13 protein-coding genes and 1 CRISPR repeat array are annotated in these 45,398 nt (G+C 37.5%); all 13 genes read left to right on the forward strand.

All coding sequences use genetic code 11. The annotated features are described in order from the left end of the window. The coding region (locus M0R21_09970) for a T9SS type A sorting domain-containing protein (GenBank protein ID MCK9618146.1) at positions 1–1,370 on the forward strand (1,370 nt) is incomplete at its 5' end. 14 nt (positions 1,371–1,384) lie between these two features. After that, on the forward strand, positions 1,385–5,842 hold the full coding sequence (locus M0R21_09975; protein ID MCK9618147.1) for a C25 family cysteine peptidase: 4,458 nt from the start codon (positions 1,385–1,387) through the stop codon (positions 5,840–5,842). Positions 5,843–5,919: 77 nt separating this feature from the next. Beyond that, positions 5,920–6,483 carry an AAA family ATPase gene (locus M0R21_09980; protein ID MCK9618148.1) on the forward strand — a complete coding sequence of 188 codons (564 nt, stop codon included), beginning with the start codon at positions 5,920–5,922 and terminating at the stop codon, positions 6,481–6,483. Between the two features lie 210 nt (positions 6,484–6,693). Next, positions 6,694–7,602, forward strand: coding sequence for a CRISPR-associated endoribonuclease Cas6 (gene cas6, locus M0R21_09985; protein ID MCK9618149.1), 909 nt, complete (start codon positions 6,694–6,696; stop codon positions 7,600–7,602). After that, entirely contained in the window at positions 7,577–9,001 is a 1,425-nt protein-coding gene (locus tag M0R21_09990) for a hypothetical protein (protein ID MCK9618150.1), read from the forward strand. The genes cas6 and M0R21_09990 overlap by 26 nt, the downstream gene beginning before the upstream one ends. A gap of 12 nt (positions 9,002–9,013) precedes the next feature. Next, positions 9,014–10,111 carry a type I-B CRISPR-associated protein Cas7/Cst2/DevR gene (gene cas7i / locus M0R21_09995; GenBank protein ID MCK9618151.1) on the forward strand — a complete coding sequence of 366 codons (1,098 nt, stop codon included), beginning with the start codon at positions 9,014–9,016 and terminating at the stop codon, positions 10,109–10,111. Next, entirely contained in the window at positions 10,111–10,770 is a 660-nt protein-coding gene (gene cas5b / locus M0R21_10000) for a type I-B CRISPR-associated protein Cas5b (protein MCK9618152.1), read from the forward strand. Before cas7i ends, cas5b begins: the two co-directional genes overlap by 1 nt. Continuing rightward, positions 10,767–13,049, forward strand: a complete 2,283-nt coding sequence (cas3, locus tag M0R21_10005) for a CRISPR-associated helicase Cas3' (protein ID MCK9618153.1) — start codon at positions 10,767–10,769, stop codon at positions 13,047–13,049. Before cas5b ends, cas3 begins: the two co-directional genes overlap by 4 nt. Before the next feature lie 765 nt (positions 13,050–13,814). Further along, positions 13,815–14,552: a DUF6261 family protein gene (locus M0R21_10010; protein ID MCK9618154.1), complete on the forward strand. Its 738-nt coding sequence runs from the start codon at positions 13,815–13,817 to the stop codon at positions 14,550–14,552. A gap of 82 nt (positions 14,553–14,634) precedes the next feature. Then, entirely contained in the window at positions 14,635–15,135 is a 501-nt protein-coding gene (cas4, locus tag M0R21_10015) for a CRISPR-associated protein Cas4 (GenBank protein MCK9618155.1), read from the forward strand. A 97-nt stretch (positions 15,136–15,232) separates the two neighbouring features. Continuing rightward, positions 15,233–15,607: a four helix bundle protein gene (locus M0R21_10020; GenBank protein MCK9618156.1), complete on the forward strand. Its 375-nt coding sequence runs from the start codon at positions 15,233–15,235 to the stop codon at positions 15,605–15,607. Between the two features lie 72 nt (positions 15,608–15,679). Next, complete coding sequence (gene cas1b, locus M0R21_10025) at positions 15,680–16,684, forward strand: type I-B CRISPR-associated endonuclease Cas1b (protein ID MCK9618157.1); 1,005 nt, start codon at positions 15,680–15,682, stop codon at positions 16,682–16,684. Positions 16,685–16,813: 129 nt separating this feature from the next. Further along, positions 16,814–17,077, forward strand: a complete 264-nt coding sequence (cas2, locus tag M0R21_10030) for a CRISPR-associated endonuclease Cas2 (GenBank protein ID MCK9618158.1) — start codon at positions 16,814–16,816, stop codon at positions 17,075–17,077. 225 nt (positions 17,078–17,302) lie between these two features. Then, a CRISPR array of direct repeats spans positions 17,303–45,379; the repeat unit is 30 nt; unit sequence CCTTAATTCGCACCATATTGGAATTGAAAC. Positions 45,380–45,398: the final 19 nt, after the last annotated feature.

Below are 45,398 nucleotides of genomic sequence, written 5' to 3' on the forward strand. Positions count from 1 at the left end.
CCTTTGGCTCAACTGCCGATTCTGTTTCTGACGCTATGTTACTGAACATTTCACGTGCCCCCCTGGCAAATGCTGGCGAGGATGCTACAGTTTGTGCCGATTCCTTCATCATGCTTGAAGGAACTGCTTCAGATTATCAGAGTATCCACTGGACAACTTTTGGCACAGGAACTTTTAACGAACCAAATTCTCTTGTAACTTATTATCAACCAAGTGTAGAAGACATTGCAAACGGAGAAGTCGTTTTGCAGCTTATGGCTTACGGAAATGGCACTTGCCAACCTTTTACCGATGATATAAAATTGCAATTTAACCCTTTGCCAACAATTAGTGTTCCTTCTGAATTTGAAATCTGTTCCGGTGAAAGTACCCAGATTCCTCTTACACTTACCGGGGTGGCTCCATGGTCAATTCAAACACTTGACGGGCAAACTCTTACCGCTAATTCTTCTCCCTTTAGCTGGGAACTGGCTCCTGAAAATACGGAAACTGTAACATTATCTTCCGTTACCGATGGAACAGGCTGTACAAATAACGGGCAAACAGAATTTACCATTACCGTAAATCCGCTTCCTTCTGCACAATTAAGCGGTTCTGCTGCAGTTTGCGAAGGTGAAAACACTGAGCTTACCCTCAGCCTCACCGGAACAGCTCCATGGCAGGTTACGCTGAACAATGATGAAGTAATTACGGCTTATGACACTCCATATACCTGGGCAATAACTCCTCAAAACGATATAACATATTCAATCACCAGAGTAAATGATGCAGATGGCTGCTCCGGATCCTTTTCGGGCGAAGCACAGATAATAATAAACACCTTCCCGGCTATACCTGCTACTCCGCAAGGACCCAAAACCGTGGATGTTCATTATATCAAGGTTTCGGAATTTACAACAAACGAAATACCTGAAACCAGCTTAATCTGGCTTTTAAGCCCTGAAAATGCAGGAACTATTATTAATAACGGAATAACTGCAGTGGTAGCATGGGACACAACTTTCAGAGGCGAAATTCTGGTGATGGTGAAGGCTTTGAACAAGTGCGGCGAAAGCGAATTTTCTCATGCATGGGAAACTGTCATTTACTCAACCCTTGGAATTGATGAACCTTCCCCTGAAAAATCTTTCAGCATTTTCCCCAATCCAAACAACGGTTATTTCAGTGTTGCTTATAATCTTATGGGCAATGAAACCGTAAAAATGCGTATAATGAACACATTGGGAGCTACAATCTGGGAAAAGAATGCCGTAAACATCTCTGGAAATGAAGCTTTAAATTTCGCTTTGCCATTCATCGAAAAAGGCATTTATTTTTTTATTATTGCAAATCATAAAATCAATTTAACCTATAAAATAATAATTCAATAAAATCACATACAAAAATGAGAAAACTACTTACCTTATTATTAGCCATTTTTGCTTTTACTACCTTCGGTAAAAGTTGGGTGGGAATACATGATCTACAACCATCTCCGGCTCAAAAAATCCTGATTTCTTCTGACATCCGGACATCGAAAATCCAATTTTCCATTCCTGGATTTAACATGCAGGAAGTTACTACCCCAAAGGGTAGCCAATATGTTATCAGTGTGGGCGAAGGTACTCCCCTCCTCAAAAAAGGGGCACCCGACCTTTCCAAGCTCACCGCTTCGGTAATTATTCCTGATAAAGGAAAAATGGAAGTCAGGGTACTGGCTTCCGAGTTCACTGATTATCCCGATATGGATATAGCTCCTTCCAAAGGAAATTTATACAGGGATACTGACCCCTCTGCTATTCCCTTTATTTATGGCAAACCCTATTCCGAAGACAAATTTTACCCCGGAACTCTTGCCGAATTTCACAATCCCTACATCATTCGCGACCATCGCGGACAAACTATCGTTGTTTATCCCTTCCAATATAACCCCATTTCCAAGGTTTTAAGAGTATATAGCTCAATTATAGTGGAAATTTATTCAACAAACGAAAAGGGAATAAACACTCTCAGCAGCAAAAAAACATCGGGCAAAACTCCTGCCGGATTCCAGGAATTGTACAAAAGCCATTTTTTAAATGCTCCTGCTACTGACTATACTCCTGTAGATGAACAAGGGAAAATGCTCGTAATCAGTTATGGGCAATTTATGTCTGCTATGCAGCCCCTTGTTGACTGGAAAAACCAGCAGGGAATAGAAACCGAATTGATTGATGTATCTACCATCGGAAGTACAGCATCGGCAATAAAAACTTATATATCTGACTATTATAATGCTAATGACCTTGCATTTGTTTTATTGGTAGGCGATGCAGCCCAGATTCCTACTAACACCGGCACAGGTTTGGGAGGTCCATCAGACAATGCTTACGGTTTTATTGTTGGAAACGACCATTACTCAGATGTTTTTGTGGGAAGATTTTCTGCCGAAAACCTCACACAGGTAGAAACACAGGTACAAAAGGTTCTGATGTATGAAAAGGCACCTGTTACCACTACTGACTGGTTTTCAGTAGGAGTTGGTATTGCTTCCAGCCAGGGAACAGGCGATGACAATGAATACGACTACGAACACATGCAAAACATAAGGGAAAACAAATTACTACCCTTTACTTATACCGGAGTATCCGAGTTATACGACGGTAACCAGGGCGGACTTGATCAACCTGGTAATCCTACTCCAGCAAATGTAGCTACCGAAGTAAATGCAGGGGCTTCCATCATTAACTATACCGGTCATGGCAGCGAGATTTCATGGGGAACAACCGGTTTTTCAAATTCCGATATTACTGCACTTACCAATGATAATATGCTGCCCTTCATCTTCTCTGTGGCTTGTGTAAACGGTAATTTCCAGGGACAAACCTGCTTTGCAGAAGCCTGGCTGCGTGCTACACACAATGGACAACCTTCCGGAGCTGTTGCTACTCTTATGTCAACCATCAACCAAAGCTGGGATCCGCCTATGGATGGTCAGGATGAAATGAACGACCTGTTAGCGGAAACCTACTCCGATAATTTCAAAAGAACTTTTGGCGGAATTTCCATGAACGGCTGTATGCACATGAACGACGAATACGGAGTTGACGGAGACGAAATGACTGATACATGGAATATCTTCGGCGATCCTTCGCTTGCAATACGTACGGCAATGCCACAATCAATTGTTGCCAACCATAATCCTACAATTTTCCTTGGTTCGACACAATTCAGTGTTAATGCCGATGCAGAAGGTGCTATAGTAGCTCTTACCATTAATAACCAATTGGTAGCCAAAAGTATTATCAATGGCGGAGTAGCAGCTCTCGATTTCGCAGCCCTTACCCAACTCGACACCCTGCACCTGGTAATTACCGGATTCAACAAGTTGCCTTACATTGCCGATGTTCCTATCATCCCCGCCGAAGGTCCTTATGTTACCTATGATAATTTTTTAGTTAACGATTTGCAAGGCAATAACAACGGTGCCATTGATTTTGGCGAAAATATTGCCTTTTCCATCGGGTTGAAAAATGTGGGTATTGAAACTGCCGAAAATGTAGTAGTTACACTTACAAGCGACAATTCTTTCATCAACATTACCGATAATACCGAAACCTACGGAAATATCCTTGCAGGCGGAACAATTTCGGTTGCCGATGGTTTCGCATTCACTGTTGCCGATTCAATTCCTGATCATCTTAGCCTACTTTTCAATTTAACTATAACTGATGGTACCGAAACATGGAACAGCAGTTTTGTTGCTTTTGCCAATGCACCTGTTCTTTCATTGGGCAATATTACAATTGACGATGCAGCAGGCGGAAATGGTAACGGAAGACTCGATGCCGGTGAAAATGTTCAACTGAAAGTTGTCATTTCTAACAACGGTCATAGCGATGCAGGCGAAGTCCAGGCTGTTCTGACATCTTCAAATTCTTTTATCACAATAAATAACGGAACTTTTATTGCTGAAACACTTGCCGCCGGACAAACCGCTGAAGCCATTTTCGACATCACAACTGCCGGAAACGCTACCATAGGTACAGTTGCCGATTTTATCTGCACACTCACTTCGGGCGTTTATCAGGCACAAAATACATATTTCCGCCCAATAGGTCTGATACTCGAAGACTGGGAAAGTGGTGGAATGACTGGATTTGAATGGGCTACCAGCGGTGATGCCGACTGGGATGTTTCTACTGAAACTCCTTACGAAGGAACTTACTGCATTAAGTCAGGACTAATAGGTGACAACCAGTCAACTTTTATTTCACTCGATTATAATGTAATGAGTGATGATAGCATTTCGTTTTATCGCAAGGTTTCCTCCGAAGCGGATTATGATTATCTTAAATTCTATATTGATGGAACTGAAATGGGAAAATGGTCTGGCGAAGTGGACTGGTCGAGGGTGGTATATACCGTAACTGCCGGTGAACACACTTTCCAGTGGGAATATACGAAAGACGTTTCACAGTCCAGTGGCACCGATGCAGCTTATGTTGATTTCATCATACTTCCTCCTGCGCTAACAACCACTGCTTATGCTGGCGCCGACGGTACTGTTTGCGAAGGGAATATATACCAATGCAACGCCATTGCAACTAATTATGCATCAGTACTCTGGACAACTTCCGGAACCGGTACTTTCAGCGATGCCACCCTGCTCAACCCTGAATATACCCCCAGCCAGGCAGATATTGATGCCGGACAGGTTGTTCTTACTTTTACTGCCTTCGAACAGGGAAAAAGCGATGCTACCGACCAGATAATTCTTACTTTAAACAAAAATGCTGTTGTCTTTGCAGGCGATGATTTCACAGTTTGCGAAAACGAAACCGTTTCCATTACAAACTCCTCTGCAGTAAATTATACTGCATTGAACTGGACAACATCCGGAACCGGTACTTTCGACGATGTTACCCTGCTTAACCCTGTTTATATTCCCAGCGCTGAAGACTATTTAGCCGGAAATGTTACCCTTAACCTTACCGTTACAGGAATGGCTCCCTGCGGTGATGTTGCTGATGGTACCGTAGTTACCTTTACATTGCTCCCGGATACTCCCGAAATTCCGACTTCCGCTTCCAATCGTATCTGTCAGGATGCTCCGGATACCGAAGTAACAACCACAGGAAGCTCTAATGCCATTGATTATACATGGAGCATCGAACCTGTGGAAGCAGGAATAATAACCGGAACTACAACCCAGGCATCCATCAACTGGAGCCCTGACTTCTTCGGTGCTGCTAACATTACTGTCAAAGCACTGAATACCTGTGGTGAAAGTGATTATTCCTCCGCACTTGCCATTACACTGGTTCCCTTCCCTCTGGCTCCCGAAAAACCTATGGGAAGTGATTCTGTGGATGTGTTTATCACTACATCCTCCGACTTCCGGGTAAACAAGGCAATGCATGCTCTTACCTACACATGGAATATAGAACCTGTCGCCGCAGGTACCATAGCCGGAAACGACACCATTGCAACCATCACCTGGAGTAACTCATTCACAGGAACAGCAAATATCAGTGTTAAATCTGTTAACTCCTGTGGCGAAAGTGTATTCTCGGAAATAAAAACCGTTACACTTTATTCAACGTATGGTATTCCGCAAAATATACCATCCAATACCATTGCAGTGTATCCCAATCCTTCCAACGGAAATTTCGTAATTGAACTGAAAGGTATATCCTCCCATACCGTTGATATCCGTATTGCCAACGAAACGGGTATGAATGTGTACAAACAAAACAACATCAACATACAGGAGCAAAATATCCTTACCATGCAGTTGCAATCACTCAGCAACGGGGTATATTACCTTTTTGTTGAAGGGAAAAATTATCGCAGTGTACAAAAACTGATCATCAGCCGTTAATATATTTTTATCCTATCTTTATTACCCCGGAACGACATTTTTACCGTTTCGGGGTAATTTTTTTTACTTTTGCGCATATGATAATTGTTGGTATTACAGGAACACTCGGCGCCGGAAAAGGCACTATTGTAGATTATCTTACGAAAAATAAAGGGTTTAACCATTTTTCGGTGAGGGCTTTTTTAATCCGGGAAATTGGAAAATGCGGGCTGCCTGTAAACCGCGACAGTATGACTTCCGTAGCGAATGCGCTCAGGGAACGGCACACCCCTTCTTATATCACCGATTGTCTTTACGAAGAAGCAAAAGCTACGGGGAAAAATTGTGTGATTGAAAGCATACGCACACCCGGAGAGATTGATTCTCTGAAACAAAAGGGCAAATTTTATCTTTTTGCCGTAGATGCTCCCCCCGAAATTCGCTACGAACGGGTGGTGAAACGCAATTCGGAAACCGACCAGATTTCCTTCGATACATTTTTGGCTAACGAAGCCCGCGAAATGACCTCCAACGACCCAAACCACCAAAACCTACACCTCTGCATAGCAAAAGCCGACTTTGTCTTTTCCAACGAAGGAGATATTAGTGCCCTGTACCGAAAAGTGGAAAGTGTCCTGGGAGACATATTACAAAATACATGAATTATTACACGTTAACATAACTCGTGTTTTTTTACAGGCAAAATGTTCATTTTTTACCTAAAAAGTGAATACTGTTGTTCCTTATATTTAGCGAATATTCATAAAACAGCAACGAATCTCTTCAAAAACCCTGCGTTTAAAAAGTTTTTAACAATTTCCCTTTCTTTTGTTATACTTTTATACCCTTACATTAAACTTTAATACTAATTCATGCGCTTTAAACTTACGTTACAATATGAATCGGCATTAAACCATTCAAAACGAACGAGTGTTCCGCTCGATTACCAGTTTGGATTGTCCTCGTTCATTTATAAAACGTTATTTACAGGGGATAATACTTTTGCATTATGGCTACACGACAAGGGATACGATTTTGATAAACATAAATATAAACTATTTACCTTCTCACATCTGAAATTAGAAGCGGAAAGCTATCGCACTGATAAGGATATTATGTATCTTAACGGCTCATATGCTACCCTTTATATTTCTTTTTTAACAAGAGAAGCCATTGAACCATTTATTATCGGTTTGTTCCGTGAGCAAAGTTTTTTTCTTGGATATATTCCTCATAAAACTATCTTTAAGGTAATAAATATAGAAAAGCTTCAGGAACATGAATTTAAAGAGACAATGTCGTTTATCACAACGTCGCCTTTAGTAGTAAGCAGCATGCGGTTGCGCGAAGGAAAGAATCCTATTGCAAGCTATCTGAGTCCCCGGAACGAAGAATTTTCCCATTTCTTTTTCAAAAACTTAATACGGAAACATAATGCCTGGTGCCAGCACGAAGACTTGCCATTATTTTCAGGAACGTCAGATGGTTTTACCCTGCAAATATTATCTCCGGAAAAAATGAAGAGTTGTATGTTTAAGAAAGGAAGCGAAAAGCAATCAAAAGTTATAGGATATGAATTTCGTTTCGGGTTGAATGCCCCGGTAGAACTCATTAAAACCGGTTATTATGCAGGATTTGGAGAAAAAAATTCTATGGGGTTTGGGTGTGTGGAAATAAAGCGACAATTGAACAACCTTTTAGCTCCCGGTGAAGCCGGAATTGACAGCGTTGAAAAAAATAAAAAATACAAGCAGAATGAAACAAACCTACAAAACGATTGACTACGAATGGCTGACTAAGCCAACCGGTGACCCGTTTGCCGACGCAGGCGGATTTACCATTGAATATCTTTCGAAGAAGTTTCCTGAAATGGATATTTTGGAACTGATAGATTACATTGCAAAGATTTACGTCGGAAGTTGGGATGGAAAAATAAACGCATTTTTCTTAAATTCAAAAATCACATCTCCAGCTTATAAAAATTCGGAAAAGGTCGAAGAAACAGTAAAATATTTCAGTAGCATAATCAATGAAACAGAGCCTTATGATATAGGCTTTTGCCGTGTAACAGGAAGGGAAACAAAGTTATTTTGGGGCGGTAGAAACAATTCTATCATGACTGGTTCAGGAACACTGGTAAATTTTCATCACTATTTTCAAAAAGGTATTTCCCTTTCAAAAGAAGTATTGGTAAGGATGCACTTTGTTCCTTTTGCTTGCCAGCAACTGCAAGGAAAAATAAGTTTGATGCAAAGCAGTAACGAGGAACTAAGCAAGTTATTTGTGAAAATGACCGTTGAAAGAAACCTTCATGAAATTGGTGTTGGACTTTCTGAAGGAGTGGCAAAATCTGACTACAATAAGCCAGCCAACGCTATTTTCGATTTCGTTGACTCAGCTCTCTCTCAATTGAAGGAATTTAATGAAGAAAATACTTTACCATCGTTGACGCTGTACCACTTTACAAATTTTGGGGCAAGCCCCGAAATTCAGATGTACCAACTTCCTGCAAAGGTTTTTCTTTTTTACAGGACTTGCTTGCAACCTAGGTTCAAGGATGATTGGCAAAAATTTGTTCGTTCGCATTACTACGACAAACAGCATAAAGGCGCAAAATACAACCTTCAAACAGAAAAATTTGAATTGGTTAAGTCAAAAGAAACTGAGGTTATCGACATTGAAGACTACAAACAATGGTTTAACCGGATTTTAAATAAACTATTAATCAATGAGAATATCAGACCAGAATTTCTTCGCTGGTCACGCAGACATCCATTTAACTTTGAAATAGTATCAATCTATCAACAAAACATTATAGGTATGAAAAAAGAAACCATTAACAAAATTAAAGAGTTGGCCGCTTTTCTCGTGCGGGAAGAAGATGCCGACAAGATCAAAAAACGTATTAAAGCGCTCGACGGTGCTAAAAATGCTTCTGCTTTGCGGCGATTCATTTTAAAAGATGTCGTGGCTGCAAACTATGCAGCAGGGAATGATGATCCTATCGTTTCGGTCGATGACTATGTGAATTATCTGTTCCCCGATGGCTCTTACTGGGCTGAAATCAGGGATCTTTTACTCATTGCCATTTATCAGGAACTTCATGAAAGGGATTTAATCTCAGAAGAATTGAAAGTTGAATTAGAATCAGAAGTTGAAGAAGAAGTAACAAATGAATAAATCGAATAAACTATGAAAAACATTAAAACACAAGGATTCATCTTAATTGACGTAGATGTTGTAGCATTAAATAATGCAGGTAAAAACACCCAAAGCAACAACGACAATGCAATTGCAACCAAATCGATCCGTAAAAACGGACGCAGTTATGTATATGTATCAGGCCAGGCATGGCGTTACTGGTGGCGCGAAGCTCTGCAAAAAAATGCAGGTTGGAATTTATCGCCAATAACCCGTGATGGGAAAATCGCTTTTACCAATGCCGATCCATTGAAATTCCCAGATGACGATGTTTTTGGGTACATGCGAGCAGCTAAAGATGCCGAATTAGATGAAAATGGAGAACCTGTAAAAGATAAAAAGGGTAACATTAAAATGACAAACGTAACGGTAACCCGCGTTTCTCCACTAAAGAACTCTGCTATTATTTCGGCAGCCAGTGTCCGTCCTGAGGAAAATTGGTCGAGTATGTCGCGTCAACAAGGTGATGCAGTACCCTATGAAAAGCAGGAATATTGTGCTACAATGAAAGGCATGTTTAGCTTAGACCTTTCGATGGTTGGTACATTTTCGAATTACGACCGTACTGGATATAAGAACCTGTCAATTACATTGCAAGAAGAAGCCATAAAAGATGGAGCTGAAGAAATCGACGATCCTTTTGTATTCGATGCAAAAGGGAATCCAAAGAAGATGATCCGGTTGGCCAAAGATGTTCGTAAGAAAAGAGCCAACGATACCATTCAAGCACTCAAAATCATTTCTGGTGGTGCCATGCAAACCAATAACATGGGCGATGTAACTCCAAAGTTTATTATTCTGGCTACAACTGCAACCGGAAACCATCCATTTAGTCATGTAGTTGGGAGTAAAGGACAACGCGATGAGGAAATAGTTTTCAATTTCGAAGGACTGGTTGAAGTACTGAAAGATTACAAAGACACTTTTGATGGTGCCGTATTTATTGGTCGCCGTAGCGGTTTTATGGATGAAATTGCAAACGAACTAAAAACGCTTGAAACCAGGACAGACATTCCAACAGTGAAAATTCTGTCGGTGAACGAAGCTATCGATCAATATTGCGAACAAATGAAATCCCAAATTGAATAATGAGAACATTCCGTATCAAAATAAACTCGTGGACTTCGAGCTTTAGGTATCCCAACCTGATTTCGGGTTTTCAACCTACGCTTGAAGTGCCGCCAGTGAGTACGGTAATGGGCTTAATCAATGCGGCATCTGGAAAGTATCTGGAAAATCGTGAAATTAAGTTAGGCTACTATTTTGATTTTAAAATCAAGACAGTCGATCTGGAAACAATTTATCAAATCAAAGCGAACGATAGGAATTACCCCGACAATTCGGTTAAGTCAAATGTAATCCAGCGTGAGTTTCTTTACGATTGCCAGTTATTTCTTTATTTGACCGATGAAGAATTGGTTTCATGTTTTCGGCAACCTGCCTATCAACTCCTTTTGGGGCGCAGTGGCGACTTGGCAGGAATCGAAAGCATCAAAGAAGTAGAATTGCAGGAAGTAAGCAATGCCCGTATTGCTGGGCAGGTTGTTCCTTTTACCGGGAACTATTTGCCGGGGCAAATTCAGGCTTTGCCCAAATACTTCAGCAATACCATTCCTCGTAAGAATATGGGAACAGAACCGTACTCCGTGATTTCGTACAACAATCCGGTTGATTCGCAACTAACCGGATTCAGGTCTGAATTGGAAGAATTCAACAGTGACATTTACTTTCACAAATTTGAAGTATGACAACAATAATACAGGAGGTTCTGGCCAAATCGGAACCTTCTGTTTCACTGAAACAGCACATTGACGAATGCCTTCGGGTGTACGAATCGCTTCGAAAAGCATTTGGGCGTTTACCTGTTGTCAATCCTGATCGTTTTTGGGAATTGATCCGATTAGGGATCATCTTTCACGATTTGGGGAAATCACATTCCGAATTTCAGAAGATGCTTTCGGGAAAACGCGCCAATTGGTATCACCAGCGGCATGAGTTATTTTCAGTACCGTTTATCGATCAAATAGATTTACCGGAAGAGGATAAGTCGCTTTTGAAATTGATTGTTGCCGGGCATCACAAAGATTTTTTCTTTCTGTTTGATCATATACAAAAGGGCTATAAAACAGGTGAAGACTTTCTTTCGTTGGGAGAAGATGGCAAGCTGGATTGGGATGAAGAAACCCAAAAACTAAACGACCGATTTATTCAATCGTTCCTGAAAGAATACAATGTTTCTTTAAACCCAAGCTCGCTAGCGTTGCCAATGCAACTGGTAAAAGATTATAAAGGAAGCCCTATCAATTCAACAAAAATCAATTTTCAGGAATTGTTATTGGCAGCAGGGGCTTTAAAACAGTGCGACCATTCAGCATCTGCAGGAGTTTTCAAAGTGAATGTTTTGGAAGAAAAACATTTCAACTTCTTGTATAATACCAAGTGGACTCCGTATTTTCATCAGAAAAGGGCTTCAGAAATCAACGGGAACATTGTGCTTACCGCGCCTACAGGGTCAGGAAAAACAGAAGCATCATTGATGTGGCTGCACAAACAAATGAAAGAGAACGGACAAGGACGGACTTTTTACATTCTGCCGTTTACTGCTTCCATCAACGCCATGTTTGAACGGCTCGACGAAAAGATGCAAGGCAATAGCGAAATAGTTGGTGTGGTTCATGGGAAACTTGCGGAATACATTGAAAGTCGTTTCGGTGAAGAAACGTATAGTTGGCAAAATGAAAAGCTGAAACATGAACTAAAAGAGAGTTTCAGGGCTTTAGTTCCTCCGATAAAAGTGGCAACCCCTTTCCAACTGTTGAAATCCATTTTCGGATTGAAAGGATTTGAAAAAGGCATTTTTGAAATGAGTGGAGGCTACTTCATTTTCGACGAAATCCATGCTTATGATCCCGAAGTGACAGCACAAATCAAAGTCTTGATTGAGTTTGCCACCAAATTTTTGAATGTGAAAGTCTGTTTGATGACGGCTACTTTGCCAACTTTTCTGAAAAAAGAATTTATAGAAGCCATGGGTGAGTACACAGAAATTAGTGCCGATGCCAAACTTTATCAATCGTTTATTCGTCATCGCATTAAAGTTACAGAAGGTCTGCTTTCAGAAAACATTGAAAAAATCCAGCGACGACTGGATGCAGGCGATAAAGTTTTGGTAGTGTGTAATACCGTAAAGCAAGCACAACTACTTTATAACAGCCTTGATACTTCAAAAAAAGTACTGCTTCATGGTGCATTTAATGGGATTGATCGAAACAAAAAAGAAACAGAACTAAAATCAGAAGATGTAGGACTTTTGGTCGGGACCCAAGCCATTGAAGTAAGTTTGGATATTGATTACGATGTGATTTTTACAGAACCAGCTCCCTTTGATGCTTTGTTGCAACGTTTTGGTCGTGTTAATCGCCATCGGATAAACGGACAGCACCGTCCACCGTGTGACTGCATCGTTTTCTCTGAGCGGAACGACACAGATAAGTACATCTATAAAAACGAAGAAGTTATCACCCGAACATTGGATGCCCTGAAAAACATTGAATCGAAAAACTCAGGAATAGTTGCCGAAAATGAACTACAATATTATATCGATCAGGTATATTACAAATGGTTTGAAAAAGACAAAGAAGATTTCGACCGGGTTTATACTCATTTGAAAGCCGACGTGATGGAAAACCTTGCACCATTTATCTATGATCAACATCGTGAAGAGGAGTTTGAAAAACAATTTGATGGAGTGAAAGTCCTTCCTGCAATCCTGAAAAAAGATTATCAGGAATTATTGGAAGCCAATAAATTCATCAAAGCAGAATCGTTAAAAGTGTCTGTTTCGAAACAGCGTTTTGCATCTCTGATTACTCAAGAAGGAATTCATCGCAATGCTTCAGCTTTTCAATTGCTACAAAAGGAAGAGATCAAAGAACAATCTTATTACATCATCGACCGTAAATATGACGATAAATTAGGGCTGCAATTAAATATTGAAGAAAGGGATAACGAAGTAATGATTATTTAAAACCAACGCCTTCTGACGCTGTCGGGGTGACTACCAACTAACCTGACAGCGTCTGCAAAGCCTGATAGCGTTGGATAAAATACCAAAACCTTCAAGGTTTACGACACCGTTCTTTGACATCTTGAAATTAAAAAAATCAATTCGTATATATATAAACAGCCCTTAAAACCTGGTGGATTTTAATAATCTGCCGGGTTTGTCAGGGTTAAGATGGGAAAAAATACTATTTGTATTTTTGAAGTGTTGATAAAGGCTTAATAATTTATATAACAAATGGTTCTTTGAAGTTTTTTTTATTTATCAGAAAAAGTCCGGATGGTACTACACAATAAGGAATGACATTTTTTAGTATTCAAAACGTGCCTCCCGGTTACAGAGGTGAATTTTAAAAAGTTTAAAACATGCTTCCCGGTTATAGAGGTAGGTTTTAAAAAATGCAGAACGTACCTCCTGGTTACGGAGGTAAATTTCAAAAAGTTTAAAAAATGCTTCCCGGTTACGGAGGTAGGTTTTAAAAAATGCAAAACGTACCTCCCGGTTACGGAGGTAAATTTCAAAAAGTTTAAAACATGCTTCCCGGCTACGGAGGTAGGTTTTAAAAAATGCAGAACGTACCTCCCGGTTATGGAGGCAGATTTCAAAAAGTTTAAAACGTGTTTCCCGGTCGCAGCGATGGATTTTTATCCGGGAAAAACGATCTACAGTAAAATACAAAAATCATTTTCCACATTATAATTTATTAAGTATTAACCTAAATCATGTGTTATGATTATAAAAATCAATTTTTCGATTATTCAGCACAAAGATTTACATACTTTTGGTAAACTGGCGCTGGAAATTTTTAAAGAAAAGACGTTGAGCGGTACGGGTGTAGATATATTTGTTACTCGTGCTGGCGCATCCTACACTAACTTTGAAAAAGCATTTGAACGTGAACTAAAAAATCCTTTAACTCCATTACTGGCACAAAAGGATGCTGAACGGGATGATGCTTTTTATGCTTTTCGTTCCTATGTTGAAGCCAGCTCGTTCCGTACCAGAGAAGGATGGAACGCTGCTGCTGCAAAAATTCTTGATGTTATACGCCGTCATGGCTGGCAAGCGCCTCACTTTGGTTACAAAGCCGAAACATCCGCCATTACCAGCATCATTGTAGAACTTCGTACCGGCTATACCATAGAACTTACCCTTTTGTCGGCTACCGAATTGCTGGATGAACTGGATACATCCGAAAAGGCATTCGAAACCATACAAAAAGAAATGCTTATACAACCGCAACCGGAAGGACTTACCATAGGAGGAACCCGTCCGGTGTTGGTTAACGATCTTAATTTATTGTTCAATATGGTGGGTTTGCAATGCGAAGCTACAAATAATCCGGAATTAATAGCCATTGAAAACAGCCTGAACGAACTTATAACCCTTACGTTAACGGCAGCCCGTGCCGCCGCTACCCGTAAAAACAACAAAACGGAGGAACCACCCGTAACGCCACAACCGTAAACCGGATAAAACCCTCAAGGTTTTTAAAACCTTGAGGGTTTCAATCCATTCAATCCATACAATCTTTACAATCCGCAAAACCATGCTAACCGGAATCCATTTTAACTACTACATGCTTTGCCACCGTGAACTTTGGCTTTTCGCCAACGGCATCACCATGGAACATACCTCCGACCTGGTGTATGAAGGCAAACTCATCCACGAAGAAAGCTATCCCCAACGCTCAGAACGCTACGAGGAGATAGAAATCGGAGGAATAAGGATTGACTATTACGACGCGAAAAATAAGGTTATTCATGAAGTGAAAAAATCGGATAAGGTGGATATTGCCCATGAGTGGCAGTTGAAATACTATATTTATGTACTTCGTCAAAACGGCATCGAAGGCGTAACCGGCATCCTCGAATACCCTAAACTGCGCAAAACCGATGAAATACTATTGAGTGAACGCGACATCGTTGAAATAGAAGAAATGACAAAAAAGATAGAAGAACTTATCTGTTCCGAACAATGTCCGCCACGGATAAAAATGGGAATTTGCAAAAACTGCTCCTACTTCGATTTTTGCTGGAGCGGAGAGTAGCTGCAGACTGTGCGGATTGTGCGGATTGTGCAGATTGAATGGATTGAGAACAGCTAATTCAAAAATTAATTGATTAAACCTCTATATAAAACAAATTATGGAAAGAAATCAGGGATGGCTTGCATTTAAAATCGAACTTAAAGAAAAGTATAAAAACTTTGCTTTGAATATAATAAAGCTTGTTGATATTTTACCCAAAACAACTTCTGCACGGGTTATTGGTAATCAGCTTGCAAAGTCTGGCACATCGGCTTACGCCAATTATCGTGCAGCATTGCGCGGACGTTCCAAAGCCGAATTTTACAGTAAGTTAAGCATCGTTGTGGAAGAAACCGATGAATCAGAAATGTGGCTTAACATTCTGATAGAATCCGGGATTTCAAACGATGAATTCACAAAAAATCTTTATTCAGAAAGCAACGAACTTATCAAAATCGTTTCTCATCTCCGTAAAACCATGTCCGACAAATAACCCTATAAGTCCGCACAATCCGCACAATCCGCACAATCCATTCAATCCTTACAATCCTTACAATCCGCAAACATGAAGAAAACCTACTACCTTTTCAATCCCGGCCGTCTCTCGCGCAAAGACCAAACCCTGAAATTTCAGCCCGTTGATGAAGAAGGCAACGAACTGCAACCCCGTTACCTTCCGGTAGAAAACGTGGATGATCTCTATGCCTTTGGTGCTTTGGATGCCAACAGTGCTCTATATAATTTCCTTGGCAAAAACGATATCGCCGTTCATTTCTTCGATTATTACGAAAACTACACCGGTTCCTTCATGCCACGCGATCAGTTGCTCGCCGGCAGAATGCTTATTTCGCAGGTAAAGCATCACACGGGAAAAACCAAACGTATCTGCATCGCCCGCAAATTTATCGAAGGGGCCGCATACAACATGGTGAAAAATCTGAAATATTATAATAACCGCGGAAAAGACATGTCGCCTTTCATCGAACCTATGGAGAAATATGCAGAGAATATCGCCTCCATTTCCGATGTGGACGAACTGATGGGAACCGAAGGGAACATCCGCAAAACGTATTATGATGCCTTTGATTTAATTCTTAACGATTTTTCGATGGATGGGCGCAGCAAACAACCTCCAAGAAACGAGGTGAACGCTTTGATTTCGTTCGGGAATATGATGTGCTATTCACAATGTCTGCGGGCTATACACCAAACGCAGCTCAATCCCACCATCAGCTACCTGCATACTCCCGGCGAACGCCGTTATTCGCTGGCGCTTGACATAGCCGAAATATTCAAACCCATCCTGGTGGACAGGGTTATTTTTAAGGTATTAAACAAACGCGAACTTCAGAAAGAAGACTTCGATATTCAGCTTAACCGTATTTTACTGAAAGAAAAAGGGAAAAAGAAATTCATCGAGTCGTTTGAAAACCGTTTAACTGAAACCATACAACACCGTGCATTAAAACGGGAAGTAAGCTACAAACATCTTATTAAACTCGAATGCTACAAACTCAGCAAGCATATATTGGAAATAGAAGAATACAAACCTTTTAAAATGTGGTGGTAAGAAAACTGCGGATTGTACGGATTATGCGGATTGAATAGATTGTTCTGATTAAAAAGATTTGACTGCCTACGCAATCCATACTATCTGCACACTCCTTACAATCCGTACAATCCATTCAATCTTTAGATTATGTATATAATATTAGTTTACGACGTAGGTGAAAAGCGTGTTGGAAAAATGCTTAAATTGTGCCGCCAATACCTGAACTGGATACAGAATTCCGTTTTTGAAGGCGAAATAACCGAAGTAAAGTTAAAAGAATTAAAATTCCGGGCGCAAGCGATAATGGATACAGAAACAGACAGTTTAATAATGTTTAAAACCCGGCAGGAGAAATGGTTAGAAAAAGAAATTGTAGGTTGTGAGCGATCGTCGCTCGATAGATTTCTGTAGCGAAAATTGTCGAAACATAATTCCTTTTATCTTCAGGAATGGATACAAAAGGAATTTCAAGGAAAAATATTCTTTGACCTATTGAAAAACAAAATGTTCCGATTTATGTCGAAGGTCGGTAATTTTTTTATCATTACAGTTCGACTACTTTTATGTTGATTTTTTTATTAATTTTGCACAAAATAAAAGCTGGGAATCAGCTTTTTATTTTAGTCGTTTCGACGGCCTTAATTCGCACCATATTGGAATTGAAACATCTTTCGAAACTGGAAAAAACCTGGATGGGTTATCTCCCTTAATTCGCACCATATTGGAATTGAAACTTCCCAAAATATTCATTTACTGCCTTCTTTACTCCAACCCCTTAATTCGCACCATATTGGAATTGAAACCTCAGTTTCAGTTTCACCATCTTCTAACCAGTTGATTGCCTTAATTCGCACCATATTGGAATTGAAACGTAAACCACCACGCATTTGCCAATCCTTGTACTAATTGCCTTAATTCGCACCATATTGGAATTGAAACATTTATCATCAAGTTCACGGTATGTTTCTTCAATTGCCGCCTTAATTCGCACCATATTGGAATTGAAACATAGCCTGTTGCTCAATCATTCCGAGTTCGTCAATGGTTCCTTAATTCGCACCATATTGGAATTGAAACTTGCAATTTGTATTGCTTTCTCTTTAGAAATTGTATAACCTTAATTCGCACCATATTGGAATTGAAACATAAGTTTTCTATTTGATTCATTTTCTTTTTCTAACCTTAATTCGCACCATATTGGAATTGAAACATCATTTCAGTTAAACCATATTCGATAGCCTGTTGCTCCCTTAATTCGCACCATATTGGAATTGAAACGTAATATAATGGGTTTAATTCTGATTTGAAAAATGTTTTCCTTAATTCGCACCATATTGGAATTGAAACATTAATTCCTTTTCCGATAATTGGTTGAGCAATATTGCCCTTAATTCGCACCATATTGGAATTGAAACTTAAATGACTTCCCATTTTTATCCATATAATCAAATTCCCTTAATTCGCACCATATTGGAATTGAAACGTACGACCTTATTACCGTTGACATTGCCGAACGCTTGGCCTTAATTCGCACCATATTGGAATTGAAACATAGTTCTATTGAATTCTTGTATAGCCTATTTGCTATTTCCTTAATTCGCACCATATTGGAATTGAAACAAAAATGACGGACTTCATATTGATGATTTTAAAGACTGCCTTAATTCGCACCATATTGGAATTGAAACTTCAAAGTTGGAAGCTTGGATGTGATGATGTATTTTGTCCTTAATTCGCACCATATTGGAATTGAAACATAGCTGTACGCCCCCAACTCTCGTAAGCGGAGGGCATCCTTAATTCGCACCATATTGGAATTGAAACATATATATTCTTGATTCATTTGTATATCCATTTTCCTTCCTTAATTCGCACCATATTGGAATTGAAACATCCCGGCAAGCTGTGCGATTTCGGGTAATATTTTATCCTTAATTCGCACCATATTGGAATTGAAACATATAAAGTCCGTCATTTTTGGCAAGAATGTATCCATCACCTTAATTCGCACCATATTGGAATTGAAACGCAAATGCCCGACGTTGTGATGCTGAAGGTTTCCACTTCCTTAATTCGCACCATATTGGAATTGAAACATGGCTTTGCAAAAGTTTCCCAGGAAGGAAAAGTGAAACCTTAATTCGCACCATATTGGAATTGAAACAGAAATAAAACCACTCTTTATGGAATTTTACAAAAAGACCTTAATTCGCACCATATTGGAATTGAAACATGGTACGGATAGCGCCTAATGACAAAATAGCTTCCCTTAATTCGCACCATATTGGAATTGAAACTTACTAAGCATGTCTGAAGGATTTAATGCAGCGAAAATCCTTAATTCGCACCATATTGGAATTGAAACATTTGTTAGTCCTTTTAATTTTCAGCAGGTATAGTGAACCTTAATTCGCACCATATTGGAATTGAAACGCAATAGATTGAATCTCTTCTACTTTTTCAATTATTTCACCTTAATTCGCACCATATTGGAATTGAAACGTCTTCGGGCCATTCTACCACTTCCCACTTTAATACGCCCTTAATTCGCACCATATTGGAATTGAAACATCCAGGCAGCCAGTTTTTTTCTATTAACTTTCGGACCTTAATTCGCACCATATTGGAATTGAAACATCCAGGCAGCCAGTTTTTTTCTATTAACTTTCGGAAGCCTTAATTCGCACCATATTGGAATTGAAACTTAAGTTCTTTTTTAGAATATTGCTTAGGTTCTTCAGTCCTTAATTCGCACCATATTGGAATTGAAACCCCTGTTTTATTTCAATTTTCCTGATACGTGTAGACCTTAATTCGCACCATATTGGAATTGAAACATATATGTTAAACCAACCTCAAAAAAATAAAATGGATACCTTAATTCGCACCATATTGGAATTGAAACGTGGGTTGGTGGTAAATTGTCCTGTAATTACCGCCGTGCCTTAATTCGCACCATATTGGAATTGAAACATAAGAAGAAATTTTGAAAGTAAAAAACATCCATATCGCCTTAATTCGCACCATATTGGAATTGAAACATATTATCAACGACACTATTACCGCTAAATTTCAAAGCCCTTAATTCGCACCATATTGGAATTGAAACTTAAAATCCCTGCTAAATTTTAAGAATTTTAAAATTGTCCTTAATTCGCACCATATTGGAATTGAAACATGTTTCCCTTTATTGCATCATCAAGCAATTGATTTAACCTTAATTCGCACCATATTGGAATTGAAACATATGAGTTTGCGTTAATGCGGTGCCGCATGTGGCCTTAATTCGCACCATATTGGAATTGAAACTTCAATTTGACGATATTTTTCCATCCATACATCGTCGTCCTTAATTCGCACCATATTGGAATTGAAACGACTCAAGTAACTGACAGCTCGATTATAACGACAATTCCTTAATTCGCACCATATTGGAATTGAAACGTAATGTCGCTCAGATTGTTGCTCTTTAGCAGGTAGTTCCTTAATTCGCACCATATTGGAATTGAAACATTCAAAAGTCGGTGGAAGATCATTCAAAACGGCTAAACCTTAATTCGCACCATATTGGAATTGAAACTTCTGTTGTTGTTCGTGCCCCCGGCAGAAAAGAAGTTTCCTTAATTCGCACCATATTGGAATTGAAACATACAAGTTTAAGAAACAATACATTAACGTGCCTGTGGCCTTAATTCGCACCATATTGGAATTGAAACAAATGCCCAGCTCTTGTCTTCCGAAAAAGCCAAATCATCCTTAATTCGCACCATATTGGAATTGAAACTTATAAAAAACGATGAAATCACCCTGAATGACGGTAAACCTTAATTCGCACCATATTGGAATTGAAACATTTGAACTGCAACAACAAATCAACAATGATTATCTCGACCTTAATTCGCACCATATTGGAATTGAAACGTCTTTTATGACTTTGCTCATCAGAATTGCTTATAATTCCTTAATTCGCACCATATTGGAATTGAAACATGGCTTCTTGTTTGTTGGCTGCCTGAATCGGCTCATACCTTAATTCGCACCATATTGGAATTGAAACATGCAAAAATCGAAACGCTTAATCAGGAAAAAACCCAGCCTTAATTCGCACCATATTGGAATTGAAACGCCTTGCTTCAGCAAATGAAGATGATTACCGCCAGCCTTAATTCGCACCATATTGGAATTGAAACCTCTTTTTCTGATGATTACGTTTTAGATTTTGCATACTCCTTAATTCGCACCATATTGGAATTGAAACATGCTTACTTGCGGAAATTTTTCTTTTAGTTTCATTACCTTAATTCGCACCATATTGGAATTGAAACAAATTATCCTGTATGGTTTGATTAGAACCATTTATGTACCTTAATTCGCACCATATTGGAATTGAAACTCCCAATCTCCTGTTGCCCATGTACTTGAACCAATATCACCTTAATTCGCACCATATTGGAATTGAAACATGGGGAACGCGGTAAGGATCATACAATATTCAGTATTACCTTAATTCGCACCATATTGGAATTGAAACATCATAGCATGACGCGCCTGCTTTTCATGATCGAGATCCTTAATTCGCACCATATTGGAATTGAAACAACAAACGGCTTGATGGGATATTTAGAAGAAAATTGCACCTTAATTCGCACCATATTGGAATTGAAACGTTTTTGCAACCTCCGGGGTTCTGAAATTATTCTGCCTCCTTAATTCGCACCATATTGGAATTGAAACGTCGGACGATCAATGTCTTTTAAAGGGTTTATTACTTCACCTTAATTCGCACCATATTGGAATTGAAACACCGAAATACTATATCCTCCGTATTCATCTGCTTTACCTTAATTCGCACCATATTGGAATTGAAACATATCAGGTTGAAGTGGAAAATTGGCATCTCGAATTTTCCTTAATTCGCACCATATTGGAATTGAAACGTGATAAACTGCTAGATGAAAGTGAAGACCTAAATCCAACCTTAATTCGCACCATATTGGAATTGAAACTTTGTAATTCGTTTTCGCATTACAAAAGTAAAATATTTCCTTAATTCGCACCATATTGGAATTGAAACTTCGTTATATTTATTAAGTTATACTAATTTGATACCTTAATTCGCACCATATTGGAATTGAAACGAAATACGCAAAGCGGCCATGATGGCCGCTTTGGCCTTAATTCGCACCATATTGGAATTGAAACATTTGTTTTCTTAAAAAGGTAATTTCTTCTTTTAAAGACCTTAATTCGCACCATATTGGAATTGAAACGCAGCATTCATAATAAGTTTATTTGCAGCTTGTTCAGCCCTTAATTCGCACCATATTGGAATTGAAACATTGTATACCCGCGGTAATGTCCCTGATCGGCATTGAACCTTAATTCGCACCATATTGGAATTGAAACTTCCTTCAGTGGTAAAGTCTCTAAAAATATTGTCATATCCTTAATTCGCACCATATTGGAATTGAAACATAATAATAGGAATTTCCATAATTGAAGGCAAATTACACCTTAATTCGCACCATATTGGAATTGAAACGTAATACGTTTCGCCACTATCTGAAATAGATTTGCCATCCTTAATTCGCACCATATTGGAATTGAAACGGGGTCATGTATCCTTTAAAGAAAGTTTTTTGGGATTTCCTTAATTCGCACCATATTGGAATTGAAACATGAGTAAATTTCATAAGGCTCTTCTTGGTAAGTTCCTTCCTTAATTCGCACCATATTGGAATTGAAACTCTGTAAAATCGTCGTACAACCTGCGGCCAAATTTGGCCTTAATTCGCACCATATTGGAATTGAAACGTACGAAGAATCATCAAGACGGTAGATGGTAATTCGAACCTTAATTCGCACCATATTGGAATTGAAACTTGCTAAAAAAGCTTCTGATGGTTTCTATATTAATCCCTTAATTCGCACCATATTGGAATTGAAACATAAAATTTAAGAGCTTTACCCGGTTTCCTCCCATGATCCTTAATTCGCACCATATTGGAATTGAAACGCATTCAGAGCTACCATTAGGTAATCCCCAATGGCACCTTAATTCGCACCATATTGGAATTGAAACATTGAAAAACTGGATAGCTTTTCAACTGCAATTCGTCTCCTTAATTCGCACCATATTGGAATTGAAACATTTGTTTCAGTTGATACTCTGTTAACGGAGGTTCACACCTTAATTCGCACCATATTGGAATTGAAACACCAGTTTGCCGGTAAATTCAACCGAAAGTCCCGGGAACCTTAATTCGCACCATATTGGAATTGAAACCGAAATAAGGATTGACTGTACGGAAAAGGAGATCGACCTTAATTCGCACCATATTGGAATTGAAACGCGTAAGTATCGAAGGAGTGCCGTTCAACATAAAATGCCTTAATTCGCACCATATTGGAATTGAAACATCGAAAAAGCTAAAAATGTAATGCAAGACAAACGAAACCTTAATTCGCACCATATTGGAATTGAAACCCTTTAAGGAACAGGCTTCTCCGGAGGATTTGTCTGCCCCTTAATTCGCACCATATTGGAATTGAAACATATCATGGCTAAGGCAATGATTATTGTCTTCATAACCCCTTAATTCGCACCATATTGGAATTGAAACATGCAAACAATTGTAAATTCCTTACTATTGCCATGCAGCCTTAATTCGCACCATATTGGAATTGAAACATATCAACCGGCTGAATCGGTTCTGAATTATGAAATCCTTAATTCGCACCATATTGGAATTGAAACTTGTATATCCATCCACGTCTTCGGTAGCAAGGGTAATCCTTAATTCGCACCATATTGGAATTGAAACGTCATCAAAATCAATGTGCCGGATTTGCAGAAAACCCTTAATTCGCACCATATTGGAATTGAAACATATGATGGGCATGTTCAAAAACAGCTTCATTTCCCCCTTAATTCGCACCATATTGGAATTGAAACTCATCATTTTCTGTGCGATATATTTCAATAGAACCCTCTATCCTTAATTCGCACCATATTGGAATTGAAACACAATACCACAAATGATATAAAAACGGTTTTTGCCGATCCTTAATTCGCACCATATTGGAATTGAAACATTCAGGCTATGGAGCAGGGGCTTTGCAAAATCTATTCCCTTAATTCGCACCATATTGGAATTGAAACCTGATATATAGCACATTACACAAATACAATATTATTATCCTTAATTCGCACCATATTGGAATTGAAACCGCTGATTTTCTGATATTTCGCACAGAGAAATTGTTCGCCTTAATTCGCACCATATTGGAATTGAAACGGAGCATAAAGCTTCTTGTGATATGCAGCAACTTGCCCCTTAATTCGCACCATATTGGAATTGAAACAGCAACAAACCGATACAGAAATTAAATCAATAATTATAACCTTAATTCGCACCATATTGGAATTGAAACGTTCTACCTGGTAACCGTAGGATTCCAATTCCTTTTTTACCTTAATTCGCACCATATTGGAATTGAAACATAGAAGAAGAGTGATCTATTACAAGTATTAATCCTTCCCTTAATTCGCACCATATTGGAATTGAAACTTATTCAGATGCAATGTCGAACTCCCAGAACCAAATTGTCCTTAATTCGCACCATATTGGAATTGAAACGGAGTAATGGATATAAACCTTTTGACGATTACATCAACCTTAATTCGCACCATATTGGAATTGAAACATACAATCCATCAGGTTCTTGCCTTTCAGCCATTCTTTTCCTTAATTCGCACCATATTGGAATTGAAACATTCATCTAATGATGCAAGTAAAGGCGGTACACTTTTCCTTAATTCGCACCATATTGGAATTGAAACGGATTATATTTCCTGTCTTCACCATAAAGAATTGGGTTACCTTAATTCGCACCATATTGGAATTGAAACAACACGAAATCCTGTGGATTAATTACGAATTATCCAGGCCTTAATTCGCACCATATTGGAATTGAAACATTTTATCATTCGTTATTTTAAATGATCCGTTTTTGAACCTTAATTCGCACCATATTGGAATTGAAACTTTAATTCAATGTCATTCATTTTCCATTTCTTCAAATTCCTTAATTCGCACCATATTGGAATTGAAACGTAAAAAATACTCGCTTTTTTCTTAATCAACACCTATCCCTTAATTCGCACCATATTGGAATTGAAACAACGTATAAAATTCTGAACGAAACCTATCAGAATAATCCCTTAATTCGCACCATATTGGAATTGAAACAAGGTAATTCGGTCAGAAACGGAGCGTTCAATTTTAACCCTTAATTCGCACCATATTGGAATTGAAACGTAATTATACTCTCACGTTCAGCGACTGCCTCTTTTTTCCTTAATTCGCACCATATTGGAATTGAAACTTTGCAACAGGTTCTTGTCCTTGTTCTAACTCATTAATCCTTAATTCGCACCATATTGGAATTGAAACCAATCAAATCTGAACAGATATAACCCCTACGTCAATATCCTTAATTCGCACCATATTGGAATTGAAACTTCATATTATTTCTTTCATATGAGTGCTTATCTTCAGGCCTTAATTCGCACCATATTGGAATTGAAACAAAGTAAAACACATTTAATTTGCACCAACGCCCGCTTTCCTTAATTCGCACCATATTGGAATTGAAACATTTTAACGCTTCTGTCAAAATTAAAGAAGGTAAAATTCCTTAATTCGCACCATATTGGAATTGAAACGATAAAGTAGCTGAGATAAAACCTGTATTTGCCTTTATCCTTAATTCGCACCATATTGGAATTGAAACATAGCTTCTACTTCAGCTAAAAATGACTTAAACCGCCTTAATTCGCACCATATTGGAATTGAAACGTTTCTGCCGCTTGATGGCCTGCTGTATTACCATTTAGCCTTAATTCGCACCATATTGGAATTGAAACGTATTATATTCCTTATCCAGAAATTCCCGTATTTCCTTAATTCGCACCATATTGGAATTGAAACATGGAATATTAGCATATGATAAACGAGCTGATGAACCTTAATTCGCACCATATTGGAATTGAAACATTCAATATCCTGCCGGTAGCCTGGATCATATCAGCACCTTAATTCGCACCATATTGGAATTGAAACGTAATTCATAGTTTGAACTGATCAGCATCTTGCCTGAACCTTAATTCGCACCATATTGGAATTGAAACATATTATCTTGGATTAAGGCCTGGACAGGAACTTAGATCCTTAATTCGCACCATATTGGAATTGAAACATAATTTCGAATGCACCTACTGGCATATTTCCAACTAACCTTAATTCGCACCATATTGGAATTGAAACGTTTTTATAGGCATCCGTTTCTTTCCATTTTGCAAACGCCTTAATTCGCACCATATTGGAATTGAAACATAGAACCCTCTATTCCTGCTGGTAATTTGGGTTTTTTCCTTAATTCGCACCATATTGGAATTGAAACAGGTATCCGCCACAGGAATATTCACTGCAACGGATTTTCCTTAATTCGCACCATATTGGAATTGAAACTTCTTGTTTCTCACGCAGACGGAAAACAACCTGAACCTTAATTCGCACCATATTGGAATTGAAACATTTCGCCTAAAATAGATACATTATAACAATTTTCATGGCCTTAATTCGCACCATATTGGAATTGAAACGTCGTACAAACCCAGGCCGTGTCGGCATAAGTCGTTCCCCTTAATTCGCACCATATTGGAATTGAAACATTTCAGAAAAATCTTCTTTATTTATAATTAATTCTAACCTTAATTCGCACCATATTGGAATTGAAACATATCCATTTCGGATATTTCCTTTATTGCATCTTCTAACCTTAATTCGCACCATATTGGAATTGAAACTTTAGGGCATAAAAATATTGGAAGTACTGACCATTATGTCCTTAATTCGCACCATATTGGAATTGAAACGTATATTTGTTTAATCGTTCAGAAATTAAAGCAGATAGCCTTAATTCGCACCATATTGGAATTGAAACCTCTTCTGCAAATGGTTACGTTTTAGATTGCGCATACTCCTTAATTCGCACCATATTGGAATTGAAACATCCGCAAGTTTTACTGTCCCAACCTGGGTCGGCACCCTTAATTCGCACCATATTGGAATTGAAACGTATTTTCAATACCAAAAACTAAATAAATAACTGACAACCTTAATTCGCACCATATTGGAATTGAAACCAGGTTACATTAAAACTAAAATATTCCGCCATATTCCTTAATTCGCACCATATTGGAATTGAAACACACGAAAAACTACGAACAAAATGGAACAGGATTATACCTTAATTCGCACCATATTGGAATTGAAACTTTTTACCAATTGGGATTTCTTTCAGATTGTTAAAATACCTTAATTCGCACCATATTGGAATTGAAACATTCTTTGGGGTACAGGAAGAAATTTCTGTGATTTACAGCCTTAATTCGCACCATATTGGAATTGAAACATATTAAGAAATTATTATTATCATGAAGACTACTGGCCTTAATTCGCACCATATTGGAATTGAAACTTTTTGACCATTGCTGTTTCAGGACTGATTCCTTTGCACCTTAATTCGCACCATATTGGAATTGAAACTTTTAATAGTTCTTCATATTTATACACCTAACAAACCTTAATTCGCACCATATTGGAATTGAAACGTTGACGATAGAATTCAAAATCAAAAACAATAATAATACCTTAATTCGCACCATATTGGAATTGAAACTTCCGTAATCAGATGGTTGAGCTATTGAAGCGAGATCCCCTTAATTCGCACCATATTGGAATTGAAACATAATAATCAATTAGAGTATAATGAATTTTCAAAACGGCCTTAATTCGCACCATATTGGAATTGAAACATGGAGAATCCAGTTTTTTCAGCAATTTCATCCACCCCTTAATTCGCACCATATTGGAATTGAAACAGAATTCGGCTATCCCGAATTCTTTATAAACAGTACATCCTTAATTCGCACCATATTGGAATTGAAACTTTTTTGCCCTTTCTATTTCTTCTTTAGAGAAATTATCCCTTAATTCGCACCATATTGGAATTGAAACCTGAAAATAGGTTGCTTCCTGGCCTTATTGAGAACCTTAATTCGCACCATATTGGAATTGAAACGTATTACCGAAGCTGAAATTACTGCCATAAAACAAAACCTTAATTCGCACCATATTGGAATTGAAACATAATAAATACGGCAGTGGCAATTACAAGTGCATTAAACCTTAATTCGCACCATATTGGAATTGAAACTTTGCAACAAGTTCTTGTTCTAACTCATTAATCCTGTCCCTTAATTCGCACCATATTGGAATTGAAACAGTGCAATTACCACATCTTCTGGCGGTAAGTCTTGAATCCTTAATTCGCACCATATTGGAATTGAAACATAATGAGTTTACCGATCCTGATGATGAAGGCACTGGCGCCTTAATTCGCACCATATTGGAATTGAAACTTCATAAATTCTGCCGGATCTCGCTTCAATAGCTCAACCTTAATTCGCACCATATTGGAATTGAAACAATATATATATATTTGAAGGAGAGGAGGTTAATTCTCCTCCTTAATTCGCACCATATTGGAATTGAAACACCTTTATGTAGTTATTTGGTATTTCCGAATTACTCATCCTTAATTCGCACCATATTGGAATTGAAACTTCGGTAACCATATTTTTCCGGCATTTCCCCATGCCCCTTAATTCGCACCATATTGGAATTGAAACGTTTTTTTACATCTCTATGTATCTTCTTCTCAGTATCCTTAATTCGCACCATATTGGAATTGAAACCCGAATTTTCAATTTTTAAACTGTTAATCAGATTAATATCCTTAATTCGCACCATATTGGAATTGAAACTTTATCTGTTCTATTAAAAAAACTTCACTACCTATGTAGCCTTAATTCGCACCATATTGGAATTGAAACTTGTTTTCATTGTCGTTCTATTTTAATTATTATTTTTGCCTTAATTCGCACCATATTGGAATTGAAACATTTATGGTTTTATGAAAACGAAATTGGAGACGACCTTAATTCGCACCATATTGGAATTGAAACAAAGAAGCTTTGCATTCTATTTGAATTTGGTTTGGCCTTAATTCGCACCATATTGGAATTGAAACTTCGGAAGCCACAATTTACCCATATCTGCCCAAGCCCACCTTAATTCGCACCATATTGGAATTGAAACATGATATCATTAAAGAAAATCTTAATATGCCCGTACTGCCCTTAATTCGCACCATATTGGAATTGAAACATACCGGAAATTTGAGCATGAAATGTTTGCTCTTTAATCCTTAATTCGCACCATATTGGAATTGAAACATTTTGAAGCCACCGTGCTCCCCGGGGTATCCCATTTCCCTTAATTCGCACCATATTGGAATTGAAACATACATCGTAATGTTAGTAATTGACCTTGCCTTATACCACCTTAATTCGCACCATATTGGAATTGAAACATGGTTTGCCTTCTTTGTTGATTACCCATATATCGTCAACCTTAATTCGCACCATATTGGAATTGAAACATGGCTTTGTATAAGTTTCCCAGGAGGGAAAAGTGAAACCTTAATTCGCACCATATTGGAATTGAAACGCCGGATAGTGTTGCCGGGGCAAATGGTGTCCATGCTTCCTTAATTCGCACCATATTGGAATTGAAACTTATTAGTACCGAATAATTACACACTTGATTATAAAACCTTAATTCGCACCATATTGGAATTGAAACGCGATTGGGTACGCGATACCTTTACCGACCACGCCAGCCCTTAATTCGCACCATATTGGAATTGAAACATTTGTTCTTTTATAACATCTCCCCTTTTTTCTCGATACCTTAATTCGCACCATATTGGAATTGAAACATTGTAACTTTGTTAAGTATTTCACTTAGTTTTAATTTTCCTTAATTCGCACCATATTGGAATTGAAACCTCTTTGCTTTAGTTATGATTCTTATCGCTTACGGTACCTTAATTCGCACCATATTGGAATTGAAACGATATAAGTTCTATTGCTATATATCTGAGGTTGTTGCCCCTTAATTCGCACCATATTGGAATTGAAACTGATATTGAAATACACTATCTCATTGAAGGGAGGTTGGCCTTAATTCGCACCATATTGGAATTGAAACATTGTTCGTCTTTCTACTTTTGCATTTTCATCAGTCCTTAATTCGCACCATATTGGAATTGAAACTTGAATGGCATAAATACGGAGATGATTATTATGATAACCTTAATTCGCACCATATTGGAATTGAAACATTACCCATAATGGCGGGGAGCGCAACGGGATAACTACCCTTAATTCGCACCATATTGGAATTGAAACACCCAAAAAATTATGCTCCTTTCACGCTTGAGTATGAACCTTAATTCGCACCATATTGGAATTGAAACGGTTCAAGTTCCATATCACCTTTCCAGATTGCACCTTCCCTTAATTCGCACCATATTGGAATTGAAACATCGTTCCATCCCGCTTATCCAGGACATGGCTACGGCGCCTTAATTCGCACCATATTGGAATTGAAACATGGCAACCCAATAACAATAACAACGGTACGGCAGACCTTAATTCGCACCATATTGGAATTGAAACTTACGATCCTGGTTTAATAATCGGGTAATCATTACTAACCTTAATTCGCACCATATTGGAATTGAAACTTTAATAAATAAAGTTTTACCCGATCTGGAAAATATATCCTTAATTCGCACCATATTGGAATTGAAACATAGCAAAAAAAGCGAGTTCCTTTTCACCAGGTAATGGCCTTAATTCGCACCATATTGGAATTGAAACTTTTTTGTCTCCATTCTATTTGTTTTTCGTTTAAACCTTAATTCGCACCATATTGGAATTGAAACGGCTTTGAAACATTATTAGGAACTGGAATAAAGTATTCCCTTAATTCGCACCATATTGGAATTGAAACAGCATTGTAAGCAATGCCAGATCAGCATCAAAGTAAGCCCTTAATTCGCACCATATTGGAATTGAAACATTTTTTTCAAAACAGCGCTCCAACTGCCAAATTTTTGCCCTTAATTCGCACCATATTGGAATTGAAACGAGGAGTTTTGAAGAGCAATTTGCAAGTTTTTTTGCTCCTTAATTCGCACCATATTGGAATTGAAACATCTGTAAAGAAACCAAACACCTGATTCCTGAGCGTTTCCTTAATTCGCACCATATTGGAATTGAAACGTTTTTTTTCCTGTCCAATTGCAAGCGATGAGAAACCTTAATTCGCACCATATTGGAATTGAAACGGGAAAAGCTGACGAGATGATTGTTGCAACAATTGGAGTCCTTAATTCGCACCATATTGGAATTGAAACGACATTAAAGGCAATACATGCTTTAGCACCAGGATCCTTAATTCGCACCATATTGGAATTGAAACATCGTTACTGGAGAATTACCGATTTTGGCAATCAGGCCTTAATTCGCACCATATTGGAATTGAAACATAACAAAGCGATTTCACACCTTATTGATAAAGATATCCTTAATTCGCACCATATTGGAATTGAAACGTAAAGGCCACAGAAGCAATGCAGGAATTATTGCATGACCTTAATTCGCACCATATTGGAATTGAAACATGTAACAATTGCCCAGTTCCCTGACACGGATAAATACCCTTAATTCGCACCATATTGGAATTGAAACAGAATTGCAAGAATTTGATCATGCGCTTTCGCCTTTTCGCCTTAATTCGCACCATATTGGAATTGAAACGTTCGTAAGGAATGGGAGGGATGAAAAATCCTGACCTTAATTCGCACCATATTGGAATTGAAACATGAAAATTTGCTGATGTTCTCTGTGTTTGGCTAAGTTCCTTAATTCGCACCATATTGGAATTGAAACACAGCAGCACCTTAGCCAGGCTTTTGAATGGCGGGGTTCCTTAATTCGCACCATATTGGAATTGAAACTGCTGCTAAATCGGGTCCGGCTGCTACCGAAACCATCCTTAATTCGCACCATATTGGAATTGAAACGCCTATTCTCGATCTGATTGATAAATCTCAAAGAACCTTAATTCGCACCATATTGGAATTGAAACTTCTTTCTATCATACGATTTCAAAATCATTGGCTTATCACCTTAATTCGCACCATATTGGAATTGAAACATAAATAGAGGAATTGATCAGAGCAATATCGAAAATATCCTTAATTCGCACCATATTGGAATTGAAACGTAATTACAAATTTTGTAATTTTTGTAATTTTCAATTTCCTTAATTCGCACCATATTGGAATTGAAACGTAAATTACTTGAATCAGGTTGTACAATAATTGAGGTGCCTTAATTCGCACCATATTGGAATTGAAACAATTTGCAAGAAAAAATGGCGAAATCAAAAATTTATTGCCTTAATTCGCACCATATTGGAATTGAAACAGGGTACAGATATAGTTTTAAGTACAGATATACCTGAACCTTAATTCGCACCATATTGGAATTGAAACAAAATAAAATAATATGAGTTTTCTACAAATATTCTTAGCCTTAATTCGCACCATATTGGAATTGAAACATGGCAACCCAATAACAATAACAACGGTACGGCAAATCCTTAATTCGCACCATATTGGAATTGAAACTTGGTCATTATATGAACTCCAAGAAACAAATATTATCCTTAATTCGCACCATATTGGAATTGAAACGTAATAAATATTTTTTCTTCTCTTTCTTTCAACTGGTCCTTAATTCGCACCATATTGGAATTGAAACATCAGTTTTTTGCAGTATTAATTGAAAACGGACGTATCCTTAATTCGCACCATATTGGAATTGAAACATGCCGAATACGATCCTGATCGGCGTGGCTTTGTCGCCTTAATTCGCACCATATTGGAATTGAAACGGACCAGGTAAACGGCATGAAGGCGATAGATTTTGTGACCTTAATTCGCACCATATTGGAATTGAAACATTTTATCTGATTTCATGGTTGCTAAAATGGAGGGTTACCTTAATTCGCACCATATTGGAATTGAAACTTTGAAAATAGACTTGCATTCTATTTAATACAAAAAATCCTTAATTCGCACCATATTGGAATTGAAACAGAAAAGAAAAGAAAAGATGGTTAAAAAACGAAATGTCCCTTAATTCGCACCATATTGGAATTGAAACATAGAATATAGACTAATATGCTTTAAAGCATTTTTTACACCTTAATTCGCACCATATTGGAATTGAAACAGGTTGATGATCTTCATGAATTTGCAGATTTTTCCTCCTTAATTCGCACCATATTGGAATTGAAACGCCTTTTGTTCCGGAGTAAGGATTTTATTTGCAACCTTAATTCGCACCATATTGGAATTGAAACACGGGAAGAAAAGTTGCCTTTGTGTCATTCCCGGGAGTCCTTAATTCGCACCATATTGGAATTGAAACAATTTTTCTCTGAATTCCGGCATGGTTTTCGACCAATCCCTTAATTCGCACCATATTGGAATTGAAACAACCCAGCATACTTGAGAAACACACCGGTTAAATAGTTCCTTAATTCGCACCATATTGGAATTGAAACGTAAGAGACAAGTATCGTAAAAGCATGCAGTCGTAGGACCTTAATTCGCACCATATTGGAATTGAAACGTACGAGGGGTTGCCTTTCCTCTTTGTCCCAGGTTACGCCTTAATTCGCACCATATTGGAATTGAAACTTAACGTACCAGTAAGGTTCTGTTCGTTTTATGATTGCCCTTAATTCGCACCATATTGGAATTGAAACATTCCAGTTACTTGTGTAGCTGTTGTTCATATTATTTCCTTAATTCGCACCATATTGGAATTGAAACTTTAGTGCCTGTGATGCTTCATCGCACCCTGTGGCACCTTAATTCGCACCATATTGGAATTGAAACATAAATAACAGGGCATCGTAATATGGTAATGTCTCTTTCCCTTAATTCGCACCATATTGGAATTGAAACATCAAAATTATTTAGAAGTAATATAAATTATTGTTTTTTCCTTAATTCGCACCATATTGGAATTGAAACATATATAATAATATACAGCACAAACAATAACTGTTGCTCCTTAATTCGCACCATATTGGAATTGAAACATGCAACAGAACGAAGGGTATTGCTGGTGATACGCTAACCTTAATTCGCACCATATTGGAATTGAAACTTTTTCAAAAAATGGTTTCCTAAGGTGTAATGATACAACCTTAATTCGCACCATATTGGAATTGAAACTTGGTTAGTCAACTGAAAGTTGCCTTCCCGGGACTTTCCCTTAATTCGCACCATATTGGAATTGAAACTTGTTAATTCGTTTGGTAGCGGGTGAGGGAGTCGAACCCCCTTAATTCGCACCATATTGGAATTGAAACCCTGGTCCTGATTGCCAAAATCGGTAATTCTCCAGTAACCTTAATTCGCACCATATTGGAATTGAAACAGGGTAGGTTCATAAGAAGTTTCTCCAGGCTCTACACCCTTAATTCGCACCATATTGGAATTGAAACTTCACAAACCAATACGGTTCCGTTCTCTTTATGATTGCCCTTAATTCGCACCATATTGGAATTGAAACGGTTTTTCCTGTTCGAGTTTTTTCAAACCTTCGATATCCCCTTAATTCGCACCATATTGGAATTGAAACATCTGTGCAATGCATTAGCTTCCTGTTTTGCAAACCATCCTTAATTCGCACCATATTGGAATTGAAACTTTTTACTTTAAAATTGTTCATTATATCTTTATTTTCACCTTAATTCGCACCATATTGGAATTGAAACATTGATGCACTCTGAGGGTCTGACAGGCGAAACTCTCTCCTTAATTCGCACCATATTGGAATTGAAACTTTGCATTAATGGAGTCGCCACACATCACCCTATGCCCTTAATTCGCACCATATTGGAATTGAAACAATCTTGACAGCGTATCAGTACCAATATCATATTTTTTCCTTAATTCGCACCATATTGGAATTGAAACTTTAACATTACCCCAACACGTCGAAGATTAGTAATACCCCTTAATTCGCACCATATTGGAATTGAAACATATCTACAAGCCAGTTATTGAAGCTGATGAATACAGCCTTAATTCGCACCATATTGGAATTGAAACGTTAGTTAAAGAATTTACTGATAAAACCCGGTCGGACCTTAATTCGCACCATATTGGAATTGAAACTCAGAAAGAAACATGGCCGTTTTTGCATTATTGATATTCCTTAATTCGCACCATATTGGAATTGAAACTTGTTTCAATCCCAACGGTACCATCTTTTAAATTGGTATCCTTAATTCGCACCATATTGGAATTGAAACATGATTGACTTCCTTATGCTTAATAATTCACTTTGCACCCTTAATTCGCACCATATTGGAATTGAAACTCATAACGTTTCATTTTTATATGTCCACGTTTGCGCAGCCTTAATTCGCACCATATTGGAATTGAAACAAGGCATGTTCGCAATCCTTGTAGAAAAATTTTTGCGGCCTTAATTCGCACCATATTGGAATTGAAACGGCAGAATTTGAAAAACGTCTTCAGGAAGCCGGTATTACCCTTAATTCGCACCATATTGGAATTGAAACTTATCTGACTGGTTATTGTTTTTATCCATTATCTATTCCCTTAATTCGCACCATATTGGAATTGAAACTTAACAACCTCCCTGAAAGCTTTACAATTCATCGAGGCCCTTAATTCGCACCATATTGGAATTGAAACATACAGATGGAAAGCTTTGCGGTGGTTTTATCGGCAGTCCTTAATTCGCACCATATTGGAATTGAAACATAATATATGAACGAAACTGCCGATTTCTGTAACATGACCTTAATTCGCACCATATTGGAATTGAAACTACTGAGCCGATTGAAAGGATTTGTAAAAATTGTTCGTCCTTAATTCGCACCATATTGGAATTGAAACACATTATAACCCTGACATTAAATACATTATTCTTTAGTCCTTAATTCGCACCATATTGGAATTGAAACGGCGTAATAAAGTTCGCTAAAGATGTAGTTTTCAGCGTCCTTAATTCGCACCATATTGGAATTGAAACTTAAGTATCTCACGTAACGATATTCTGCATAGTGAGTACCTTAATTCGCACCATATTGGAATTGAAACCAAAGTAAGTCATAGTACGATTTTGCGTATTGTAAAAACCTTAATTCGCACCATATTGGAATTGAAACGTACCAACCCAGGCAGGAATAGTAAAACTTGCGGCCTTAATTCGCACCATATTGGAATTGAAACACGGCACTCCTTCAATTTTAACACCTATTATTAGTTTCGCCTTAATTCGCACCATATTGGAATTGAAACATGTTTTTCAGTTCTTCAAAACGACAACCAGTTGAGCTCCTTAATTCGCACCATATTGGAATTGAAACATGATGCACTTAATAAAGTATATCTTGAAAATGTTAAACCTTAATTCGCACCATATTGGAATTGAAACGTGCTTCTAAATCATTCCAGGAATTTCTTTTCCCATATCCTTAATTCGCACCATATTGGAATTGAAACGTTCAAGAGCTGCCTTTTTTCTATCCAATTCGGCACCTTAATTCGCACCATATTGGAATTGAAACATAAGCATCCATATCAACGATATCTGCATCAATTGTCACCTTAATTCGCACCATATTGGAATTGAAACCAATAAAAAAATGATTGCTCAGCATCTCTACTGGTACCTTAATTCGCACCATATTGGAATTGAAACTAACTATCGGTGAGCTTAACATCGGTGTTATCTTCGGCCTTAATTCGCACCATATTGGAATTGAAACATATATATTTGTTTTTTAACACGTTTGTTATTTTTTTTCCTTAATTCGCACCATATTGGAATTGAAACATGCTGTGGATAAGGCTACGGTTGCCCTTAGCGACCTTAATTCGCACCATATTGGAATTGAAACATTGGTGTGAATACCGTATGCTACATTTCAACCCCCATCCTTAATTCGCACCATATTGGAATTGAAACTCATCAATGGCGATCAGACACGCAAGGAATTGATGCAACCTTAATTCGCACCATATTGGAATTGAAACCCCTTTGGGGTTGTTTTAGAAATAGGATCTAAATACAACCTTAATTCGCACCATATTGGAATTGAAACATGTAATCTCCTTTGTCAATTGACAGAAAAATACTGTCCCTTAATTCGCACCATATTGGAATTGAAACATAAAAATTGATTTAGATCAGCTTGATCAGGTTCCCTTAATTCGCACCATATTGGAATTGAAACCTGTTTAGCCAGTAAACATGGAATCCAAGACTGGCAAGCCTTAATTCGCACCATATTGGAATTGAAACATTTTTTTACCTATTATTGTTTCCATTTTTTATGCCCTTAATTCGCACCATATTGGAATTGAAACATCATTGTTTTATCTCTGTAAAATGAAAATTCACTTTTTCCTTAATTCGCACCATATTGGAATTGAAACACATTCGTTCCTTTTTTCGCCTTTCCCTGCGCTGCTCCTTAATTCGCACCATATTGGAATTGAAACTTCATATTACTTCTTTCATATGAGTGCCTATCTTCAGCCTTAATTCGCACCATATTGGAATTGAAACGTAATACGCAATATTGCTTTGCGGTGGACCTCCATAGTCCTTAATTCGCACCATATTGGAATTGAAACACTATAAACAGGCACTGCTATTGGTATTGTTGCATCTTCCTTAATTCGCACCATATTGGAATTGAAACTTCTTCATGTTTTATCGTAATCATATAACTTACTAAGCCCTTAATTCGCACCATATTGGAATTGAAACGTATTATTGAAAGAGTAACAACATGCATTATTGCAATCCTTAATTCGCACCATATTGGAATTGAAACCTGGAAGTTGATGCGATATTGGAACAAACAAACTGGATCCTTAATTCGCACCATATTGGAATTGAAACATACCCGTAAATCGTTTAGTGATATTTTATCCGCTTCCCCTTAATTCGCACCATATTGGAATTGAAACAAAGAAGCTTTGCATTCTATTTTAATTTGGTTTGGCAACCTTAATTCGCACCATATTGGAATTGAAACTCATCACATATTAAATTATCATTTTCCACAATGCTTTGCCTTAATTCGCACCATATTGGAATTGAAACTTAACCAACCCGGAAAGTTTTTAGAGAAGAAAGAGCACCTTAATTCGCACCATATTGGAATTGAAACGTAATTTTTTAGTTTTTTGTCGTCTCCGATAGTCATCTCCTTAATTCGCACCATATTGGAATTGAAACAGAAATGGACGTATGGTAGGATTTTCCACGGCCGCATTCCTTAATTCGCACCATATTGGAATTGAAACGACAATAAGGGGCGTCCCATTCCCCAATTAAATTTGTTCCTTAATTCGCACCATATTGGAATTGAAACGTGAAGAACATAATAGCTTATATAAGCAAATATATGAGCCTTAATTCGCACCATATTGGAATTGAAACAGTAGTTCAGTTGAAAAAATACAACTAAAAAATCCGGTCCTTAATTCGCACCATATTGGAATTGAAACATACGATGTCGGAAATCTCCAACCAGTCTGCTTCCCTTAATTCGCACCATATTGGAATTGAAACCTCCTACGAGAGGCTGCCTTTCTTCCTTATTCCAGGTTACCTTAATTCGCACCATATTGGAATTGAAACATGAGTAAATTTCATAAGGCTTTTCTTGGTAAGTTCCTCCTTAATTCGCACCATATTGGAATTGAAACGTGATAAACTGCTGGATGAAAGTGAAGACCTAAATCCAACCTTAATTCGCACCATATTGGAATTGAAACTTGATTGCGGCAGGTTCATCTCTATATAGATGAAGTCGCCTTAATTCGCACCATATTGGAATTGAAACTATTCGGTAGTATCACAGCGGCGATAGATAATAACCTTAATTCGCACCATATTGGAATTGAAACAGCATGGGCATTGACTCCTCTCTTTCAAATATCTCAAACCTTAATTCGCACCATATTGGAATTGAAACAAGGTAAAGTCTTTCAAATAGTAGATTGTTTTACTTCTCCTTAATTCGCACCATATTGGAATTGAAACGGATTATCAGTGGCAGCATGAACCGATATTATATGGCTGCCTTAATTCGCACCATATTGGAATTGAAACAAATATTTAACAAAAATGCTTAAATCGGTAGGCTCATACCTTAATTCGCACCATATTGGAATTGAAACATAAGTTTGTTATTCAGCTTATTCCATTCATCTGGATACCTTAATTCGCACCATATTGGAATTGAAACGTGTTGGCAGCAGACCAGTACATCTTTGTCCAGCCAGCCTTAATTCGCACCATATTGGAATTGAAACTTTCCTGATTTACTGTTTTTAAATTTTACTTCAGCAACCTTAATTCGCACCATATTGGAATTGAAACGTAAAATGGCTATTGATAAATACCAAAAGCTTTTAGCCGCCTTAATTCGCACCATATTGGAATTGAAACACAACAAAATCAATGGTTGTCCCTTGAGTAGCTCCAGACCTTAATTCGCACCATATTGGAATTGAAACAGATTAGCTGAAGACAAACCGAGCAAAAAAGCATTTAACCTTAATTCGCACCATATTGGAATTGAAACATTACATTTTGAAAGTCCTTAACATATGCTTTTGTGAGCCTTAATTCGCACCATATTGGAATTGAAACTACGCAGATTCTTTTTCAGCATAACCTGTTGCTACCTTAATTCGCACCATATTGGAATTGAAACCTTTTTATTATTGCTTTTTTGTATATAAATTTTGCAGTCCTTAATTCGCACCATATTGGAATTGAAACGGTATTAATGCGGTCATTATAGATAATCACCGCCGTCTCCTTAATTCGCACCATATTGGAATTGAAACAAAAATTAGTTGTAGAACTATATAAAAAAAAGAAAAAACCTTAATTCGCACCATATTGGAATTGAAACATATCATGTTGAAGTGCATGTTGCAGAACTTAAAACCTTAATTCGCACCATATTGGAATTGAAACAAATTTGGATTTTGAAATAAATTATTTCCAAGTTCCACCTTAATTCGCACCATATTGGAATTGAAACATAGTTTCGATAGCTGCCGGACCTGATTTAGCAGCGACCCTTAATTCGCACCATATTGGAATTGAAACGTTGGTATGTTGGGGAACACATTATATAATATTGTTTTCCTTAATTCGCACCATATTGGAATTGAAACATCCAAAACGAAGTAATGTCCATTTTTAAAATCTGCCCTTAATTCGCACCATATTGGAATTGAAACGCCATGTTGTGAAATTAAAGATTTGTGAATTACGATATCCTTAATTCGCACCATATTGGAATTGAAACATACAAATTAATTCTGCATTCATTTTAGACCATATATCCTTAATTCGCACCATATTGGAATTGAAACATCAGGAGCATAAACTTTAACTGGTGAGTGAAATAACCTTAATTCGCACCATATTGGAATTGAAACACTGTGCAGAAACTGCTACGGCACCGGAGAGGTCCGTGTCCTTAATTCGCACCATATTGGAATTGAAACATATTTATTACAGAAAGATTTTTATGAAAAAGAAATTGCCCTTAATTCGCACCATATTGGAATTGAAACATCCGTTAAAGATGACAATAAAAGTTTTTCAATCTTCAGCCTTAATTCGCACCATATTGGAATTGAAACATAATTGTTATTACAGAACTGATTAATATACTTATAGCCCTTAATTCGCACCATATTGGAATTGAAACGCATAATTCATTTCTGAAACAGTTTCGTCAAATTCTATCCTTAATTCGCACCATATTGGAATTGAAACATAATCCGCTTACGCTGTAACGACTTTCAATCATTTGTCCCTTAATTCGCACCATATTGGAATTGAAACATGAATTTCGCATATGTTCCGATGCACGACGATGCCTTAATTCGCACCATATTGGAATTGAAACATTTGTACCTCCTGCAAACGTATAGCGTAATCTTCGGCCTTAATTCGCACCATATTGGAATTGAAACAATCTGAGAAGCTTTGCAGTACAGTATTACGCATCTCACCTTAATTCGCACCATATTGGAATTGAAACAAATAATTTTAAGCATTATCATAATTATTTGCTTTATACCTTAATTCGCACCATATTGGAATTGAAACAGTTTTTGATTTACGAAAACCCAGACGGGACTGAAACCTTAATTCGCACCATATTGGAATTGAAACTTCTTTAATTTCAGTTCAACCTTCTTCTGCTTACGAAACCTTAATTCGCACCATATTGGAATTGAAACTTTTTAAGATATTATATAGAATCTGAAGATCGTAAAACCTTAATTCGCACCATATTGGAATTGAAACTTGTTTCAATCCCAACGGTACCATCTTTTAAATTGGTACCTTAATTCGCACCATATTGGAATTGAAACGTCGGTTGCCCGGTCCACGGACGCTCCAGTCTTCAGGCCCTTAATTCGCACCATATTGGAATTGAAACTTTTATCAAGAGCAATGATGCTTTCTCGGTATGAGTTATCCTTAATTCGCACCATATTGGAATTGAAACACCTGACCGTTTTGTAAAACCTTCCACCGACCCCTGAACCTTAATTCGCACCATATTGGAATTGAAACATATTATTATCAATAAGCAGCTTTGCTAAATAATCAACCTTAATTCGCACCATATTGGAATTGAAACATTCTCTTGCTTTTTCATCTTCATTTGCCATCTGATCCCTTAATTCGCACCATATTGGAATTGAAACATAAAAATGAAGAATTTATAATATGAAAAAATACTTAGCCTTAATTCGCACCATATTGGAATTGAAACATGAAAGAGATATAATTGTTTCATCGGTAAATATTTGTCCTTAATTCGCACCATATTGGAATTGAAACATATAATAATTTATTGAATTATCTGTAAAGCTACATAACCTTAATTCGCACCATATTGGAATTGAAACTCGTATTCTTCAATTGATATACATACTGTATTTTTCATCCTTAATTCGCACCATATTGGAATTGAAACCTTAGAAGCGGAGTGCTTGTGATTTTAAATAAGTTGGGCCTTAATTCGCACCATATTGGAATTGAAACATCACACCAGGTGCGTTTTGTACCGCATCAACCGATTTCCTTAATTCGCACCATATTGGAATTGAAACCTAATTAAAGTGTAGTAGGACTTACCGTAACCGATCCTTAATTCGCACCATATTGGAATTGAAACAGTAGTTAGCTATAGTTCCCTTAGCAGGATTATGATCCCTTAATTCGCACCATATTGGAATTGAAACGTGCCGACCCAGGCTGGCACCGTAAAAGAAGCATACTGCCTTAATTCGCACCATATTGGAATTGAAACCTAATTAAAGTGTAGTAGGACTTACCGTAACCGATTAGCCTTAATTCGCACCATATTGGAATTGAAACATAATACTCGACTTTATAACCCCGATTTTGTCGGGCATCCTTAATTCGCACCATATTGGAATTGAAACGTTTTAGAACGCTTGCTTTTGCAAGCTATCCAAGTTTCACCTTAATTCGCACCATATTGGAATTGAAACATACTAAAACTTTTTAACTCTATATATATCAATTAATTCCTTAATTCGCACCATATTGGAATTGAAACTTTCTTAAAAAATACTGCATATAATGGTGATGACTTATCCTTAATTCGCACCATATTGGAATTGAAACATAGAAAAGATTGTAATTGACAGTACAGGAGGACTTTATCCTTAATTCGCACCATATTGGAATTGAAACAAGTATGCGGTAGGTGCGATTATTCCACTTGTTTGCTGCCTTAATTCGCACCATATTGGAATTGAAACGTAATAGCAACAGCGGTTTTGTTAAATGGCAATGTCCTTAATTCGCACCATATTGGAATTGAAACTTGTTGATAATAATGAGGTTAATGCTAAGTATTCATCCTTAATTCGCACCATATTGGAATTGAAACACAGTTCTTGCCATATTGGAAACTGCACGCCTTAACCTTAATTCGCACCATATTGGAATTGAAACATCTTCAGATGGAAGCTTAATGGAAATTAATGTGTTTGACCTTAATTCGCACCATATTGGAATTGAAACTATATAGCTACTTGTAGCATTAACCGGTAATCAAGCCTTAATTCGCACCATATTGGAATTGAAACTCAAATGATTTTAGCAAACTCTCCTCAGAGTCTTTAGCCTTAATTCGCACCATATTGGAATTGAAACTAGTTAGGTATCCAATCCTTTTCAATAACATCGCCAACCCTTAATTCGCACCATATTGGAATTGAAACAACAGAAATGTTTACTCGTCGCGATGACGAAAAAAACGCCTTAATTCGCACCATATTGGAATTGAAACATCTTTAAGAAATAGAGACATTCAATCATTTAATAAACCCTTAATTCGCACCATATTGGAATTGAAACATGTAATCCATGCGTACCGGATGTTTTGATGTTTTATAACCTTAATTCGCACCATATTGGAATTGAAACGTGGTTAGTCGGCTTTTGTTGATAAAGTTTTGGCGGTCCTTAATTCGCACCATATTGGAATTGAAACGTTTAATTTGCTCTTTTTGTTGTTCATTTAACATTACCCCTTAATTCGCACCATATTGGAATTGAAACATTTGAACTGCAACAGCAAACCAATAACGATTATCTCCTTAATTCGCACCATATTGGAATTGAAACGCAATAGTATCATAATCGAAGCCTTTTACAAACAGGCCTTAATTCGCACCATATTGGAATTGAAACATATTAGTGCTTTCGCCTTTTTTATATTTATCAATTTTACCTTAATTCGCACCATATTGGAATTGAAACATGTTGCACTTACAACTCAGCAGGCTGCCGCCGACGGCGCCTTAATTCGCACCATATTGGAATTGAAACGTATTTGTTCCGGTTACTTTTGATAATTTGTTTTTGTCCCTTAATTCGCACCATATTGGAATTGAAACGTAATAGTAACAGCGGTCTTGTTAAATGGCAATGTTTCCCTTAATTCGCACCATATTGGAATTGAAACAAGTTGGATGGAAACGATGGGATCGCGTGGTTACGCCGCCTTAATTCGCACCATATTGGAATTGAAACACCGGAAAACTATTTCGGATGGAGGGAGGAAGAAGCCTTAATTCGCACCATATTGGAATTGAAACTTGCTTTTTCACTGCTTTCACAGCTAAATGTTAGCATACCTTAATTCGCACCATATTGGAATTGAAACTTAATACAATTCAGTACCTGGTTCGCCTCGATGAATTGCCTTAATTCGCACCATATTGGAATTGAAACTTAACCTCTCAGATATTAACTCTACTGCTATATATCTCCTTAATTCGCACCATATTGGAATTGAAACTTACGTGAAATACTTAAAGAGTCAGAATTTCTTTTAAGCCTTAATTCGCACCATATTGGAATTGAAACGGAGCATAAAGCTTCCTGGGATATACAGCAGCTTGCCGACCTTAATTCGCACCATATTGGAATTGAAACATTAGCACCGTTAAAACCACATTTACCTGTTCTTTTACCTTAATTCGCACCATATTGGAATTGAAACAAGAAAATGGGAACACCTGTTCAAGAATTTAGAATTAACCTTAATTCGCACCATATTGGAATTGAAACAACAGATAAAAGTGGAAACAGCTATATTGAAATTGATGACCTTAATTCGCACCATATTGGAATTGAAACATACTTGCAATGATTTTATGCTTATCGCAAAGACGATGCCTTAATTCGCACCATATTGGAATTGAAACATTTGTTTCAGTTGATACTCTGTTAACGGAGGTTCACAGCCTTAATTCGCACCATATTGGAATTGAAACTTAATAAACCAATAACGGAATTGGCTGCAGATGCCACCCCTTAATTCGCACCATATTGGAATTGAAACAGCATTGTAAGCAATGCCAGATCAGCATCAAAATAAGCCTTAATTCGCACCATATTGGAATTGAAACAAAAATTCAACATTTTTATCTATTAATCCTGCAGGTCCTTAATTCGCACCATATTGGAATTGAAACGAAATGATTGCCGCCTGGAAAGAACGCTATGGCGAAAACCTTAATTCGCACCATATTGGAATTGAAACGTAAGCGGTGTGCGGTCGCTTTGGTTTTGCGATATTGCCCTTAATTCGCACCATATTGGAATTGAAACATCTGCTGAATGCGCATATTCCCAACTGGGAAAAGAAACCTTAATTCGCACCATATTGGAATTGAAACATTTATGGTGGCAAAATGAATCAATATAGCTTGGTGCCCCTTAATTCGCACCATATTGGAATTGAAACATTACGTGCTGATGTTGATTAATTTCAGACATTAATTGCCTTAATTCGCACCATATTGGAATTGAAACATCAAATAAACTTCATAAGCTATTTGTCCACCGGAAACCTTAATTCGCACCATATTGGAATTGAAACAAAATCGGCAGGCAATCAAACTACAATTGAAAAAGAACCTTAATTCGCACCATATTGGAATTGAAACGTAAGAGAGCACTTTAATGTGCCTCTTGCTATTACTTCCCCTTAATTCGCACCATATTGGAATTGAAACAAGGGAGGTTGGTGTGAAA

The sequence above is a fragment of the Lentimicrobiaceae bacterium genome (assembly GCA_023227965.1).
GTDB lineage: Bacteria > Bacteroidota > Bacteroidia > Bacteroidales > JALOCA01 > JALOCA01.

Excerpts from the sequence above, each read along its gene's own strand:
- M0R21_09990 (MCK9618150.1), top strand. The coding sequence starts at position 7,577 with ATGAAACAAACCTACAAAACGATTGACTACGAATGGCTGACTAAGCCA.
- M0R21_10010 (MCK9618154.1), top strand. The coding sequence starts at position 13,815 with ATGATTATAAAAATCAATTTTTCGATTATTCAGCACAAAGATTTACAT.
- M0R21_10020 (MCK9618156.1), top strand. The coding sequence starts at position 15,233 with ATGGAAAGAAATCAGGGATGGCTTGCATTTAAAATCGAACTTAAAGAA.
- cas3 (MCK9618153.1), top strand. The coding sequence starts at position 10,767 with ATGACAACAATAATACAGGAGGTTCTGGCCAAATCGGAACCTTCTGTT.
- cas5b (MCK9618152.1), top strand. The coding sequence starts at position 10,111 with ATGAGAACATTCCGTATCAAAATAAACTCGTGGACTTCGAGCTTTAGG.
- cas1b (MCK9618157.1), top strand. The coding sequence starts at position 15,680 with ATGAAGAAAACCTACTACCTTTTCAATCCCGGCCGTCTCTCGCGCAAA.
- cas4 (MCK9618155.1), top strand. The coding sequence starts at position 14,635 with ATGCTAACCGGAATCCATTTTAACTACTACATGCTTTGCCACCGTGAA.
- cas6 (MCK9618149.1), top strand. The coding sequence starts at position 6,694 with ATGCGCTTTAAACTTACGTTACAATATGAATCGGCATTAAACCATTCA.
- M0R21_09975 (MCK9618147.1), top strand. The coding sequence starts at position 1,385 with ATGAGAAAACTACTTACCTTATTATTAGCCATTTTTGCTTTTACTACC.
- M0R21_09980 (MCK9618148.1), top strand. The coding sequence starts at position 5,920 with ATGATAATTGTTGGTATTACAGGAACACTCGGCGCCGGAAAAGGCACT.
- cas7i (MCK9618151.1), top strand. The coding sequence starts at position 9,014 with ATGAAAAACATTAAAACACAAGGATTCATCTTAATTGACGTAGATGTT.
- cas2 (MCK9618158.1), top strand. The coding sequence starts at position 16,814 with ATGTATATAATATTAGTTTACGACGTAGGTGAAAAGCGTGTTGGAAAA.